At 54.1% G+C, this 47,989-nt stretch carries 29 protein-coding genes and 1 pseudogene; 12 read left to right on the top strand and 18 right to left on the bottom strand.

Features of this window, described 5'->3' with window-relative positions; translation table 11 throughout:
• Nucleotides 1-289, top strand: a 289-nt coding sequence (locus tag BXP70_RS25860; protein ID WP_218779870.1) for a hypothetical protein, incomplete at its 5' end; no start/stop codon positions are given.
• A gap of 67 nt (nucleotides 290-356) precedes the next feature.
• Here BXP70_RS25860 and BXP70_RS25855 read toward each other — a convergent pair.
• From BXP70_RS25855 to BXP70_RS25845, 3 genes are all read right to left on the bottom strand, one after another.
• Nucleotides 357-1,967 carry an SBBP repeat-containing protein gene (locus tag BXP70_RS25855; protein ID WP_086597025.1) on the bottom strand — a complete coding sequence of 537 codons (1,611 nt, stop codon included), beginning with the start codon at nucleotides 1,965-1,967 and terminating at the stop codon, nucleotides 357-359.
• A 464-nt stretch (nucleotides 1,968-2,431) separates the two neighbouring features.
• A complete protein-coding gene (locus BXP70_RS25850) occupies nucleotides 2,432-5,104 on the bottom strand; it encodes a T9SS type B sorting domain-containing protein (RefSeq protein WP_086597024.1) in 2,673 nt (890 codons plus the stop codon).
• Nucleotides 5,105-5,614: 510 nt separating this feature from the next.
• A complete protein-coding gene (locus tag BXP70_RS25845; protein ID WP_086597023.1) occupies nucleotides 5,615-11,122 on the bottom strand; it encodes an FG-GAP-like repeat-containing protein in 5,508 nt (1,835 codons plus the stop codon).
• 1,299 nt (nucleotides 11,123-12,421) lie between these two features.
• Here BXP70_RS25845 and BXP70_RS29700 point away from each other — a divergent pair.
• The gene (locus BXP70_RS29700; RefSeq protein WP_143436693.1) at nucleotides 12,422-13,636 is read left to right on the top strand and encodes a hypothetical protein; all 1,215 of its coding nucleotides are present in this window, start codon (nucleotides 12,422-12,424) and stop codon (nucleotides 13,634-13,636) included.
• A 1,015-nt stretch (nucleotides 13,637-14,651) separates the two neighbouring features.
• On the opposite strand, the gene BXP70_RS25835 is transcribed toward BXP70_RS29700, so the two are convergent.
• The 7 genes from BXP70_RS25835 to BXP70_RS25805 form a co-directional block, all read right to left on the bottom strand.
• Nucleotides 14,652-17,570 (bottom strand): ATP-binding protein, encoded by a 2,919-nt coding sequence (locus BXP70_RS25835; RefSeq protein WP_086597021.1) that lies wholly within the window; start codon nucleotides 17,568-17,570, stop codon nucleotides 14,652-14,654.
• A gap of 117 nt (nucleotides 17,571-17,687) precedes the next feature.
• A complete protein-coding gene (locus BXP70_RS25830; RefSeq protein ID WP_086597020.1) occupies nucleotides 17,688-20,816 on the bottom strand; it encodes a DUF1156 domain-containing protein in 3,129 nt (1,042 codons plus the stop codon).
• A 103-nt stretch (nucleotides 20,817-20,919) separates the two neighbouring features.
• Complete coding sequence (locus BXP70_RS25825; protein ID WP_086597019.1) at nucleotides 20,920-22,824, bottom strand: DUF262 domain-containing protein; 1,905 nt, start codon at nucleotides 22,822-22,824, stop codon at nucleotides 20,920-20,922.
• Nucleotides 22,814-26,278, bottom strand: coding sequence for a helicase-related protein (locus BXP70_RS25820; RefSeq protein WP_086597018.1), 3,465 nt, complete (start codon nucleotides 26,276-26,278; stop codon nucleotides 22,814-22,816). The genes BXP70_RS25825 and BXP70_RS25820 overlap by 11 nt, the downstream gene beginning before the upstream one ends.
• A gap of 367 nt (nucleotides 26,279-26,645) precedes the next feature.
• Nucleotides 26,646-26,900 carry an IS3 family transposase gene (locus BXP70_RS29690; RefSeq protein WP_179197843.1) on the bottom strand — a complete coding sequence of 85 codons (255 nt, stop codon included), beginning with the start codon at nucleotides 26,898-26,900 and terminating at the stop codon, nucleotides 26,646-26,648.
• Between the two features lie 462 nt (nucleotides 26,901-27,362).
• Complete coding sequence (locus BXP70_RS25810) at nucleotides 27,363-27,545, bottom strand: helix-turn-helix domain-containing protein (RefSeq protein ID WP_086597017.1); 183 nt, start codon at nucleotides 27,543-27,545, stop codon at nucleotides 27,363-27,365.
• A gap of 120 nt (nucleotides 27,546-27,665) precedes the next feature.
• Nucleotides 27,666-28,475, bottom strand: coding sequence for a hypothetical protein (locus tag BXP70_RS25805; protein ID WP_086597016.1), 810 nt, complete (start codon nucleotides 28,473-28,475; stop codon nucleotides 27,666-27,668).
• A gap of 343 nt (nucleotides 28,476-28,818) precedes the next feature.
• Between BXP70_RS25805 and BXP70_RS25800 the strand changes: the two genes are divergently transcribed.
• The gene (locus BXP70_RS25800) at nucleotides 28,819-29,031 is read left to right on the top strand and encodes a hypothetical protein (RefSeq protein ID WP_086597015.1); all 213 of its coding nucleotides are present in this window, start codon (nucleotides 28,819-28,821) and stop codon (nucleotides 29,029-29,031) included.
• Nucleotides 29,032-29,380: 349 nt separating this feature from the next.
• On the opposite strand, the gene BXP70_RS25795 is transcribed toward BXP70_RS25800, so the two are convergent.
• The gene (locus BXP70_RS25795; protein WP_086597014.1) at nucleotides 29,381-29,908 is read right to left on the bottom strand and encodes a flavodoxin family protein; all 528 of its coding nucleotides are present in this window, start codon (nucleotides 29,906-29,908) and stop codon (nucleotides 29,381-29,383) included.
• A 321-nt stretch (nucleotides 29,909-30,229) separates the two neighbouring features.
• Nucleotides 30,230-30,640: a DUF4260 domain-containing protein gene (locus tag BXP70_RS25790; RefSeq protein ID WP_086597013.1), complete on the bottom strand. Its 411-nt coding sequence runs from the start codon at nucleotides 30,638-30,640 to the stop codon at nucleotides 30,230-30,232.
• A 397-nt stretch (nucleotides 30,641-31,037) separates the two neighbouring features.
• Here BXP70_RS25790 and BXP70_RS25785 point away from each other — a divergent pair, with 397 nt between their 5' ends.
• On the top strand, nucleotides 31,038-32,087 hold the full coding sequence (locus BXP70_RS25785; RefSeq protein WP_086597012.1) for a hypothetical protein: 1,050 nt from the start codon (nucleotides 31,038-31,040) through the stop codon (nucleotides 32,085-32,087).
• A gap of 535 nt (nucleotides 32,088-32,622) precedes the next feature.
• Here BXP70_RS25785 and BXP70_RS25780 read toward each other — a convergent pair.
• From BXP70_RS25780 to BXP70_RS25770, 3 genes are all read right to left on the bottom strand, one after another.
• Nucleotides 32,623-34,491, bottom strand: a complete 1,869-nt coding sequence (locus tag BXP70_RS25780) for a DUF262 domain-containing protein (RefSeq protein ID WP_086597011.1) — start codon at nucleotides 34,489-34,491, stop codon at nucleotides 32,623-32,625.
• Between the two features lie 139 nt (nucleotides 34,492-34,630).
• Nucleotides 34,631-35,680: a tyrosine-type recombinase/integrase gene (locus BXP70_RS25775; protein WP_086597010.1), complete on the bottom strand. Its 1,050-nt coding sequence runs from the start codon at nucleotides 35,678-35,680 to the stop codon at nucleotides 34,631-34,633.
• Nucleotides 35,681-36,031: 351 nt separating this feature from the next.
• Entirely contained in the window at nucleotides 36,032-36,253 is a 222-nt protein-coding gene (locus BXP70_RS25770) for a helix-turn-helix domain-containing protein (RefSeq protein ID WP_262490774.1), read from the bottom strand.
• A gap of 126 nt (nucleotides 36,254-36,379) precedes the next feature.
• Between BXP70_RS25770 and BXP70_RS25765 the strand changes: the two genes are divergently transcribed.
• From BXP70_RS25765 to BXP70_RS30715, 3 genes and pseudogenes are all read left to right on the top strand, one after another.
• Nucleotides 36,380-36,706 (top strand): hypothetical protein, encoded by a 327-nt coding sequence (locus BXP70_RS25765; protein WP_086597009.1) that lies wholly within the window; start codon nucleotides 36,380-36,382, stop codon nucleotides 36,704-36,706.
• Nucleotides 36,699-37,874 (top strand): hypothetical protein, encoded by a 1,176-nt coding sequence (locus tag BXP70_RS25760; protein WP_086597008.1) that lies wholly within the window; start codon nucleotides 36,699-36,701, stop codon nucleotides 37,872-37,874. The genes BXP70_RS25765 and BXP70_RS25760 overlap by 8 nt, the downstream gene beginning before the upstream one ends.
• A gap of 1,374 nt (nucleotides 37,875-39,248) precedes the next feature.
• Nucleotides 39,249-39,911 (top strand): annotated as a pseudogene (locus BXP70_RS30715) (DUF3826 domain-containing protein).
• Nucleotides 39,912-40,076: 165 nt separating this feature from the next.
• Here BXP70_RS30715 and BXP70_RS25745 read toward each other — a convergent pair.
• Nucleotides 40,077-40,820, bottom strand: coding sequence for a hypothetical protein (locus tag BXP70_RS25745; protein WP_086597005.1), 744 nt, complete (start codon nucleotides 40,818-40,820; stop codon nucleotides 40,077-40,079).
• Between the two features lie 212 nt (nucleotides 40,821-41,032).
• Between BXP70_RS25745 and BXP70_RS25740 the strand changes: the two genes are divergently transcribed.
• The 5 genes from BXP70_RS25740 to BXP70_RS25720 all read left to right on the top strand — a co-directional run bounded on the left by BXP70_RS25740 (nucleotide 41,033) and on the right by BXP70_RS25720 (nucleotide 46,439).
• Entirely contained in the window at nucleotides 41,033-41,266 is a 234-nt protein-coding gene (locus BXP70_RS25740) for a hypothetical protein (RefSeq protein WP_086597004.1), read from the top strand.
• Nucleotides 41,267-41,681: 415 nt separating this feature from the next.
• Nucleotides 41,682-43,262, top strand: a complete 1,581-nt coding sequence (locus tag BXP70_RS25735; protein WP_086597003.1) for a hypothetical protein — start codon at nucleotides 41,682-41,684, stop codon at nucleotides 43,260-43,262.
• Nucleotides 43,263-43,768: 506 nt separating this feature from the next.
• Nucleotides 43,769-44,527, top strand: a complete 759-nt coding sequence (locus BXP70_RS25730) for a ParA family protein (protein ID WP_086597002.1) — start codon at nucleotides 43,769-43,771, stop codon at nucleotides 44,525-44,527.
• Nucleotides 44,524-44,922 (top strand): hypothetical protein, encoded by a 399-nt coding sequence (locus BXP70_RS25725; RefSeq protein ID WP_086597001.1) that lies wholly within the window; start codon nucleotides 44,524-44,526, stop codon nucleotides 44,920-44,922. Before BXP70_RS25730 ends, BXP70_RS25725 begins: the two co-directional genes overlap by 4 nt.
• 302 nt (nucleotides 44,923-45,224) lie before the next feature.
• Nucleotides 45,225-46,439: a replication initiation protein gene (locus BXP70_RS25720; protein WP_179197841.1), complete on the top strand. Its 1,215-nt coding sequence runs from the start codon at nucleotides 45,225-45,227 to the stop codon at nucleotides 46,437-46,439.
• A gap of 394 nt (nucleotides 46,440-46,833) precedes the next feature.
• Here BXP70_RS25720 and BXP70_RS25715 read toward each other — a convergent pair whose 3' ends face one another.
• Together BXP70_RS25715 and BXP70_RS30070 are read right to left on the bottom strand one after the other, a co-directional pair.
• Nucleotides 46,834-47,253 carry a hypothetical protein gene (locus BXP70_RS25715; RefSeq protein WP_086596999.1) on the bottom strand — a complete coding sequence of 140 codons (420 nt, stop codon included), beginning with the start codon at nucleotides 47,251-47,253 and terminating at the stop codon, nucleotides 46,834-46,836.
• Between the two features lie 432 nt (nucleotides 47,254-47,685).
• A partial coding sequence (locus BXP70_RS30070; protein ID WP_245849753.1) for a DUF5694 domain-containing protein occupies nucleotides 47,686-47,989 on the bottom strand: 304 nt, incomplete at its 5' end.

Here is a 47,989-nt window from a genome sequence, read left to right as displayed (position 1 = left end):
CCCCTTTGCGGGAGCCGAAGAATGGTTGGTGAACCTCCTCCACGCAGACCACAACGTACACGTCCAGCGATACGCTCTCTTGAGCTTGGCGCACATCCGAGTGGAGCGGGCCGTCGCTTTAGCGCAGGGGTTTCTGCAAGCGCATCATGCCGATGAGTATATGATTATTGCGTCTATGGACATTGTAGCGGCGTATGATCAAGCGCTACTACGACCCTACTATGCCACCTTGCGGCAACATTCTTCCGAGTACGTACGACAACGGGTACCCGAGTCTCAATCCAAGTAGTAGTAGGGCAAACTAGAACAACTTAGAAGGCAGTCGTATAAGTAAACGTTATGTTTAATTAAGGCAGTTACTCTTTGATGAACCGTCCTGTAGTGGTACTCGCCACCGAATGGAGCCGTAGGGTATAGACCCCTGGCGCAAGAGAGTGGACCGGCACGAAGGCTTCCATTTGCCCGGCTGCAAGTGGATACCGTAGCACGCAACGGCCTAGCGCGTCCTGCACCAATAGTTGACCCGGGGCTGCTCCTACATGCGCCCAACGCACTTGGATAATACCACCACTTACGGGATTCGGGTAGAGTTGCAACACTTCCCTCCTACGAGCTTGTTGAGTGGCCGTAACCGTACTGATCGATGCTTTGGCCACGAACTGCTCATAAGACGAGCTATTTTGGGGTAGGGCAAGCGAGCCTAGAGTAGTATTCCCCTGCAGGGCACCGGTGACATAGACGTTATTAGTCAGATCTAATGCCACACGGAAGGCATACTCCGATCCGGTGATGGATCCTGCTTGCACGGCCCAGCGCGGGGTACCTTGGGCCGAGAAAGAGAGCAGCGCGATGTCAAGATCGGTGGTGTTGGAAGAGGTGAGTGTGAGCCCGCCCAGGCTGAGCGTACCCGCCACCGTGCCCGACAGGTACACATTGCTAGCTGCATCTGTGGTCAGGCCAATGATCCCGCCGTTTTCCGTGGCATTCGAGAGATAACTCCACCCGATGGTCCCCTGCGGGGTGTACTGGGTGATAGACCACTGATGGGGAGCGGAGTAGGTGAGTCCCGTGCTACTGGTCAGGTAGACATTACTTGCTGCATCGGTGGTCATACTCCAGACCAATTCCTCATTGGCCGGATCTGGACTGGGTTGACGCACCACCCATTGCGGTACCCCTACAGTACTATAGCGAGCCACAAACACGTCGTTGTTACTGTTACTACCTGTGAGCGTGAGTGGGCCGAAGGTGGCGGTACCCTGAAACTGACTGGCCACATAGGCATTACCGGCTGCATCCAGGCTTAGCACCGCTTCATCGTTAGAGCGCCCTTCAAACTGCTGAGCCCAGAGGGCCGTGCCCTGCGCATCATATTTCACCACAAAGCTACTCGGCTCATTAGACGGGCTAATTAGGGTTGTGTTCCCCAGCACCAGCGTACCCTCAAAGTCGCCTAAGGCCAGCACCTCACCCGTGGGCGAACAGGCAAGGCCATGGATTCCACTCTCCACACCACGAACCCAGAGCACGGTACCCTGCGGGTCGAATTTCACTAGGAAGCCACCGCCTTTATACGTTAAGGTGAGAGTAGTATCAATGAAGAATACGCCAGGTGGCCAATAATACCCGGCCACGTAGCTGTTGCCGCTAGCATCGACGGCCATCCCCTTGATAATGGTTTCCGCTTCGGTGCTACTGAAATGCCGTATCCAAGTCAGCGTACCAACTGGCGTATATTTGGCCAGGTAGCTGTCCGAGGATTTCGAGGAGACGAGCGTTGTCCCGCCGACCGTCATCCGCCCCTGAAAGTCGCCTGAGTTGAATATATTGCCTGTGCCATCCACCTGGATATGTTCGCCCTCGCTATAATCCTCGGAGGAAGTCGTACTAGTGATAGCGCGCGTGGCCCATTGCCAGGACGCAGTAGCCTGCGCCGCTATTTGGTGCGGTAATAGCGACAGGAGCATAATCGCCAAGCTCCACAACCAGGATACGCGTCCCACTTCGTGCGTTGATATAATGCTCACGTCTTTTTTTCTCTAAGTACCTGATGGCCATGAAAGTAACGAATGGCTTGCCACTTTTCAAGCCAAGACTGAGCAAGCAGATGGAAATTCTCACCACCTGCTTTCCTGCTTACTTTCCAGGCACAGTGCTAGATGGACACAGAAGGGTACCTTTCACAAAGGTCTTCTAGTTAGACAAAAGCTATATTCTGGCACTCTGTCATTCCGTCCAAATCCTGGGAAAAGTCGATTGACATAATGTTGCTTCTAAGACAAAGCTTAATATGATACAATTTATAAGTAATGCCAATACTTGAGTTTTACACAGGCTTTTACTTTCAGATGGCTGTACAGGCAAGCAGCCGTTTCAAGCCAAATAGGTCTAGAATGGCTGGCGGTCTTGATGAGCTACCGACAAGGACTCTTCAACGAACCACTTCGACGAACCCCCGATAGTGGACTCCGCTCGCCGGTTGGGACAACAGGTAATAGTATACGCCACCGGCCGCTTCGCTTCCCCACTCATTCGTGTAGGCCTTGCTCGTGTAGACCTGCCGCCCCCAGCGATTGTACACTGTCAACTCCCACCCCGTGCCCAACAGCCCCTTGGGCGCGAACGTATCATTGAGCCCATCCCCATTCGCCGTCACAATATTGGGCAGCAACAAACAGCTTTTGTACTGCACGTGCTGCATGAATGTTCGCTGTTCACAGGGCGTCTGTACGACCACGCTGTAGGTACCGGCTTGCTGTACCCGTAACGTGGGCTCGGTGGAACCATCCGACCAGCGGTAGCTCACCGGCGCTTGTAGCAAAGGCGCGCGAAGCTGGAGCGTGGTTCCCTCACACACGGTTGTATCGGTCCCGGCTCGAAAAGCAGGCAGTACAGGAGCTGTTACCACCCGCCATGTGGTCGAACGTTGACAGCCTGTAGCGTAGAAGGCTGTCAACGTATACGTTCCCGGTTGCTGAACGCGAATGGTTGCACCTGTGGCCCCCGTGTTCCAGCGGTAGGTAGCGGCGAGGTTGCTCTGCGCTGTGAGGAGCAGCGGCTGTCCGCCACACAGGACCGAATCCCCTTGAATGGTCACAACCGGAGCACGCACTTGCACAGCGGCCGTTCGTGTGCACCCATTCGCAAAAGTGGCCACCACGGAGTACGTACCGGCCTGCGTGGCAGCGAGTGTGGCCGTGGTGGCCCCGGTACTCCAACGGTAAGTGATAGCGCCCGGGGCTACGGCTTCAAGCTGTGTGTCGTTGCCACACAGCCAGGGCGAACCCTGTAGCTGCAATGTGGGATTGCGCACTACTACTTCTTGCGTAAGGGAACACCCCGCGCCATACTGCGCTGTCACGCGATAACGCCCCGGGGCGTTAACCAGAATACTAGGTGTTGTCTCCCCTGTACTCCAGCGGTAGACTGTCGCCGCCGTACCAACCGCTGTGAGGCGTAGGGCCGATCCAGGACAGAGAAGCGAGTCCCCCTGGATCCGCATCGCTGGCGTCAGAACGCTTACTTGGTGGGACGTCGTGCTGCGCGCTCCATTGGCAAAGGTAGCCGTAACGTGGTAGGTACCTGCTTGCGTCACGGTGATCGTTGCGGAAGTGGCGCCGGTATCCCACTGGTAGGTAGCGCCCGTAGGCACCGAGACGGCCGTGAGTGGGAGCTGGCCCCCGTTGCACAAGCGCGTATCTCCCGTGATCTGCACAAGGGGCGCTCCTACCTTAACTAACCAGAAGTCCGTTAAGCCTCGCCCTGGTTGTGTGCGATCTCCGGAGGGTGCCCCCCAGGAATCGCCCCCCACAATGTAGCCCCCCTCGGGTGTTGGCTGTATACTGGCCAGCCCGTCCCTCTCATGACTGCCTACATCTAGATCCCATTCCTTAACTCCAAGCGCACTCAGCTTCACGATCCAGTAGTCTGCCAGTCCGTTATTGCGCGTGGTCTTGTCGCCCGCGATCCCCGCGAAGGTCGATCCACCCAAGATAATACCCCCATCGGCTGTCAGCTCCGCTGCCCTTAACTCATCGGACTGCGGCGTGCCGATGGTACGATCCCACTCCACTCCCCCGGCCGCATTCAGCTTCACTACCCAGTAGTCATACCCGATCGAAGCCCCCGGCGTGATGGGATCATAACGGGGTTGGGTTTTCGTTCCTTCCCTTCCGGAAGCAGAAAAGCCACTGAGCAAGTAGCCGCCATCCGGCGTTTGGTGCACCCCTACTAAGCGGTCATCCTGCTCTCCGCCAAACGTACCGTCCCACTGCTTGTTTCCGTTTGCATCCAACTTGAGCACCCAATAATCATCGCGGCCCCAGCCCGGCTGGCGCTTGTCAGCGGAGGCGCCTTGGGCGGAAAAACCGCCAATCAAACAGCCTCCGTCACGGGTCAGGGTCAGTCCCGCTGAAACGAGAAGATCTCCTTTCACACTGCCATAGGTTCTATCCCACTGTTGCTGCCCCTGCTCATCGAGCTTGACCACCCAGTAGTCTGCGTCCCCACGGTTTGGCTGGGTTTTATTACCGCCCACTGCAGAAGCAGAAGTACCCGCGAGTAGGTAGCTGCCATCCGGTAGCTGGCGCAGGCAATTCAAGTCATCACCGCCTGGCCCCCCAATGGTGCGATCCCACTGCTTCTCCCCGGCCGCATTGAGTTTGACGATCCAGTAATCAGCTCCTCCTTGGCTAGGGTGCGTTTTGTCGCCGGAGGTTCCGGATGTGGACGTACCCGCGAGTAGGTAGCCCCCGTCACGCGTTACTTGCAAGTCATGTAAATCATCGAATTGGTCTCCGCCATAGGTCCGGTCCCATTGGGGCTGGCCTTGCGCGTTGAGCTTGATCACCCAGTAGTCCCGGTTCCCTTGACTAGGTTGGCTTTTGTCCCCCGATGCGCCTGACCAGGTGCTGCCGCCGGCAATATACCCCCCGTCGGGCGTAGGAAGCACCCGAACCAAGTAGTCCTCATTCGATCCCCCCAGGGTTCGATCCCACTGGGGAAGCGGAACTTGCCCGAGGGCACTGGCACTGGCGACAAGGATAAGCAGTAAGCTACGGAACCAAGCCCGCAGAATATGTGCGGCCGGATAACGCCCCATCATCACACGTAGGATAATCTGATTCTAGTATAGAATATCCAAAACCAGATAAAGTCGTGCCATGATCTAATCGGGAGCTAGTCAGCTTAGTCGAATAGGGGGAGGTACGTACTACAAACGGCCTTTCACAATGCATAAATTGGCTTGTAAGAGCCTGCTAAGCGAGCTCGGCAAACGCTACCAGAACTACAGTTGTGTTTATAACGTTCTGCAAACCCTCCTTCACAGAACGTTATGGGTCCTATTTTTCAAAAGAGCGAATTTACCCATTAGGCCTACCAACCCTGCTAGATCAACAAACGTGATTCCAAGCAGTCAAGCGGATGCAACTAGCTGATCAGAAAGGAAACCCTGCGAATGAAGAAAAGCCACCATTCCCTGCAACAGGGTATGACGCAGTTAGTCTGCCCTTTGGCAAGAGCAGCCCCTAAGGTCCCTAGGTCGCCGGTAGCAAACAAAAACGGTGGCCGAAGTCGGCCACCGTTTTGCATGTGGTACGTAAAGGATCGAGGCTTATCGGATAACAGTCACCCGCAAGGTTTCCATTTTGCCATTGCTGACTAGGCGGCAGAGGTACACGCCACTGGCGAGCTTCTCGGTTGGCAGCGGCAGATAGTATTCCCCGCCACTTACCACCTCGGCGTCATAGAGCGTCGAGACCAGCTTTCCGAGTTCGTTGTACAGGTATACTTGGGCTTTGCCACCCTGCTGCGTGTGCAAGTGCACCGTGCCCGTTTCCGTCAGCGGGTTAGGGTACACTTCCAGCAGGTTGCGCCCGGCCCGCGCCGAAACTTGCTGCGTAGCACTCGTGGTGGTTGCCCTTGATTTGGCTGCCACAGGCACGCGCCGCAGCGCCGAAGTTGGGATGACTTGCTTAGCGAGACCTGGCCCTTGGTAGCTAGCCGAGAATATCTGCCCGCCGCCGTTTTGGAAGTAGGTCACGGTGAAAGCGTGCGAGCCGGCTTGCAGCCCGATGGTACCGGATTGCTCGCGCGTATCGTGCGAACCGTCGTTGTCCACCACCAAGGTCGAACCGATGGAGAGCTTAGAGCCGTCATCAGACGTGGTGTAGAACGTGTATTGGCCGTCGGCTGGCACCGTCACGTAACCCGTATACTGGAAGGCATAGCCATAGTCGCGCTGACGAGCTTCTAGGTCGATTACTGAATTAGAGCCACTCTTGACAGGGGTCAGGCTGGCGAAATTGGGCAGCACGTCCCAGAAGCCTTCATAGTACTGGTAGTCGAGGCCGGCCACCGTACCCGTGGGGTTCTCCGGTACGCGCAGATTGTTCGCCGGTTGGCTCGCGGCACGCTTGTAGGCGGAAGCAGGGATGAGCTGCTTGCCCAAGCTAGGTCCGGCGTAGCTCACTTGCAGGTTCTGGCCACCGTCGTTCTCGAAGAAGGCAATGGTCACGGCGTGCGTACCGGCTTGCAGGCCGATGGTGCCCGACTGTTCCACGTCCCCGTGCAGGCCATCATTGTCCACCACCAGCTGCGAGCCGATGTAGAGCTTGGAGCCGTCGTCGGAGGTGGTGTAGAAGGTATACTGGCCATCGGTGGGGACCGTCACATAGCCCGTGTACTGGAAGGCGTAGCCATCATCGCGCAAGGCGGGCGTGAGCACCGGGCTGGCGACGGTGCCAGTTTTCGCCGGCGTAAGCGCGCTGAAGGTGGGCAGCGCGTTCCAATAGCCTTCGTAGTACTGGTAGTCGAGGCCCGCTACGGCGTTAGCGGGGTTCTCCGGTACGCGCAAATTGTTGGCTGTTCCGGAAACCCGCTTCAGCGCGGCAGTGGGAAGGAGCTGCTTGCCGAGGCTAGGTCCAGCGTAGCTCACTTGCAAGTTCTGGCCGCCATAGCCTTGCAGATACGAAACCGTGAAAGCGTGGGTACCAGCTTTCAGGCCGATGGTACCGCTGAGCTCTCGGTCCCCGTGCGAGCCGTCGTTGTTGACCACCAGCGTATTGCCGATGTACAAGAGCGAGCCATCATCGGAGTTGGTGTAGAAGGTATAGACGCCGTCCGTAGGCACGGTCACGTAGCCCGTGAACTGGAAGGAGAAGGCGTAGTCGCGCTGTTGGGCGGTCAGCTCGAAGGCGGTGGTGGTGCCTGTTTTCAGCGGCGTGAGCGTGCTGTAGTCCGGCACGGCATCCCAGAAGCCTTCGTAGTACTTGTAGTCTAAGCCGGCGACGGTGTTCGTGGGGTTTTCCGGGGTACGTAGGTCGCTAGCGGCATTCACCGTCACGGTCGTTTGTGCGGCGGCGCTCGCCAGACCGAGGTTGTCGGTCACCACCAGGCTGAACACATAGGTGCCTGCTACCAGGTTGCTCACGGTGGGTTGCGCGACAGTTGCGTTGCTGAACGTCGCCGTGTTGGGGCCACTTACTTGCGTCCACTGATAGCTGGCAATCGTGCCATCGGCATCGGTGCCGCTGCCGGCCAGCGTCGTGGTGTTCGTGGGTAGGGTGATGGTCTTGCTGGCCCCCGCGTTGGCCACCGGCGCCTGGTTGGCCGTCGTCGATACCCGCTTGTAGGCGGAAGCGGGGATGAGTTGCTTGCCTAAGCTAGGTCCGGCGTAACTCACGTTGAGGGTCTGCCCACCGTCATTCTCGAAGAACGCTACGGTCAGCGCGTGGGTGCCGGCTTTCAGGCCGATGGTGCCCGTGCGTTCCTGGTCCCCGTGCAAGCCGTCGTTGTCTACTACCAAGGTCGAGCCGATGTACAGACGCGAGCCGTCGTCGGAGCTGGTATAGAAGGTGTACTGGCCATCGGTGGGCACGGTCACGTAGCCCGTGTACTGGAAGGCGTAGCCGTTATCCCGCAGCGCCTCCGACAGCGTCGGGGTGGGCACGGTGCCTGTGCGCGTCGGAGTGAGCGAGCTGAAAGCGGGCAAGGTATTCCAGTAGCCTTCATAGTACTGGTAGTTCAGACCCGCTACCGCATTGGCCGGGTTCTCAGGCGTACGCAAGGCGGAAGCAGCATTCTGGTTCAAGCGAATACCGAACGTGTTGGCACCCGCTGGGCCATCGGGTCCCAGCAAGTCGAGGTCACCGTCGCCGTCTATGTCGCTCAAAATAGCACTGCGAACCGTAGCTACCGTTTGCGTCGTGGTGAAGGAAGCGGCGCCATTGTTCAACCAGACGAGGGTCCCTGCATCGGTGCTCGTTGTGAAATCCAGGTCGCCGTCGCCATCCACATCCCCTAGCGCAACGCTACCTAGACGAGCAGGCGCCGGGAGTTGCCGGGTAGCGAAGGTGCCATTGCCGTTATTCAGGCCAATGTTCACTAAGGTGGTATTGCCTTTTGTGCTGACAATGTCCAAGTCGCCGTCCTTGTCGAGGTCCCCGAGTGCCACGGTGCCGACATACATGTCGCCGCTGCCGAAGCTTACCACGCGGCCGGCGTTGAAGGTGCCACTGCCGTTGTTATCGTAGATCGTTACGGAATTGCCATAGAGGTTAGACGTGACCAGATCCAGGTCGCCGTCGCCGTCGACATCGCCCAATGCTACGCGATTCGTACGCTCCACTTCCGAGGTAATGTTCTGTCCCCCACCAAAGATGCCGCTGCCATTGTTCAGGCGGATACTCACGCTGCCAGGACGTATTCCATACGCTGTCGTAATCAAATCTAGGTCGCCATCCGCATCCACGTCACCCACAGCGATATCGGTGAGTCCATCGAATACCGTCACGGGCTGCAGCAAGTTGAAAGAGCCGCTGCCATCGTTCTGATACACGTTCACAATCGAGCCTGCGATACCGCTCGCTGCCAGCAAATCGAGGTCCGCGTCCCCGTCGATGTCGGCGAGCACCACGGCACTTGCCCCACTGAGTTCCTGGCCGCCGGAGAAGGTACCATTGCCATTATTCAGGCGCACGCTGACGGTATTCCCAGAGAAATTGTACGTTGAGACAATCAGGTCGAGGTCGCCGTCGCCGTCAATGTCCCCGGTGGCTGTACGGTTGGGATCATTGCCAACCATTACTTGCGAGCCGCCGGAGAAGGTGCCAGTGCTCGGGGCCGTTGCCGCCGTGAATTGGAACACGCGTGCCAGGCTAGCCGGGGTGGCAATGGTGGAAAACACCGTTTCCCCCGCCTTAAAGCCCGCCGTGGGCGTGAAGGTGAGGGTATTACCGCTCACCGTGCGGGTGCCGGGTTTCTTGCCGCCCGCCTGTTGGCTGAACACGCTCAGGGCTTGCTCAATGCCCGAGCCGCTGATTAATGGTTGGTCGAACGTGATAGCCACGGAGGTGGTGCGCGGCGCCGTGAGCGTATTCGCGGCCGGTGCAGTGCTCACAACCGCCGGACGAGCGCCCACGGTGAAGCTGATCGTGTTGCTGCTGCCAGTAGCGGTCGTCACGGCAACCGGGCCGCTGGTTGCGCCGGCGGGAACGGTCGCCGTAATCTGGCTGGTAGAATTGACCACGAAGGTGGTCTCCACGCCGTTGAAGGTGACGCGGGTAGTACCCGTAAAGTTAGTGCCAGTCAGCACGACGGTGCTGCCCACGGGGCTGATGCTCGGCGATACAATCGTCAGCGTCGGGGCGGTATTGGCCACGGCTGGCTGGTTCAGCGCAACACTGGCAGACGTGTTACCAACCGTCAGAAGGTCCAGCGTGTTATTGCCGTCTACGTCGGCCAGGGCGAGGTTGACAGTGCCACTCACGGGTACCGCCTGCTTATCGGTGAAGGTGCCGCTGCCGTTGTTGAGGCGCACGCTCACGGCCGTTGTGCTAAGAGGTAGCAGCAAGTCCAGGTCGCCGTCGCCGTCGACATCGCCAAACTTAACACCAGCCGTTCTGGGTTGGGGATCGCTGAAGGTGCCGTTGCCGTTATTACGAAACAAACCAGCTCGTGTAGCCAGGTCGAGGTCTCCATCTTTATCCACATCGCCAAAGTCAATGGTTGGAGGGGCTCCAGGGGATGTGCTGTTCGCTAACAGATAGTCAACTGTCGTGGCGAAGGTACCGTTGCCGTTGTTGCGGAGCAGGCCTACTTTCTCCGCCTCTAGGCTACCCGAGACTGCCAAGTCCAAGTCGCCATCGTTATCAATGTCGCCTAGCTTAATTTCAGCTAGCAAGCCGTTGAAGCGGGCCGTGGAGCCGCCGGTAAACGTGGTGCCGTTTCCCGTATTCAGCAGGAAGAAGAGGTTACCAAAATTGTTAGCGATGACCAGATCTTGGTTGCCATCCCCGTCTAAGTCACCTACTGCCAATCTTCTTAGGTAAACATCCGACCGGATATCAATAGTCCCCGAAAAAATGCCGCGGCCATTGTTAAATCGGACGCTGATGATACCAGGGTCGTAGCTGATAGCGACCAGATCGAGGTCGCCGTCCGAATCCAGATCCGCTAGTGCAAAGTCGGAGAGGGAAACGCCGCCCGTTATTTCTTGAATGCTGGCGCCAAAGCTGCCTTGCCCATTGTTGAGGCGGACGGAGATGGAGCTACTAGTAGCACTCGCTGAGTTGGACGTAAGCAAATCGAGGAAACCATCCCCGTTTACGTCGCCGGTCACCACGTTTTGGGTGCCTTCTTTGGTCGTCAGTATTTGGGCCGCGCCAAAGGTGCCGGTGCTGGGGTTGGTGGCCGCCGTAAACTGAAACACCTTGGGCGCAGCCAGCGTACCGCTGCTGCCCTGTGCGGCCGTCGTGATGGTGCCAAAAACCGTTTCGCCCCCCTTGAAATCGGTCGTGGGGTCGAAGGTCAGAGTACTGCCGTTTACCGTGACGGTGCCGGCCTTCCGACCACCGGCTTGCTGGCTAAATACGTTTAACGCGCCTTGCGTAGCCGCGGAATTGCTTAGGACCTGGTTGAAGGTAGCCGCTACGTTGGTCGTGCGGGCGGCCGACACAGCGTTTGGTGGCGGTGTGGTACCGCTCACGAGCAGTTGTGCCTGGGCACTCAAAATGCTGGTTGGCCCGAACAGTAATAAAAATCCAGCACCGAGCGTACGGGATAAGCGTGGTACCGACGGCCAGGCAGGCAGCCGGTAGAAACGCGTAGCGAATACAACCATGAAATAGGAGAGAAGAAGTGGAAAATAGAGTAAAAAAGTATGGTACAACTAAATGATACAGGTGGGATCAGGCGTAAAGATATACGGGTAGAAGAAAAAATTATCTACGTATTTTTATATAAAACTTCTTTCTATCTTGCCGTTTTCTGCTGGACTTTTGTCCGATGAAAGCCGGCTTACGCCCTGCGAATGCCCCTAATGGCTGTACAAAAGCTCATACGGGCTGAAACGACGAGCTGAGCATCCTGGCCTGAAGGAGGTAAGCTTCTTGGGGGCTAAGTGAGCGCGCTGCCGAGCGGCAGTCTTATATTATTTTTATGTTGCGTTGAGCGGCTGCTTAGCACCTAGGTGCTAAGCAGCCACAGTATGAAAAAGCGCAAAGACGTGCTGCAAGCTACCTCTGCACCTTTGCTCTAGAGGGAAAGCATTAATCTCCTTTTTCTGTACAACATACCGTGCCGAACAAGGGGCCTAGGAGGGGATAAAGTAGCTGATAACGGGTTCAGAAAAGTGGTACAATACGTTGAGTATAGGTTTGCCTGCACACGCAATGGCAAACCTGTACCCTCAAGGCGAAAACACTCTAGTACCTGTGTGAGTATTCTGATGTCCAACCTGACGATAGGCATTAACTGCTTTAGCTTAGCATATTTCCGCCTTGTTGCCCAAACACAATCACAAGTACAATAGCTATTCGAGATGATTCTAAAATATTAAATAAGTACTGGTAGTCGTCTATTGTTTGGGCTATCTATAACTCGCTTATACAGCCTCGAACGGCATAAAATCGATGGTTCCGCGGAGTATCAGGTGGGAGCCGCCACCCCGTTAGATCACAAATATCCGTTACGATACCAAGCTATGAGGGGGTGATTTAGTTGGGTATGAGTAAGAAGAATCTTCTATGAGCTAGCCCGTAAACAGGAAGCCTTCTTAGGCTGAAGCGTGACGCTTATCTGCCGAGAACCACATTACCCAGGCAGACACTTGGCTTTGAACATCGGCATGTATTTCTGTGTGACGATTGGGCCACCAATAGATTATTTATATAAGCAGGGGCAGTTAAGACTTATCATTGTCCCCTCCTCGTAGATCACTCTCTCTAACTACAGTGAACTATTAGTCACAGCCAGATATGACCGCGTAAAAACATCATATTTCAGTACTGCCACTGATTTGCTCACACTTTCTATAACCTTTTTTTGTTAAAACATTCCATGCACAGTCATATGTCTAAAGTGCATAAATTCATTTCAAAATATAATTAAATCACGAGTTTCCTTTCAAAAAATTAAACATATGCTTCGCAAATACAATTTTATTGTCACACGAATACAAATGCTTAAAAATGTACTATTGTTCTTGATACCATATTTGTTTTATTCCCATACTAGTGTTTGCCAAAAAGGCAACGAATTTGTAAAACAACACAGACAACAACAACAACAAATACAATCTGAACAAGTTTCTCCTTCAGAACGTTTAGAAAAAGTCAAAAATTACATTTTACCAGATATTCATAAAGTTAGCCAAAGCAATAGGGTGGCAAGAGAAAGTCTAAGAAAACTAGAATTAACTTTTGAAAGACGTATAGATAGTTTGCGGATATTACGAGAAAAATTACCAGGTTCGGTAGATCCAGCAATAATAAGAAAACTTGAAGATACACTTGCTGTGTCAATACAAAGGATCGAGAGAGAATATGCTATAAATCAAGAATTCATTCATGCAACTAATAAAAGAAGAAAGATTAGATTACTGCCGGCTATGAGCACTTATACATCTTCTTTGTATTACAATTCGGAAAAAAAGGTAGAATTCTTTCAAAACTTAAATTTAAACTATTTTAGTAGTAATGGCTCAATTAAAACAGAAGTTGCGGCAGCTTACTATTTCATATTTAGAACGGATATAAGCACTGTTCTGTCCAAAACCAAGGTACAAGAAATAGATCCGAGTAAAATAGGTAACTTTAATCAAGATCAATTAAGGAAAGAAGTTGTTAAAATTGATAGTACAAATAAATCAAATTCTACTCTTAACAAAATTGTTTCTGGTGGAGGAGAAGCCATGCTTAGTATTAGAACTCCTTTGGTCAGTATCTTTAGCAATCAAAGAAGAGCTATAGCTCCTCGATTCACAAGCGAATTAATTGGAAATTTCTCTCTTGACTTGCCAGTTGCCAAAACATACGTCGATGGCAATGATGCCACTTATTTCAGTATGTGGGGATTAGACAATGACTTTTCAATACCATTAATTAAATTTGATGACAAAAGAGACGGTTACCAAGCAATTGCTCTTGCCTCTAAAGTTGTTATAAAGAATGTTCATGGATCATCTGATTTTTATAATAATTTAGGGTCTTCTTCAAAAAAGGGTTTCTGGATGCGAGAATTCTATTTTGGAATTGATGCTGGCCCTGTAATGATTTATTATACAACGCAATCTTTTAGTAATGCCAACTTCAAAAATCAGCAAAGATTTGGATTGGCTTTTAATAAACAATTTTAGATAGTAAATGGCTAGGCAGAGTAATCCCTTGCTGCAGTGTCGCTCGAAATTTTGTAGCCAGTTAAAGACTGTTCCATAGTTGTGTAAGATGTTAAATGCAAATCTATGGTCACTTAGCACCTCACAATATTGGTCGAAGAACTCAAATAATGTAGGTTAGGCTGTAACTACCACTGCGATTTATCTTTGTAGGTACTATTCATTGAAATACACTTCTGCACTATCTCATCATTGCAGGATCATAGAACTAATTGCAGCTGGTAATCAACGTCTTGTATCAATACACGGGAGTAGACATAATCCTACGCCAAGCGGGAGAAGGCGTGGCGGGCTCGCCAGTGACATGCTCAGGTAAGCAGAGCAGCAGTATATGGTCACTAGGCCCATGCCCAGCAGTTGCCCAATTTCGTTCATGCTATTGTCCTGTTGCAGGTAGAGCGTCTTCGCTGCCTGCACTTTAATCATAGTTTACTCCGAAAAGCTTGACTTCATTGAGCCTGGACTGCGGTCAGCCACGGCTTTGATTCGCTCGCGAATCAAGTCGCGCGCAAACTCTGCCAGTGAGGCGAACAAGTGTCCAGCTTCCAATCACGAGCGTGTCGCCGTGTTGTAGCTGCGCCAGAAGGCACTATAGTACTGGACGCTCTTTGCTAGAAGCAACTTTCCCTGCATCACCTCCGTGCAGCCGTAAGTATGCAGGGCATCCGTCTGCAAACGCAATTGTTGGTCTGAGATGCTTACGCGGGCGTAGCCGAGAATCACATGGAGTATTCTCAAGAAGTCAACGAGCTAGAAGATAGTGAGTCATTGATTCGTGAGAACAGGAAATGAGACAAACTCTGGCTAGGTTAATCGGTGACGAACAGGCCGGGGGCAGATAGCCCGCTAAAACGTCCCATTTCAAAAACTGTGCTGAAGAACCTTAAAACGCACGTTTTTGAAATACTATCATATCTCGAATTTACTTGCCGTTGTTTTCGGTTCAACTCTTGTTATGCTCCTATGAAAGCTGCGGTTATTCTAAATCCCCAAGCCCTAGCTCTTTTAGCGCAGTGCGGGTTTCTTCACGCTGCTGGTCGCTTAAAGCTTCGTCGTCCAATTCGAAACGGACGTTGATTTTCAATTTAGGATTGGCACCGTGGCGGGCCAGAACCTTCATATAGAGCTGCATCCATGAGCTAGGCTGCACAATGCCGGACCATGCGAGTTTGCGGGTGCGGGTAGTAGCAGGGTTAGACTCGGCGGCTTTGGTTGCTGCGCGGCGGGCGACGCTGACGGTGGCGGTGGCAGACAGGTCGGCGCACTGGGCGGTGACGGTAAACGTACCTTCGTCCTCTCCCACTGTGAGCTTACCCAAGGCATCAATGAAGCCGGCGGTGGTGGACCAGGTGACGGGACCAGGCAAGGCGAAAGCATCGCCGTGCTGGTCGAAGCCGTTGGCCAAGAAGGTATAGGTAAGAGATGGCTCGGTGCTGTGCTGCGACGGAACAATGCGTAACGTGGTGAGCTGCCGGGGCTCAATGTGGCGTTTAGCTTCTTCCTTAGTCAGAATGAAGACATCGTCGGAGATTTCAATGTCGCTAGCGCTAAGGGGATGGTCGAAGTAGAACGGGTCATACTTACCGCTGGCATTCTTGGGGCCAACATAAGCTAGCTGACCGCCGGTGACTCCTAAGGCAATGGTGGCGCGCAGGGCGTCTGCCTTGAGCAGCCTAGGGAACAAGGGAGAAGCGTAGAACGCATCGCGCACGTTGCGGGTACTCCACTCAGTGAAGGCCGGGGGCCAGTTGCGGGTCAGGAAACCGGGGCTTACTTCCTCGGAAATCTCACTCTTGCTGGATAAGTACGTCAGATAATAGCCGGCCAGGCTAGCAGCTTGGCTACTGTGGATGCGGCCGAGGCTGTCTTCCAGTAACTCGCTCTTTTTGTCGAGATAGAAGAGGGTATTGTAAACGTTCCAGACCTTTTCAGACAGGTCTTTGTGGGCGCGTAGAGCGTTAGCTTTGATTTGGCGACGTTGCTCGGGTTCGAAATGCAATTCTTCGGCATCGGCGTCGATATCATCCCAGGCCAAAATGTTGCGAGCTTCTTCGCGCAGGGGAGCATCGTCATCAGCAACAGCGAAAATCAAGGCGCTACGGTAGGCACGGGTAGTTTGGCTACTGTGGCGGGCTAGGTCGTCGAGCAAGGCACGGGTTTCGGGGTAAGCTAGGCGGCGGCTAGGGTGCATGACTACCAGCGTGAGCACTGGACGGTCAGGCACGTGGCCGCTCTTTTCGGGGAACAGAATACGCTCAAAACCCTGGCCTTTTTCGAATACCTTGCGGACTTCGGCATCAACCAACTCCTGCACGCGGGGCGGCGCGATGCCAGCTCGGCGGTCAGTGAAGCGCTTGATTAGGTTTTCCTGAGTTGAAAATTTGAACTTATTACCATGGGCTGTGAGGTAGTAGCAGCTATCGAGTAGCGACTGCATGACGCCATCAACTAAGCCGATGTCAAGGTCGGGCTCACCGAGCGAGAACTTGATTTCAGGTAGTGTGGCCTGGCCGTTGGCCATACCTCCGTTAGACTCAAAGAATATGGTGGTAGCACACTTGCGGTGCAGGCGAGCCTTCTTGACACCATCAATTGCTTCGTCATCGAGCCGACGGGCGTGGGAATTTTTGTTGCCGGCAATGTCGGTGGACACGGCAGCTTCTAACCGGTTTTCGCCTAACTGCTCGAATACGGCAGCGCGGAAGCCAGAATCTTCGAGGGGGGCCGTGCCGAGGGTAATAAGGGGCTCTTTAGCGCTTCCTTTGTAGCCATCCTGATAGGCACGGGCTACCCACAAGGCGAGTAAACGCAGGATACCACGGGTTTGCTGGAAGCGGGGTAGTGACTGCCACTTACGCTCAAACAAGGACAGGACCTGGGGATGGAAGGGGTAGCTGGCTTCGAACTGCTCGCGGGCGGCATCGACGTTGAAGGTGCCGGGTAGCTGGCTACGATGCTCGCGCACCCAGTCAACGTATTGCGTGATAATGGGCTTGGCCTCGGCAGGCAGGCCAGTCCAGTTAAAGAGACGACGGCGAATTATTTCAGTGGTTTCGCGTCCGGCCGACATGAACATGGGTTTGCCTAGACGGTCGAGCATTTTCTTGAAGCGCTCGTAGTCGGCCTGGTCCTGGGGATTCATTTCCAGCTCGGAGGCTGGGATACAAACGGCTAAAACGATGTTCTTGCGGCTTCGCACAAACTCGGTGAGCGTCTGCATGAAGTTGTAAAGCTGCGCACCCATGTCGTGGTAGTGCCGATGGTTGCTGACGTAGTTGAGCAATTCATCGAACAGCAACAGGTAGGGCTGGTCGGGCCGAAACAACTTGTTGAGGTCGTCGCCGGCTGGGGGCACCATTGCATCGTCGTGGGCCCGCACCAACTCGAAGCCTTCGGCCCCGTGGAGCTGGAAGGCCATTTCGCCCCAGGGAGTACGACGTATGGGCTCGCCAGGCTCTCCACGCCCAGAGACGGAGCTAAACTCGGTACCAACAAATACGGCAGGGATAGCCGTAGGAATCTCAGACACGCCGGCGCGGCGCGTGATGCGGTCGACATCCTGATAATGCAGCGCCCGCGTACCGAGCTTGGCTAGGTGCCAGAGCAGGGTGAGTGAGTGCGTTTTGCCACCACCAAACTGCGTAGCCAGGTTGAAAACCGGTGTGGTTTCGGTGGTGATACCGCTGAGCCGCCGCACAGTTTGGGCGGCCATGTCAAGCAGATTTTCGGTGAGGTAGGTGCGCTGGAAAAACCGCTCGGCATCGACGTAGTCATCGGGTGCGGTACCGCGGCGCACGTGGTCGAGGTTGACGGCGAATTCGGAGGTATCGAGTGGCTTGCCTTCTTTGAGGTCGTCGCGGGGGTCGATGACCTGATGCCAGGATTTGAGGGGCATAACTTGTAATTGGAAACCTCTAGACGAGTGCCTTACTCTCCAGCTCCCTTCCTAATAAAGAGAAGGGAACCGGAAAATAAGAGATGAGAGGCGATACCGAATAAATGGACGTTAAAATTAGAGGCCGAGGCTTTTCTTGTAGGTCTGAACGGCTTCTACCCAGCGGCGCTCGGGGCTGTCTTTGGGGTAGAGCGCATTGAGGGCCTGGGCCAGCTTCCAGAACCGCTCATCCTGACCGGCACCGTCTTCGACTAAGAAGCGTTTTAGGGCTTCGGTGCGGCCACTTTGGAAGAGCAACATGGCCTGGTGGAGCCGGTCGAGCACGGTGCGGCCGACGTTGGTGATTTTCAGCTCGGGCAGTTCGTAGGCGGACGCGGATTCTTCGGCCAGGTCAGTACCGTTAGATGGCTCTTCAAAGGTCAGGGCAAGCTGCGAAACCTTCTTGCGGCGGACCGGCTCGGGGGTCCGGAGGCTGTCCTGGCCGAAGAGGGTGGCAGTGCGCTCAGACACGGGCAACAAGCGGGCCTGGTTGCCTTTCACCTGCACAAGGCCAGTGAGGTCGGCGAGGCTAGCCCCGAGGCCCTGGGAAATTTTACGGGCGGTATCGTAATCGAGCACGAAACCAGCAAGTTTCTTCTTGGCAGCGGGGCGGGCATCTTCGTCTTCTTCGTCGTCAACTTCCTCGTCGTCCTCGGAGCTGGCGGCGGGCGCGGCGGCCGAGAGCGTCCAGAGCCACATGGCGGTGAGGCGGGCATCTTCCTCGAAGCCGCGGGCATCGGTGCCGGCGAAGAGTTGGTTGAGCGCTTCCTGGCTGACAGCGGCCCACACCTGTTCGAGATATTCGCGCAGCTTTACTACATCGCCGTTAGGCTTCTCGACACGGGCATACTGGCTGAAGATTTCTAACGCTGGGCCGAGGCAGGCAAAGATGGCGTCAGCACCAACTACCCCCTCTTGGGCAAGGCGGGGCATCCATTCGTGGATGCGGCGGGGTAGCTCGCGCAGCACGTCGCGCCAGTCGCCCACAGAGTCGGTAATGAGCGAGCCATCGGGGTTTTCGCGGGGGCGGCACACAAGATGGATGGAAGAAGCCAGCGCAGCTGAGTCTTTGGCGCGCAAGCGAGTACTCATCTCCGTGTCGATGGGCCAGGAGCCGGTGAATACCCAGCCAGCAGTAATCATAGATTGGAGCTGAGTTTCCCAACCAGCCGTGGATTTGTGCGCAAATACGATTACGCCCAGACCGCTAGGCTCAACAATGCGGCGGCCTTCGGTCATTGCCTGCTGCATGGTAGCCTCGAAATAGGCTTTAGTTTTGCCTTTTAGCTCGTCCTTAATGCACTCGTCAACCTTATTTGTCAAGGATTCCTTGAAAATACTAGGATGTATACCACCGATGCTACGCCGAAGCCATACGTAGAAATAATCAGACAAGTCGGCGTAAGGAACCGCGTCGTAGTATGGGGGGTCGCTGAAAAAATACTGTACGCTATCAGTTGGCAATAAATGAGCAGCAGCCGACGCCTGCAAAGAGCTTCCAACACCAGTTATTTTAATAGTATTTTTCTCTAATACATCAGCCACCCAATCAATTGCGCCTAAGAATCCACCCGATGAATTAGAGGTGATTGCGACCTCACAAAAGTCCCAAACAATGGGAAGTGCTTGACGACCAAAGGTGGCAGTGTTTTTTTCACCTGTGTTATGCCACCGACATAAAGATGAAGAAGCATCAACTTGCCTGTTAACGGCAAGGCCTATGCAAGTTTTTATAGCTTGAGCAAGACCAGCATCCGTTTCCTCAGATAAAGGCAACGCGCCTAGTTGATTAATTAACGTCGTGATGGCATTCAACTGGCGATAAGTGAAAAGCTTATCCCAAGTATCCATTCCATATCCCTGTACCCGCATCCCTAATGTGGTATCCTTCGCCCCAGGGTTTACTGGAAGCGATTCATTAGGTAGTAAACTAAAAGGCCCATCGTGTTGCTTCTTAAGAGCATCTAGATTTTGTTCGGACAACTTAATAGCCTCAAAATCTGAACCTTGTGGCATCCTATAGTAACGACCAGATTCTTTATAAAGCTCTGTCTTACCAGCACTTACCCGTTCAGTATGTAAAGTTGTTACAACTGCTAATAAACGCGCATCATTAGCGCCACCACTCCGCGCTTTTAATTGGCGGCGTACGGCAGCAACGGGTGTTACGTGGCTACAGCAAGGACAACGAACATTCCCTTTAAGCACGGTACCACCGGTATCAGCTTCAAGAATATTATCTGTTAAGTCCATTTGAACCGTTTTTTTCAAACGGTCTGCTGTTATTAATAATCCGACTTTGACCTTCTTTTTCTTAGCTAAATAAGTGCTACGCATCAATGGTACTGTAGCTCCGCAAGCAGGTCCTTCGCATACGATAGTACGAGCCCATAAATAAGCGATTGGCATTTCTCCTACAACGCGGTGCAAATGCCATTTTCGTCCAGCACGTTCAATGATTTCTGGAATTTGAGGTGCATAGAGGGATGCAGTAGGCTCAGAAATAGAGGGATAATACTTGCTTAACTCAAGGTCAGCCTCAGCTTTCATCCATGCTCCCCACTTGCGCACTTCTTCGGCCAAGCGGCGGCCGTACTTAGGAATATATTCGAGCTGCACCTTATTGAGCAGCACCGGAATTGGGTTGAGGTCGGAGGCAAAAGCATCAGCCCCTACCCGCAAGGCTTCGAGTGGAATGGACCCGCCACCGGCAAAGGGGTCTACGACAAGCGGACGGGTGCCGGGTACGCCACCTAGGGCCTCATGGGCTGCCTGGGTAAGCGTTTGGGCCGTGTACAGGTAATTGGTCTGCGTGGAGTTATCCCAGGATGCGAAGTCGGCGATAAAATCGAGCAGGCCGGTACGTAGGCAAAGCTTGTTATCGAAGGTAGCGGGCTTGTTATGGGCTTGCACCAGCAGGGTCTGGCTCTCGGCTGAGCGCAGACCGATGAGGTCAGATTGGGTCCAGGCTTGCAAAGCCGTGGTGGCAGCTGCTACGAATGCTGGAGGGCAGGAAGCATCGGCGGGGTCCGGCCATAGGGTAGCGCAGAGCACTGCACGGCAGGCTGCTAGGGGGCGGCGGGCCCACCAAGTGTGGAGCGTGGAAATATGGCCGTGGCGATTACCTTTTTTCTCGCGGCTACTGTGGGCAGATATGCGCTTAATGGGAAGGTCAACCTCAATAAGGCGCTTAGGATAGGGATGCATAATTTGGTTTCGTACAGTCGGGGAACCTCACCCCGGCCCCTCTCCAAAAGTGAGGGGAGCCAGATGGTATTGAGTACAGGTAGTTGTGGTAAGTACTAAATCGTTAATTGTCGGCTTCTTCTTCCAGTACTTCCTCAGCCACCTCTTCGGGCAGGCCTGGCACGGCCCACCGGGTAAGAGCCCACTCGACCAGGCGGGCGCGGCGAGCATCAATGGTGGCCGGCGTCCATTCGGGTTGCTTAGCTAGCTCGCGTTCCTGGGCCAGCACCGAATGAGCGTAGCACTTATGCGGCTCGCTACAGGGGTCTTTTTTCACGTCAAAGCCGTGATTGGAGTAGGCAGAGTTGTTGAAGGTGAGGCAGAGGTTGCCCAAATTATGGATATAGCGCTTGCGCTGGCGGGGCGTGAAGCGCGACGTCCAATACTTATTGGTCGGCGTTTGGGGCAAAATGTGCTCAATGGTTTCGCTCAGGTCGCGGTTGCTAAAATCCTCCCACGGCACTACCATTGGGTTTCCAGCTTTTGCTAGTAGGTGCTCTTCATATTCGTAGAGAAAGTAGCGTAGTGCCGACCACCAGTAGCTGTATTCCGTTTCGTCTTCGTCGAGCGCTAGCGAAGCGCGAAAAGCGGTATTGTTGGAGTAATAGGCTAGACTCTCTTTCACCGAGTATTCTACGCTCTCAAAGCTAGCCTGCTTTGTGTACAAGCGATGAGCCAAGCGAAACAGCGCAGCCTGGCCAGTATCAGCCCGGCGCTTAACCATACCGCTGTACACCCGAAAAGCGTACTTTTCGCAGACTTCGGCCAACGCAGCATAGTTGGCTGCTTCGGAGCCACGGTGGTAGCGCAAGCGGCAGGCTAGCAGCAAGGGCCAGAATGATGCTGTGGTGCCGAGCCGGCGCAAGCGAATACTCCACTGCCGGATGCGCTGCCGCAGGGCGACATCCGTGATATTATTGAACGCATCGGTGCGGCTAGGGGCTTCGATGTCAGCAAAGGCCAAGGCGCTATTTTGCAGTGACTCGACGTACTGCTCAACGTCGGCATAGAGGCCGGAATGGTCAGCGGGATACTTTTTAAGGCTGTACCGGCTTTTTATCGAGTTGCTGCCATTCCAATCCTTTTTGCTGGGGTCGCAAGCCATGAACCAGTGCGCCCGTAGCAGCTGGTCTTCGCGCTCGCCACCGAGACGGGCCGCCATCAGGGTTTCGAAGATGACACGCCAAGCCTCGTTGATGCGGTCGGTCAGACCTTTGGCGGCCTCCGGCGATACTTCAAGCTTGGAGGTGAGGTAAAGCAGGTAGTTTTTTACCTTTTCCAATTCCGAGAGCGACTTGCCCCGGTTATTCATTACTTCGAAAATGACTCCTACATCGGCGGCTGTGTCCACTTCGTAAAGCGACACTTTCAGCTTCTGAGTGACTTTATCGTGTATTTCTTCTAGCCAAGCCGTGTACTCGTCGGCATTGAGCTGCGTTTGCTGCGTGGTAAAATACTTTTCGAAATAGGCTCGCGCCCGCGCCAAGCGTGTATGCGAGGAAATTCGTTCGCCTAACAGGTCGGGCTGTTGGTTTAAGATGTTCGCAACAAAGAAGTCGCGGCAGTCTTGGTTGAGTGTGAGCTTGTAGAGCGGCTCAGCGGTGGTGGACTTACGCTTAGCAGAAAGGAAAGACCCCGCAATGCCCATCGCTAGCTCTTCGTCGCCATTATCGAGAATAGCTTGGCGCAGCACCCGCAATAGAATAGTAAGCGTAGTAAGCCGCTGCTGACCATCTACCACGTGGAAGTAATGATAAGTCTTGCCGTCGCGGGCGGCGGCAGGTTCGGTTGGCTGCGGGTGGAGCACCAGCGTGCCGGTGTAGTGCTCTTTACCAGACGGCAGCAACTCAATATCTTCCATTAACTCCTCGCACTGCTTTTCGCGCCAGGCATAGCCACGCTGGTAGTCGGGAATGACGAACAGCCGTTCGTTGAAAATCTGCGCAACGGAGTAGACGTTATTCGGCATTGATAATGTCCTTGGACTTTATGAAATATTGCTCGACCCGCGACACGGCCTGCCAGGGCAGGTGCGCGGGGTCGCGGTGAATATGCAGCTGGGGAGTGGGGGTAGCGCAGTCGTAGACCACGTAGAGGTAGTAGTCCTGCTTGAGACGCTGGGCGGTGCGGTACTCGTTGGATGAGAGCGCAATCTCCCCTACCCCAGCCCGGCCTTTCACTTCGATAAATTTGACATCGAGCGCAGAGGCGGGGTCGGATGGGTGCGGGCGGCGGCTGATAAGGTCGAAGCCCCGGTTGTCGCTTTCAACGCTTTCCACCTCGTAGCCTAGGGCATTTTCGTGAGCGATGACATAGGCCACGGCGCGCTGCTCGATATCGGCGTTACTTACCATGCGCTGCATCTCGGGCTGGTGGCGGTCGGGATGCGGCAGCACCCAGGCGGTGCCCAGGTGCTGGGGCGACGCCACGGTACAATGGCGTTCGCGGGCTAGCTCGCGGCGGCGCTGGTCGAGGCGGTTTTGCAGCTCCTGGATACGGTTCAGCGTTTGGGTTTTAAGGCCGGCCAGGTGGTTGGGCAGACTACCATCGCGTTCCTCCTGCTGCTGGTATTCGATGAGACGGAGGTTTTGCTTGTGAATCAGCTCGTTTAAGCTAAGCTCTAAGTGGCGCTCTACTACGCTTACCTCGCGCTGGCGGTCAGCCTGCACTTCAGCCAAGAACACGCTCAGCGCATCCTGCACCAGATGCTGTTCGAGAGCAGCGCGGCTAGGCAGGTTGTGAGTGGCGGGCACCATAGCGGCGGCCTCGGCCGGCGCGGGCACAATGTCGAGGAAAATAGTGGGCTGCTTGAGGGTGATAGTAGAGGTACTGGGGCTGGTGGCTAGCACAAACAAGCGCTTGTGCAGCACGTGGCCACGACCATCAATGATAGAGGCAGCAAACACATCGAGCTTTTGGGGCTCGGTAGCTTGTAGATTGTAGAAAACCGCGCCACGCCGCAAGTCAGCCTGGAACTGCTCGACGGTTTCTTCGCGCACTACTTCGAACAGCGGGTGGCCAGGCGTGAGCCAGTCGAGGGTAGCATCTTTAGCAACTACCTCTTTGGCAAAAGCTACGGTGCCGTACTCATGACCCAGCACTCCGAAGCGGCCTTCGTTTTGCTCGCCACGAGCCCACAACTGGCGGGGTATCCGGCCCAGGCTAAATATGCCGGCGGTGCCGCGGGCTTCCTTCACGGTGATAGCCTGCAACGGAGCAGCCTGCAAAAAGAAATCTTGAATGACCTCGGGTACCAAGCGCCGCTCCTTGGCTTCGGCAGATTTACCCAGAATGGCTGAAAGGTTTAACTCCTTTTTGGCCAGACCTTCAAGAGTAGAATTGGTGATTTCCCGGAAGCGGGCCGTGTCGGTCACATCCACGATGCGAGCCAGGATAGGGTCCTCCGTCTCGTAGTTGCGCACGTACATCTCGCGCAGCATTTTTTCGAGCAGGTTGGAAGGGAAAATATCACCTAGCACGTTGAACACCTTACCAGTGTGATTAGGGTCGAGGTCGTTCTCAATCTGTGAGAGACGCTCAAACAGTTTAGTCATCACGCGGCCTTCGCGGGTGTTGGTAGCCACGAAGTTGAAGATGAGGCAGTCCTTCTCCTGGCCGTAGCGGTGGATACGACCCATGCGCTGTTCGAGACGAATGGGGTTCCAGGGGATATCGAAGTTGACCATCAGCCAGCAGAATTGTAGGTTGATTCCTTCACCAGCAGCCTCAGTGGCAACCAGCACCTGAGCTTCTTCTTTGAAGGCCCGCTCAGCGTGAATGCGGGTGCCGGGCGTGTTGCGGTCTCCCACCTTCATCCCCCCGTGAATCTGAGTCGTATTGAGGCCCCAGCTTATTAGCTTGCCCAATGGGCGGCCGTCCTCTCCATCTCCGACAAGGTAATCGAGAGTGTCTTTGTGCTCGGTGAAGATGAGGAGCTTCATCTTCGGGTCGTTGAAGATATTCTGCTGGGTAAGCAGCTCTTTGAGCCGCACCAGCTTGTTGCCAATCTCCTGCTCTTCGAGCTGGCGGGCCTGCTTACTCAGTCGGGTAAGGGCGGCAATGTCTTGGCGGAGGACGGCGGGGTCTTGCGCCAGCACGGCGGCTTCGAGCATTTCCAACAACGTCTCCTGCTCTTCGTCGGGCAGCTCGTCGAAATTGTCAGGAGTACGGTTTAGAATCTGGCGGCGGCGGTAGGCTTCGGGGTCTTTTAAGATTTCCTCGCGCCGCTCGCGCATCCGTTCCAGGCTGCGGCGCACGGCGTAGAGGCTGCTGGCAAAACGGCGCTGGAGCATGGCCATGGTGAAGCCCACAGCCCGGCCACGGGCATGGTTGTCATCGGCTGCGGCCAAGCTGGACTGTTCTTCCACGTACCGGGTAAGACCTTGGTAGAAGTCCCACTCGGCACCGTCTATTTGAAATCCGATAGTTTTTACTTCACGTTTGGTAAATAGTGATTTAACCTGACCGGTTTCGGGGTCGGGGAAGGTGACCAGTGCCTCTTTTACCCGGCGGAGGTAGAATGGAGCTTCATTCTGACGGATGGCTTCGTCAAGGCTAGCGACGTCGGCGTACACATCCTGGTCGAGCAGCTTAAGGAATAGCTGAAACTGCTTTTTATCGCCTTTGTGGGGCGTAGCCGTCATCAACAGCATGTGGTCGGTGCGCTTGGACAGGGCCTCCCCTAGCTGGTAGGCGTAGGTTTTGTTGTCTTCACTTTGGGCGCTCATCTTGTGGGCCTCATCTACGATGATGAGGTCCCAAGTGGCACGTAGTAGGCTTTTGTTGGCATCTTCCTGTAAGGCTACCCAAGAAACAGAGGTCACCACCTGATTTTTCTCTTGCCAGGGGTTGGAACCGTAGTTGGCACGCAGCACGTCACCACGCACAACATCAAAGTTTTCGCGAAACTTGTCCTTCATTTCCCGTTGCCATTGAAAGGTAAGGTTGGCGGGGGTAACGATGAGGATACGCTTGGCAAGGCCACGGGCCTTTAACTCTTTGATGAGCAAGCCCGCCATTACGGTTTTGCCGGCACCGGGGTCATCGGCCAGCATGAACCGGATGCAAGGCATTTTGAGGAAGTACTCGTACACAGCCTCCAACTGGTGAGGCAATGGGTCGACCCGAGCAATGGAGAGCGAGAAATACGGGTCGTACTCGTAGGCCAAGCCTAAGCGGTGGGCCTCAATGGCCAAGCGGAATTTCTGAGCGTTGCCATCGTAGGAGCCCTGCTCCACAAAAACGAGCTGGTCTAGCTGGGCAGCAGATAGCACCCGGTCGTGAAGCTGGTTGCTATCCCCACGACCAATGATGCGCACTGACTCGCCCATTGGCTGCGTCATGATGATATGGACTTGCTCAGGAAAGAGGTCGCCACCCAGGATGGTATTAGGCTGGAGACGGTTGAGGATAGATAAAGTCATAAACAACTGGACACCAAATAACAGACAAAGCCTCTTCCTGGCCGGAACTGGCAGAAAAAGGCTTCATGCGGCTCGGGCAGCAAGAATTACTAAACCGCTAGGAAAGGAGGCAGGAGTTGCGAAAGTACGAAGCTGGTGGGAGTTACCATGCATGGACTTTCTCTGAATTATTATGTGGGCTTGACAGACAGTATTATGAACCAAAAATAGACATCTCTGTAGCTTATATAACAATTGAAGCTGAGCCATGAAGTAGGTCTTGAGAGTTAATCTGTCGACTTCCTAAGGAGGCGTTCTGACGTTTCTTGAGTAATAGCTGCATGGACATGGGGAAGAACAACTGCCCTTGTCAAGTGCGGTAGTCTCCTCATTCAACTCTTGAGCAACCTGCTGCAACATATACCCCTGTGCATGCAGCAGCTTGGGTTGGTCTAGCAGAAACGGATACGGAGGTAAGGTAGGTGATGGAACAGGTCGGTTTCAAATTGGTGCGGGGGCGATAGTCCAAGGCGGAGTGGCGGCGGTCGAGGTTGAAGTAGGTGTCGAGGTAAGACGCCACTTCCAGCTGGGCTTCTTCCAAGCTGGCAAACGCGCCGCCGTGGGGCAATAGCTCGGTTTTCAAGGTAATCCATCCCGCATCCGCCTGCGCATTGTCTTAGGTATTACGCGATCGCGCATAGCTAGCCTGGGCTTACGCGTCGGCAATACGCTACCGACACGCTTGGCTGGTATACTGGCTGCCTCGGTCGACGTGAATAACAAGGCCCGGCGCGGGCTGACGTAGGGTGAGAGCCTATTTCAGCGCCGTCACTACCAATTCGGTGGGGCCAGGTGCTATCCCACGTCGCGGCGTGCCCAGGCATCAAGCCACGTCGTGGGATGGTAGCACCAGCGGCCACCCACTAGCGGCAGCTAGGTAATATCACCCACTCACATCACACCTAGTTGGGGCGCGTTGGAACTGGGTAGCCGAGCAGCAGGTTTTCAGCCACCAAGACGGCCGGGTCGACATGGGTAGTGCATGGGCGTTGGGGGCGAGTGCTCAACTCCTGCTGGCCGCTGGCCCGCAGTCAGTTGCTCAGCACTACTCGGTGCAACTTAATTTCAGCGCTTGGCGTTGCCAGCGACCGAGCAAGATGCCTTGGGCACAGGCTACGTCGCTTTGGCGGGCACCGGCGGCGACCTGGCGCACAAAATAGGCCTTAAAAGCTGGCGTATACTTCATATAAGTAGCGGCGGAGCTGTCAGCAGTCGATTTATCAATCATGGACGGGGAAGTTAAGACTTCTCACTGTCCGTTTCAGCTAGACCACCCCGAAGAATGTTGGTTTATGAGGGGAATAAAAAAGCCCAGTCAAGGACCGGGTTCGTGGTGAACTGTGCTTGCTTATTGCTCAATAGGGGGTGGAATCTCGACTAAGGCTAGCTCAAAGTTGTGGGCAGTTAAGTTGTAACGCCTAGCAGCCCAAGCGTATTTGTCGAAGACCTTTATCTTTTCCTTACTGTCGCGAGCCTTATTTTCAGAAAGGCCGGCAACCAGCGTTTTTCTTAGCTCTTCGTAATGTATGGATGCAGTGCCTTCGCCCCCGCCGTAGCGGCTATCGTAATTGGTAAAGTAGTCAAGATAATAAGCATTAGGTTCATCTTCTACAGGCTTACAATACTCTTTGATGTCTTGGGCCTCGTCAGCACCGTACTCTTCATTACCTGGGAATGGATATGCGGCGGCTACATCAAACAATTCCTGGTAGAACTTGATAACCGGATTAATAGCAGTTCTCTCCAGATTGTATGCATTAAGATATGCGGGGCCAAAGATAGTGTTGTCTTTGTGATATAAGTCACCTACTGCAATACCACCGCGACACAAAAATCCGCGCTTAATTAGAAGGTGAGTTGCAAAATCACAATCCCATAACATTTGGTAAATGCCTCCGCGCTCATCGATACGACGAGAAATGACTATACAATCAGAAACTGTAATAACTTGGGTATCGTCCCGAAAGAACTCTTTTGAGCTAGCATCATGATGAATGCCAATACTTTTGAAGTATTCTTCTAATTCTTTTAGGGCGTCGTAGATGGCAGCAAATCCAGTTGCACTATTGCTTTTGGTTTTCACATAGTTTGTAAAGCCAAGAATATCAATGAAGGCAACAACCCGTTTCTCATAGGTAGGCGGTGTGTCAGTAGTCATAAGTGGTAAAGGCGAAAGTGGTTGAATTATATCTCAGACTTCAGTAAAAATTTAGAGACTTCTGTACGCTTCCCAAATCGAGAGCCAAACTGCACACCTCACGGCAGCTTACTGGGCTTCGATCCTGAGACCAAACTTGTCTTGGCGAACAGTGCTCATACGATAATAGGGAATGTAACAGATAAGGTGACTATATCACAAAGAGTGTTCCGCCAAAGCACGGCTATAGTCATTTTCTAAACGTCCCTGTTGAAACGTTATGAGTAGTTGGTCCTACCCACGACTTGAGCCTAGTTTTGTGTACCTTGAGATCAGCGCAAGTAGGTTCTAAAAGTGCTTCCCTATGAGCTGGATCTTCTACGGTAGCAGCCTCGGCCTGCGCTTACTTGGAATCGTGATCGGACGGTTCTACTGGGTGCACCTGCTCGCGAACGCGAAAGAGGTGCCACATGCCAACCAACGTAAGGTAGCTCGCATGGCGGCTAGTTACCTGGTGGGGCTGGGACTTCTATGTCTGCTGGTAGGCTACAGTCTCACGCAGCTCACACACATGTAGCCGCTGGTCGTGCTCGCGTGCAGTATTCCCGTCCTCTACGCCGTCGTCCTTAGCTACTTAGTTCTAGTTAGCCGTTATACCAAGTAAGCCGATTGGCTTTTTCAGCGCTCTTTCGCACTTGGCTTACGGCTTGGACATTTTGTAAACGGTCATTGTATAATGTCCAACAAGCCTATCCCTCTTCCCCACGGTCTACTTTTCCTACGCAGACCATATTAGACTGACGCTGGTTCGCCGCGCAACAGCCGGCGTCAGGAACACTCCTTTTCGCTCTTTGTATCAGTTCATAACAAATGGCCTTTTTCGGCCCTGTGAAGCGTCGTTAGCAGTTGGTGGCGGCTGCGACTATTCAACCGCTCTGCTGGCTCTGTAGAAGCTGTTGGATAAACTGGTGGGCTTCCTCGGGCAGGAAGGGGCGCTTGGTAGAGCTGTACAGACGGGCGACTAAAGGCATGTTGAAGTAAGCGGCGGTGCGGCGAAAGGGCACGTCGAAGCCCTCCGGTAGGTCGGGGTCTGAACCACTGGCCAGTACGAACAAGGGCTTGCCCGCCAACTGCCGCCCCAACTGCTTGTGCGTCGTGATCAGGTCCGTGAAGCGGTCGAGCAACCCTTTCAGGGGGCCACTCATGCTGTACCAGTACACGGGGGTGGCCAAGATTAGAGCCGGATGCTGAAGTATCTGCTCAACCAAGGGCAGGAAGTGGTCGGCGACGGGGTAGTCCTGCTCGTAGCGGTAGGGCAGTACCAGCCAGTCCAGCAGGTGCAGCAGGTGATGTGGTACCTCGTGGAGTACCTGCTCCACGAGGCGTGCCGTATCGCCCTCGCGCCGGGCGCTGGCCACGATAACGAGCGGCAAGGAGGTTACAGGAGCAGTCATAGGCACGAATAAGGGGATAGTACTTAAACGCAGCTGAAGAAACGATCCACTAGCCGAGAATTCAGCTTGAAAAGCACTAGCGTCGAGCTTGTATCATTACTTAAACGCCCTCTCAAGAAATGATACACCCGCCTGCAACGTAGGCTGAAATCGTATACAGTCGAGCTTGTATCATTTCACAAACGTCTTCTTAAGAAGTGATACAGCCGTCAAGATGGCAGGCTAAGGAATGCTAGGATCGAGTTTGTATCATTGTACAAACGCACAGGTAGAAAACAGTACCTCGTTGGCCGGTTGTACCCGCTTACACTGTGGGCTCGCTCAGCCTTGTGCGGCAGTGCTGGCTAGCACTGCCTGGTGAGCTACGGACTCAGCAGGCACACGGTCCCCTACCCGACCCAGATGGGTATCCTGGAAGCTGGTGGTATACTTGAGCCCGTAGCCTAGCACGCGGTCCAAGGTGCTATGGAACAGCAGCACCGTGCCGGCCAGCAGCAACACGGGTAGCCCCAGCCACCAGCCGGTCACACCCACGGCCACGGCGAGAGCTTTGTGGTGCGCTACGTTGTAGCACAGGGCGCCCACCCGCGGCCCAGCCACGTAGCCCAGCATGCTCAGGTCGGGCAACAAAAAGGTGGCGGGTAGCATCCACCAGGCGTAGGGCAGTTGGGCAAAGATGACGAGGGCGAGCAGCAGTTGAGCGAGTTCTTCGAGCTTGAGTAAGTTCTTCATGGGGCCGTGGGGAAGAGCGGTAAAACAGAATACCCAAAGGTCCTGGTTTCGGCCACGCGGCAACGATAACAAAAGCTAAGAAAAACACGGGAGGGGTATTTACGGCGCACGGGCCACGGGTGCGGAGCACTCTCGGTTGCTCTGGGCCCAGATGCCTCGCTCCGATCCAAAAGTTACAAGCTAAGAACGCTGGGCCTTAGCACGTTCCTCCTGTTTTTAGTACTTATGCTTTGTATTAAATAGGTGTACTAGAAAATATTAACGATGCATATACTGCATTAAACTAACCTAATTCTTCTGTGAAAATAGTAGTGGCTGCTGCAAAACGAAAGAAGAACCCAACGAAACTATTCAGGTAGTGATGGTATTATTGTCCTATTACCTTATTCCTTCACCTATGAATGCAGATGATCTATTATCCCCAGGACAAAAAGAAGCTTGGCGTATTGCCGCTTCAGTACTCAAAGAATTTGCGCTTGACCCCGTATGCGTAAAGCAGGAAGGAGAAATCGTTTATAATACTTTCCTGAGTCGGTTAGCAGAAAGTCAAACGATACAGGAAGATGTGTATACCGGTAGCCGCATCTTGGAGAAAGATGTAGCTGAAAACTATGTGGAATGGATAATAGCGAAGGCGCTAGAGATAAAGGGAGAATTCTCTGAAGAACTAACTCTGCCCATCGATTTTAAACGAATGAATTTTAATGGTTCTGTCTATGGAGAATGGTACACTGATCCAGAACGCAAATTGTACAAAGGAGGAGCCCGAACACCTTCTTCAACGGCACGAGCTGTATTAACCTTAGCAAGTGGAGCCGATTTATATATAGGCGAAATGAACATAAGCTATTATGTGAACAGCAAGATAATGCAGATCACAGGCGGTAACCATCGGATGATGGCTTATAAGCTCCTCGGTATCTCAACTTTTCCAGTTGGTAAGCTTTTTAACAGTAGTCTTGCCAACAAAAACCAGTCTCAGCTAAACAGAGGCAGTTTAACGTTATACGATGATTTCCCTAATGAAGCTCTCAATAAAGCTTTGCTGTGGGTAGAGAGCTTTTATAGGATGACTGATCCACAGGGCCCCATGCCTACGCTCACAGTAGTCGGTCAAGAGACTGTAATTCTGGGACTAGCTGCAGAATATCATTCTGACTCGGACGGAGAGAATTTTAATGAATTATTTCGTTTTACGAAGCATGACCTGCTAGATCCAAGAATAGAGCAAAATAAGCGTACAGATAGAGGCTTTATCAATGTATTGACGAATTATTTGACTGTTTATCAGTTATTTGCACAGGTTAAATATAGTATGGGTTGGTTTAAGTTACTATTTGAGAAAAAGAAAACTATTGCGCAACTCACGCCTATACAAGCCGAAATACAAGGTCGCTGGCATGTATGGCGCCAAAGTCATTCTGGTTCTATCTCAAGATTCGGCTAAGATTTTAGACCGACATAATATCAACACGATGAGTTACCTAATTCTTGCGAGATCCGACTGGTAATATAGTCTGTTACCTAATCTAATCACCTTAATGTTCGCGTGCCACTTGCTCCCAAATACGATTCGGCGAGACGGGCGTGCCCCCAGATAATTGGTCTACCAGGTGCTAAGGAATGCGCGCTAGGATCTTGGTCCTACCGCTGCTCAGCAGTGCTTCTCGAAGGGAGAGTAACAGGTATTCGACTAAGCGTACATCGGTGCTGAGTAGATGGTATTTGCGCGAAACGCTCGTACACGGGATGTTCATCATAGAGCTGGCGCAAGGCGGCATAGTCGCAATACGACCAGCGCCTGAATGTTAAGCGGACTGAGTTAGTCGACTAACACTCAGGCGTAGTCGGCCAGCAGGTGGTGTTCGAAGCAGTAGGTAGTGCACTCCTCCCACGTAGCGTACAGATAGTAAAGGCGGCAGGTGCCTTATAGTAGCAATACCAGCTACTCACCGGCTTGGAACCGAATTTACAAAGCACCGCTACGCGGGTACGGTGACCGGAATGGCCAGCGCTTTCTTACGCAGCTCTTTCAAAGTGTGTAAGGAATTGCCTTTGTAATAAGCTTTGAGCAGATCTACCACTCGTGCGTGATTCTGTTTCAGAGTCGGCTCATCCCACTGCTGGTAAGTGATAAAAACGTAGTTAGTATTAGCCCGCCCCTCGATGTATGTGCTGTATTTGTGCCGCTTGTCCAAAAACGAGGAATTGCTGAGCGAGGCGTTTTTTTTGGTATCTACTAGCACTACGTTACCCAAGCGGTGTAGCCACTCGGCGTGGTATTCCTCGCTCACCTGCCAAGCCGGAGCTTTCGGCTTTTGGGGCAGAATGTGTTCCAGCGAGGCTTGTGCCTTGTTAAGGTAGAGCTTGTTGTTAAGGTTGCCTGTCAGCAGATCGAGCTTTAGCAACAAGTAGCGAGTCTTGTTGATGCGCGTGCCTGAGAAGCTGCCCCACTGTTCTTCATCTAGCAGTTGAAAAAACCTATCAAGGTCGATGCGGGTGCTAGCCTTCTCATCCTGGTAGTCGTAGCGCAGTACGGCATCTTGTAAGAAAGCTAAGGAAGCAGCTTGCTTATCAGGCAGGCTGTCACGCAACTCTTCCATGCGCCGCAATAAGATAAAGGTGCGCGTAAGGATGCTGAACGAACTGGTGAGCCAAGCGGCGGAAAACAGGTTATCCAACTTAAGCAGAAACTCCAGAATGTTGGCCTCGCCAAAGCACGCACGGTAGTGCATGAGTACCACCAAATACTGGTTGCCGAAAGTATTCGACAGGATATAATTCAGGTTCTCATACAGGCAGCCGTACTCTTCGGCCTGATAGTTAGAAGTGAAAACGGCCTCCAAGTGCTGCACGTAGCGGCCCATGAAGTCGAACGTTGTTGGACCCTTGTCCAGCAGCTTCATTTTATAGATGAAATTAAACGAGTTACTAATATTACCCATGGTCTCCCCATTGCGGTATTTGACCAGAATGGTAATCATCGCCCACAGGAAATCATCGAAGGAGTTAAACGGACCCTCCACAGCGCTCTGATAGTCATCCCAACGGGCTGCGTATTTTTTGCGAGTAGCCTCATCGGACACGGCCCGTAAATTCTGCGCCCGCAGAATGTCACTGGCTTGGAGCTGCAAGCCCCGGCTGTTAAGCACTGTAAATAGGTTGTAGGCATCGTCGAGATTGTCAGACGTGGCTAGATAAAGCACCAACACTTTATTACCGAGGTACACTAGAAAGTCATACAGAAACTTCTGAAAGGTTTCCTCGGCGCTATGGCCTTTGAGTTGGTCAGCCCACCATGCATGTAGCGTGCGCAGGGCAGCGGCCATACTACGCACCGATGTGGTGGCCGTGGAGCTATCGGCGAGTTCGGCCAACTGCGCATCTTGCCGAGTGCCCTGCGGGGATAACACGAATTTTTGGAAAAACTCGTCATCCTGTCGGATGCTGAATTGCAGACGGTTGCGCTCTGGAATATTTTCCAAGTCGTTGCCCTCCTGCTGCAAACGCTTTGCTACCTGACTCTTGACACTTGAACTCGTTGAAAGGTCACGGATGACAGCGTGCAGTAGGTAGAGGGTAATAAAGCGCTGCTGCCCATCCAGAATATCGTGATAGGAATAGGGATTGCCGTCGTTGGGATCCACCTTAGCGTTCCAAATCATGCAGCCCAGAAAGTATTCTCGGTTCTTGTCGTGGGCCAAGGCGGCGGCCAAATCCTCGCACAGGGCACTTACCTGCTCTGCCCCCCACACATAAGGTCGCTGGTATTCAGGAATATTGTAGAAGCGTTCCGGGTAAAAAATTTCTTTAACGTATTTCTGACCTGTATCGAGTGTAGAATCAGCCATGTATGAGTTTAGTTGCGTCGCCGGCCAATCCGGACGACCTTAAATTGAACGTAAAATACAGCACAGGCTAGCTTTGTAATAGCAGCGGGGAATAAAATTGCGAAAGCCCCCCCCTTTAACTTGGGTGCCCAAGTAAAAATTAGAGCCCCAATGCTTGGGCGGCATTGTAGGACACGACGTTGTGGAGCTGGGTATAGTGCTCAATCATGGCATCGGTCTTTTGCTTGGTCTGGTTCTTAATGGCTTTGTGGGATTGGCCATTGAGCACGGCCGTCGTGACAAAGGACACCCGCAAGGAGTGGGCCGAGTACGCGGGGCCCAGGCGCTTTTGCACCAGCTTGTTAATCGAAATATCGGAGAGCCGCTTGGTGGAAGGGACCGCCAGCTGCCCGGGTATGGTGCGCGGAATCTTGACAAACAGCGGCCCGGTAGTGCGCCCCAGTAGGTAGAGCCAAGCCCGCAGGCAGCGCACGGGACAATAGTCCATGGTGGGCGCGTAGAAAATGGCTTTGTCCTCGATGGCGCCGTACTGGTTGGTTTTGCTTTTGGCTAGGTGCACCAGCAGAGCCCGCTCCGTGAACTCCAACTGCTCGATATTGAGCTCTACCAGTTCTGAACGCCGGAAAGCCCCCGCGAAGCCCAGCAGCAGCAGGGCCCGATCCCGGATGCCGGCGGACGTGTCTAAGTCAATGCGCCGAATGGCTTGCTTCAACTCCTCCACCGTAAACGCCTGCGCCTGCTCCTGCCGCTTACCCAGCGTGCGGGTAATGCCTTCCATCACGAGGTTGAGCGCGTCCAAGGTAGCCGGCAGCCGGTAACCGGCAAGCTGATGGGCTTTGCGGATGGCGGCGAGGTGCCGCTTGATGGTGGCCAATGCGTGCGGCCCAGTGAGCGGTTGCTGTCCCTTCTTCCTTGTTCCCTCTCCGGGGGCTGGCTCGGGTTTCTCGGAGGCTAGGTACGCCACATATTCGGTGAGCGTGTCCACGTCGGCAGGTACGGCTTGCAGGCCGTGCTGCTCGCAGAAGGCCACGTAGCTTTTCAGGTCCGCGGTGTAAGCGCGCTCCGTGTTAGCCGCGCCTTGCAGGCCAGCTTCCAAAAAGCCCGCGACTTTGGCCGAGGCCCGGGCCAGTTGCGCGCTGATCGATTGGTTGGCGTTGGCTGCCGGGATGAGAGACAGATCTTCGTTCATGATGAAGGTGCGAGGTACTACTGGGACGAGCGACTCGGGAAGCCAGCCCAACCAGAACCCCACCCCTTCTATCCTAGGTGTCGGAACTGGTCGAAAAGCGCTCGTTTTCGTCTAGTAAATATAAGTTATGATAATTAAAGTTTATCATAACTTATATTTTAGGCTACCTGAATTACTGGCCTTGAGTAAAAGTTGGGTCCAAAAGTTAAACGGGCAGTTGGTCGACCGTTGTCTCGCTCACGCCCACTATAGTACAGCGGTGGGACCAAAAAGATAGACTTCTACTTCGGTGAGCAGGCGAGACCGCAGAACAGCCGTACCAACCTTTTCACCAAGGCCGATCAGCTCTGCTTATACTGGGAAGTTTAATAAGTCGCGTGGATGCACGTCTAGGGCTTGGGCCAGGGCCGCCAACACATCAATGGTGGCCGCAAAGCGAGCGGTTTCGATCCGATAAACGGTCGGCTTTGAAATATCCGCTCGGTCCGCCAACTCTTGCTGACTCCAACCACGCGCTTCACGCAAGGTGCGTAAATGAATCCCTAAAGCGATCCGAACGGCCAGTTGTTTCACACAGGCAAGCTCGGCCAGCCCCTAAATTTTTGTGTAATCACATGTGACTACAAAGGCAAAATTCGCTATTTTTGAGGCGAAAACCCTGTTTTACGCCTACCCACCAGGTTTGGCTCTCGCCCCTGTATGCCCAACGGTTCCTTTCTCTTCTTGCTTGCCGTGCTCAGTAGTTGTCACTTCTCCAGCGCCCCGGAGGTGACGGGCGTGTACGTCTATGCCAACCCCTTCGCCCCGCAAGCGCCCCCGCTGGGGCAGCTCACGCTGACCCCGACGCATGCCCTCTACCAAACGCCGGCGGGCGAATTCGAACTAGCCTATAGCGTGGATCCCCAAACAGTCTACCTGCAAACGGAAGATCACACTCGCCTGGTGCTGCACCGGGTGCACCGCGACACGCTCCGCCAGTCGTTGGGGCTGCTGGGCGAGGCCAACTACGTGCGCGTGCATGACTAGCTCCATTGTGTTGCCCGCCCAGGGCTTGGTGCTGGCCCAGGTGACCACGCCCACGGGGGTGGGCTACGTGCCTGATGCCTTGAACGAGCAAGGCCTGCTGGTGCAGCGCCGCTACCGCGGGGTGGGAGCCCCCGTGCGCACGCCCGACGCGCCGACGCCCCGCGGCGCGGCTCAGTTATGGGAGGAACACTACTACGCCGAGGACACGCTCACCCCCATCCTACACCCCGGCGCCGTGCGGGCCGCCGGGCTGGCCTACGCCCCGCTGGCCGAGTACGCCCAGCAGTTCGGCTTGCGCTTGGGCCAGCACCCGACCTACGGCCCGTTGTGTCTGCGCTGGGGCGCCAATGCCCACGGCTACCACGTCGGGGTCGCTCCCGCGGCTGCGGGTACGCTGGCCGGCACGTTCACGCCCGTCACCGACTGGAGCAGCGGCATCACCTACTATCAGCCGGCGCTGGAGTCGCTTACGGCCACCCCGACGGCTTTTCAGGCGGCGCTAGCTGCGGCCCCCGGGCGGGTCGAGCGGCCGGGGGTGGGCGACGGGTCGCCGGCGTGGGCCTTCACGGACGCCGGGGCGCTGGCCCGCCTGGCCGCCGCCCACGGCGAGGGCTTTGCCGTGCAGCAACGCACGAGTGTCTACACGGTGGAGCTCGCCCCACACCCGGGCGCCGTCTCCCACCGCTGGCCGTTTGCCACGGCCGAGGCGGCACGTAGCTGGTATCGGCACTTAGCGGGCCCGACCGAGCGGTCCGCAGGTGGCGAGTCCTACCCACAGCTACGCTGGCTGGCCAGTGAGTACCTGCTGGGGCAGTGCGTTTCCGAGCACCTGAACCAGGACTGTTCCCTGCCCGTGGACTGGCTCGCGCTGGGGGCCCTCCCCCCCGTGGCAGAGGATGAGGCCGCGGGGCCGCTGCCAGGGATGTACTTAACCGAGACCGAACGGCCGCGCCCCGTGCGGGTGCCCACGCTGGCCGAGCTGCTGGCGCAGGCGCCAGCCACGGACGCCGAGCTGGCCCGGCGGCTGGGCTTGTCGCTGGCCGCGTTGCGGCGCCGCCTGCTGGCGCCCAGCCACTGGCGCCTGGCCGAGCTGCGCCGGGTGGCGGAGGTGACCCACTGCGCCTGGCCCGCGCTGCTGGCGCGCCTGGACCGGGAGCTCAACGGGTAGGGGGAGCTCCGGCAGGGCGCGCGGCGTTCCCCCGCTGCAGGTCTTCGCGCCGTCGCCGGAGCGTTGCGGGCCAGCTAGTTTTCTTACGGGGAAGGGGGGCCATCGCGAGGACAGCTACTGGCAGTGGAAGGCGACAGCACGCAAGCACTTATAGTGGTATTGTTCAATTTAAGAGCGGCGTCGAGCACGGGTTGTAGCACCTTCTTGGGCAACTTAGGGCCTGCTCGCAGATGGGTTACGCAACGTAGTGCTAAAAAGACGCTAGAATCGCTGCCGGTAGCAAGACTCTTTGCAATATCGCAGCCCAGAAATAGCCCCCTAAATAGCCCTTTTAGTGGCCAGTTATTGCTAACTAGCAAGTTGTGCTGGTAACTTATTGAACAAGAATACTATACAACCGTATTACGGTGCACAAGGCGCACAGTCACTCCCTTCAGGTTACGCAGCTGTATGCCGGTTGCCTGTCTTAGTTTAGTTCTAAATTTTGCTGCTTGTCTGTCCGCTAGGCAAGTGGGGGAAGCCAGCCTGCAGCCGCTCTTCGGATCAGGCCAAGGTAACCGTCACGGTAGGCAAGTCGGGTTCCTTCGCCGCTCGCGGATTCGCTACCAGTGCGCGTGCTTGCGAGGCCATGTAGTGCGAGAAGTTCGAGCCCACCGTACTTGTCGGGCGGCGTAGACCTCGTGGCTTACGAGACGGGCTCCTGCTGGCTGCTATTTTTCTTAACGGTAGACGGCAGCGGCCACCGCTTGCAGCGGCTTGGTTGCCGGGCAAGGCGCTGGAAGCGGCGGCGGCCAAGTTGCTTGTTAGCAGCGCGCCAGGGCCTCCCTGGCCCGTTGTACCGGGCCCATGTCATCGTCCGCCACAGCCTTTCTGTTCCCACGCACGCCGGCTCAGCACCAGGTAGCGACCCTTTTGGTGTAATTGAATGCAGGGCCTCACTCGGCTAGATGGCTCTCCGTTCGGCTCTTGCTGCTTCGGTGCCGGTACGAGAGTCTTTAACCCTTCGTATAAGCGGAAGATCCCGCCCAGCAAAGGCAGTCGTTAGGAAAGCCATCGGCAGGAGCGAAAGGTCGCCTTTCGAACCTGGAAAAGGCTGCGGCTTTTCTTTTCCGGAGAGTGGATCGCCCTACGTATTCGGTAGCCCCTACCCAGCCGAGCACGGCATGAGACCTTTACAAGGATCGCCGCGGTGCTGGTGAGCTTGTCTAAGCCGGCGTATAGCCAACCCACCACGACGAATGCTCCTCGGCTGGCCGCCGTTTCGACGACTTTGGGGCTCACTACCGGTGAGGCTGAAGTCCAGCAGCAAGCGATAGAATGGGTCACCTCCCTCCAGCTAGATGACCCGCAGCAAGAAGCCGCCGTGCAGCAGGTATCATTACCCATCTACTCGCTCTCTACGCCTATACGCAGACTCAGCCCTATACCGACACGCCCACGGGGATCAATCCGGCTACTGGCAAACCGCTCAGCCCGCTGGATCGGCAACTGATTGCCGCTTCGGCTCTACCGGCTTCGGGGCACGCAAACTTGAGGAGCGACTTACGTGAGCACTTGACGCCCGAGCAGGTTGAGGCGGTACTGGCTCAATACACGATCGGCAAAGTAGCCTTTACCTTGCACGGCTATAAAGCCATCCTCCCTGATATGACGCCCGCGGAAGAAGCCGTTATCCGGATGAACCTGTAACAAGCGCGGTAACAGGCCGTGGGCTTGACCACCCTAAAGCAGATCTTCGCCATCTTTGAGACTTACAAAACCCAGAACGAAGCCTACTTGAACACGCACGGCCGCAACTGGCGCGTGCTGTTTACCACTTACGTCCAGGCCGCGCAGGCCCAAAAGCCGCACCCAAAGCACCTGTCTCGAACGTGGTGTTGCCGTAAGTCGGCTGTCTTTGACAGTTCCTCCCTAGCCTATGGGCCAGGGAAAGCACTCCTGGAGAAGCGAACGATACTGCGCTACGTGGAGGCTTTTCACAGCGGATTGCTTCCGAAAATAAGTGTCCCCCATAGCACGAGTACTGGTACAAAGTAGCCTTGGTCATACGAAGCTAGTGGGCAAGCCCATTGCTGCCGAGCGGTTACTCGTTGTAGCAGCGCTCGCCGATCCTGGCAGTGCGCGCGGTTTTTTTGAGACACTACAGCAACTCTTGCCCCCGCCGCCTCGTGTACTGGATGCTGCCTCTGCCACGGCGTTTTCTCAGTAGCGGGGTAGGTGCTCAACCGCCCGTTGCGCTGCCCCCAGCCCGTTGCCGCGATCATATTCAGTCACATTGATGTAGCCATCCGTCAGTTCGCGCCTACTGATCTTCATGCGCCGCCCGTTAACGTAGTCAAACTCGGAAGACGAAGCGGGATAGCTGGTCATGATTTTGGCGCCTTGTGCCTCACTCACGTCGCGGGGATCATCGTCGTGCAGGAAGCCCTTGCCCTGGGGCTTAGCTGAGTTATAAAGCGCGGTGAAGACGGCCACTTCGTCCATGCCGGCCGTGTTGATAAAGTGAGGCGCGTACTTCTGGTAGCGCGCTTGTTGCTCCGGGGGCTGGAAGGCATCCATAAAGCCCCAGTATTCGGCATTAGTGAAATGATAGGTGAAGGGGAAGCTCAAGAAGTAGTACAAGGCGACGTACTCTGCCTGGGCTACCACTTGTTCCGGCGCCAGCTCGGGCCCGAACTGCTTCAGGAGTTCAAACAGCATTAAGCCAAACAAGGGCGGGCTCATACTGAGTTTGCGCGCCGGCTCCTCGGTCAGGTGGTAGGTGAACTTAGCCAGTTGCTGCTGCAGCTGTTCTAAGGGTTCCAGCGGCGTGCCGTAGCCGGGCTCGCAGCTGGCGGCATAGTCATAGTTTTTCTGCAAGGACACCCGGGCACGGGTGGCAATTTCCAGCATCAGCTCCCGCTGGCGCGGGGAGAAGGCAAAGTGATGGGTACGATAAGGTTTCATCAAGAAGCGAACTAGAAAAAAAGAACTAGCGCGAACCGGCGCACAGAAAGACCTTATCTGGACAAGAGCCTCGTAGGTTGGCTTTCGCTTCCGTAGATAGTGGTGCTCAAGCTAGATGCTAGGGGAATAAAAACTTACTATAATAAGGATATTAAATTAAGGTAGTTATAGGTTGTTACTTTTTACAGGCTTGTCTCGGACTTTCGCCCGAAATGACGTCTGACTCTGCCCTGGATCCACGCCTGCTACAAGTTGCTGCTAAGCTGCGCCGCTTACGCCTGGCCGCTGGCTACAAGTCGTACGAGACCTTCGCTTTTGAGCACGAGCTATCGCGCGTGAGCTATGGCAAGCATGAGAAAGGCAGCAACATTACCATGAAGAGTTTGCTGCGCCTGCTCGACATTCACCAGCTCACGCTCACGGAGTTCTTCGCCGACATCGCCTGAACTCCCTGTTGGGCACAACTCACTCTCAGCACATGACGAGTACTGGTCTACGGGACATCAAGCCTCGACGGGGGATTACTTTGCAGAGATCCACTTCCCAAAACGAGCCGCATTGCGCCGCTTCCAGTCACTAAGCAAGCACCGGGGAATATAGGAAGGACGTGGCTGCCTGGCTATCTGGTGCGGTGTGCCTTCTCACCACCCAGCCTGGGCCAAGCGCCTAGTAGACGCACGTAGTGGTGATGCCGCCTTCACCCGGCTTTGGTTGGAGGTAGTTCGCATAGCGTAAGCCCAGCGCTACGTGGTTGGCAAGACGGCCCTCTTTACGCCTTTTACTTATGTTGGGGCATTTATCCGTATCGTAGCACGCCAGTACTCGTTACGGGTACTAGTTTCTACGAGAACCTTTTTCTGCATGCATTACCTTCTTCCCGCCAGGCTTGATCTGCAAGCACATTTGTCGGCGTGGCCGCCAACGGAAGTCCCCCAGTTTCATCCGGATGCGTTGGTGCGCCTCCTGCACCTGGTGACCGAAGTACCGGCCCATAATCGTAAGCTCGCGAAGCAAATACGCCAACAAGGCGGCTACGTACCTCTGAGCGCGCAACTGTTACAATCGATCGAGCGCCACTACAACCACTATTTAACCTACGCGGTGCGCAGCGGCTTGCTCGAAACGGATGGGCGTTGGTGGCCCACCACGGCCCAGGTTGCGGGCAAATGTCGGGGCTATCGATTTACGGCGGCATATTGCACCCCACACCCAGACGCTTCCTCGGACGAGGTCGCTCGGCAGCCCCGTTTGCAACTCGTCCACTTAACGGATCCCAAAATGCAGGCGAAGGCGCGCCGGCAAGGGCGCCGGCCCACGCTGCTTTCACCGGCGGAAAGACGCGATCTCCGGTTGCGCGAACAACCGCATGCGCCCTTACTCGAGTGGCTAGCGCCCAATCGCACGCCTTTGCGGCTTGATCAAGCTGCTGCCTTGGCGTACTTAGCCGAGCGGTTTGACATGCTGCCCCCAGTGGTGGCACCCCGCCCGAAATGGCCGGAGTGGAGACCCAAGTGGCTCAAAGCGCTAGATCGTGACTACTATGCCAGCCCGGTGGAGCAGTACAATCAGCGCCTTCATTCAATTGTGCGGCTGGCCAATCGACAGCTTCAACCCAGTATTGACACCACCGTCGGGCGACTCCATACCACCCTGACCAATATGAGTAGCGAATTGCGGCCTTTCGTCTATGCCGACGGGTATGGACCCTTGGTATCGATTGACCTCGTCAACAGCCAACCCTACTTGGCCAACCTACTGTGGAACCCTGCCTTTTACACAAAAAGCTCCTCAGTAAAAAGTACAATAAATTTTCAAAATTTTCGGCAAAGTGAGATATATAAGGGTAGAAATGTAAAGGGAATAATAAAGGAGATTCCTGACATAATGTTAGTAAATATATCGCAACTGACTCACAGAGAAGATATTAGATTGTTTTCTTCGTTTACGGGCAGTGGGCAGTTTTATGAATTGCTCCTCAACGCCTTTCGGCAACGGGACGTGACACTCACGACTCGTAAGGAAGTCAAGGAGCTTGTCTTTCAAGTGTTGTTCACCCGCAATGGTTATTACTCCCCCTACAAAGCCTTGTTTTGCTTACTGTTTCCCACAGTTGACCATATCTTTCGGCTGCTGAAGCAACAAGACCATACCTTATTGCCACGGCTCTTGCAAGCCCTCGAAGCGTATCTTTTTCTACACGTCATCAGCCGCCGTGTGGCGCGCACGTGGCCCCAGGTTCCGCTCTTCACTGTGCACGATAGCCTAGTTGTCCCGCAGGAATATGCCGGGCAGGTGGAGCAAATTGTGCGCGAGGAGCTACGGCAGGCGACGGGTATTGAACCTACGCTGAAACATGAGCAATGGAGTCAAGCCGTGCGACACGACCTTCTGCCACCGACGTCGGTCGCAAGCAGCATAGAGTTAAACAAAAAAAATCGGTAATTAAATTATTGATTTACAGTGCTTTATTAACATAGTTCAGCTACCTGCTTCTGCTATTTGCCTTGATCAAATAGATTACTCGCCATTTACATTGCCTCGCTTTGAACCCCAAGTATGGAACACGAAAAGGTGGATTTTCGGTACTACCTACTTCTGATTTCTTCTAGGCTGTTAGCCCAGCAAAATCTAGTACCCGATACCAATAGCGGGAATCAAAGTACCCTTACTGCTTTCTAGTATTAAAAAACACGTCTACTCACCAGTCAAAATGCCTTGCTATTCTAGGCTACTCTTGGCAGATTACTTCGATCAAGCTGGAGCTTCCGTGCTTGAACCTTATCCTAAGCTAGCAACTCACTTTAAAGCTTCTGTATCAGCTAGAACACAAAGCTTTAATACTTGAATCATTTCAGCGATCTAGGATAATTCAATTATTTCAAATATCTAAAATTGGTGAAATTGTCGGAATATTTGTATTTTTGCTTTTCACTTAGCCCACCCGTTTTATGAAGATCATCACCTTTGCAAACCACAAAGGGGGCGTCGGCAAAACTACGTCCACGCTCAACGTAGCCTATGCCCTTGCTGGTGGTGGCCACCGAGTGCTGGTAATCGACTGCGATGCCCAGCGCAACCTAACACGCTCATTTCTACTGCCCGACACCTACTCGGATTTAGGAGCGGTAGTAAGCGGCAAAGCCAAACTTGGGGATGTAGTGCTTGGCACGGGTCAGGATAATCTGAGCTTGGTGGCTGCTAGTCGCGAGCTGCAGTTTCTTGAACAAGTGCTCACCCAGCAGTTCGGCTACGAGCATCTGCTGCGCAACGAATTAGCCCCACTGGTGGATCGGTTTGACTACGTGCTTATTGATACCCCACCCCGGTTGGCGGCGCTTACTTACGCGGCCCTGGTGGCCTCAGATCGGGTGTTTATTCCGGTGCAGCCCGAGTTCTATGGCTTCGAAGGGTTAGAAGACTTATTGCAGGCCTGTCAGCGGGTTACAGCCAACTTCAATCCAAAGCTTGCCGTGGGTGGTATCTTCTTCACCAAGTGGAGCGAGCAGTACCGGCGCCGGCTCCATAGAGAGGTAGTGGATTTAATTACGTCCGAACATCCAAGTATGACCATGAGCACTACCATCCGCGATAACGTGGCCATCGCTGAAGCTCAAGCCCAAAAGCAAGGTTTACACGAATGGGCGCCGACTTCGAATGGCGCTGAAGACTATAAAAGCCTAACCACCGAAATTCTTTCTCGACTATGAACAAGACCAAAAAGCCATTGCTAACGTCGCTGATGCGGCCCGCTCCTACCCTCTCGCCAGAAGAGCAGCAACGCATCCAAGCGGAGAACAACGCCAAGTTGTTTGGCTTACCCACCGATACGCCGATTACCTCCGCTCCTACTCCTGAACCCGCGCCAGCGATGTGGGTGCCCTCGGGGCAATGGGTACAGTTTGGTACTTACATTAAGGACCACACCTACCTACAGCTCAAGCAGGCCGAGTATTTCGAGCCCGGCTTCGAAATCCGGGAATTCGTGGAGGAAGCCCTAAAAGCTGCTTTAGCTGAGCTCGACTCAGCACAAAAGTCGCTGCCAGTAAATGCCATGGAGAAGCTACTGAAAACCAACAAGAAGCTAGGTCGACAACAGCAATAAAAGGTATAAAACCGCAAGTAAAATTTTATACTTTTTTTATTTATTTATTACTTTTACTAGGCTGCAACAAGAATGCCCTTAAAAAAAACTACTAGCTAGTTATCTTATTTAATAAGACTTATTAGTATTACAGGCGGCACAACTCATTGACAATCAGTTTTCTCAAGCGTCAGGCTGCAACAAGAATGCCGTTAGGTTGCAACAAGAATGCCGTCAGGCTGCAACAAGAATGCCGTTAGGTTGCAACAAGAATGCCCCGCTGCAACACAAATGCCCTCAAGTTGCAACACAAATGCCGTATCATGGACAAGCCCGATAAAATCGTCGCCCAACACAACGCTTTAATCAATGCCCGGTTCAGTTTTGAGCCGTTGCAGATGCGATTATTCCTTTCGCTGCTGGCCCGGATTGAGTTCGAAGACGCAGACTTCAAGGAACACACTGTGCCGATAAGGGAACTCGTGTTTGATCCGGAAGGAGGCTCGGCCTACCAGCAGATTGATATGATGTGCCAAAAGCTTGCCTCATTCACTATCTACATCGAAAAGCTGGATCCCGGCAGCCGCAAGCGTAATAAAAAACCTCACTTCGAGTATATACCGTTGATGGCGAAAGCCGAGTACAGGGGCGACTTGGGTGGGGTAGTGGCCATCTTCAACCCGCTGATCATGCCGTACTTGTTGCAGCTTCGAGAGATAGGTAACTTCACGACGAGCACGCTCAACGAGTTACGCAAACTCAAGAGTCCGTATGCACTTAGGATTTACTGGCTGCTCAAGGAATACGCTAGTTTTGGCCAGCGTACCATGACCCTTGATGAGTTACGATTTATCTTGGACATCGCCGAAAGCGAATATCCCCGGTTTTCATCGTTTAAGGCCCGCATCCTCAACCGGGCCCAGCAGGAGCTAGCTGCCACCGACGTGCCGTTCACTTACGAACTAGAACGCCGTAACCAAGTGGTGCAACGTGTTAAGTTTCTAATCGAGCACTCCCACCGAGCCGAAAGCGTTAAGTTATCCCAAAGTGCTGAAATTGTTGAAAGCGCTGAAAGTGTTCAAATCGCTGAAAATGCCGAATGGACTCGCGAATTATTAGCCGCAGGCGTTAGTAAGCGCAGTGTCGAGCAAATCAGCCAGCAACTCGAAGCCGAGGAATATCCGTTGGGCTACGTGGATTTTGTGCTAGCCCGTATTACCAAGCAAATGCGGCTGGGCAAGGTGAAGAAGCCTGCCGGTGCTATTTATAAGGCCTTGGTCGACAAGTACCTGTTAGCCGAGTACCTGGAGGCGCAAAGCAAACCAGTGGCGGCGATGAAGGCTAACAAGCAAGTTGCCGAAGTTAAAGAGGTGGCCATGCCTTTATCTGAAATCGAGCAGATGTACCGTAACCCCGGACCATTCCTGAAAAAGATGATCGGGGAGGAGACCTTCGCGCAGCACGTGCAGCGACTTTACTTAAGCGAAGGTTTCGTGATAGAGCAGCGGGGTGAGGTGGACTGGCTAGTGAAGCGGTAAACTTCAAAAATCATTAGGCAACGTAGCGGACATAGGCTGGAATAGTGGAGTAGGGAAGGCCCAAAATTACCCATTTTCTGTCTTGTCACATTAGTTGAACGGGCGTTTGTCCTATGTTCGCCTACTGGCCGTACTTGCAGCGACTGAGCAGGAAAAGATGAAACCTGTCTTCACCCCCTTAACTTTCAACACCGTTCATATCATGATACAAGCTCGACCGTATCTCTTGCCTCTCTACTTATCGGCTGGTGTATCATAACACGAGCCGTCGTTTATGTAGTGATACAAAGCCAAGCTCTTAGCTTACTTTAACGGCTGAAGCTTGATTACCTATACTTAGGCTAGGTCGCTAGCATTCTGATAAGCTTCTGATAAGTATCAGCAGCAGGGGCTACTAGGTGGACCTTCTCCTTATCGGCGGGAGCAAGTGCCAGACCAGCGGAGCTGTGACCACCACGAACAACCCGAACAAGGCTTGGTCGAACAGCGACAAAGGAACCATGTGCGGAACAGATGGCCCTAAGTAGCCAGCCCGGTAAACCGCCGTATTCACGCTCACGTCCGAGACCATGATAGCGGTTGCTACCCCTAAGCCTAATCGTGGACGTCGCCATAGCAAGAGCACCGTCAACGGGTCCAGGAAGGTGAGCGCATCCCAATACAGCCCAACGGGTAGGGGGACGGGAAAGGCGAGCCAGCCGTGGTCAATGATGCCTTGCGTATGCGTGTAGGTGCCGATGAGGAATCCCACGGAATATACGAGTACGATTCCTCGCACCAAGCGGGCAGAAGCGGCGGCAGACAAGCGGGACACGGAGCGAGATAGGGGAAGGACCAAATAGACCGGCTTATGCGGCACCAAGCAGCGGGGTAAGCAAGATACAGCATCCCTGTATTGGGTTAGCAAACGCCTCTATTAGCCGCGCTAAAATCGGACGGTTTCTACGCAGTTTATAAGGCTGCGAACACGGGCTGGAAACGGCGTTTTTTAGGCCTGTTTTTAGGATCCTTTTTTGCGCACCTGAAACGGTCGTTTTTGGAGGGTGTAGTACCCCACGAAAACGGCCTAGAAACGCAGCTTTTCAGGTCGTTTTGGTACACTGTTTTTTGGAAGGCAAAACGACCTTCAGGTGTCCACAACAGGGCCTGAAAAAGGCTCCGGAAAACCATGTTTTCGGAGCCTTTGAACTAGGTCGTAGCAGTGTCCAGGAGTCGAGCCTTTTTGGGAAGGGCTAGGGAGGACGCCCTACGGCATCGGTTTCAAGAACCGCGTGGCTGACGTCTTCAGATATTTGGTGGCCGGCACCACCTGGTAGGCCGGATTGACCCGCAGCAACTCTTCCAACACGGCGATATGGTTCTGCCCGTAGATGACCAGGAGGCGTTGCGCGCGTGTCTGCTGCTGCACGCGCAACAGGTTCGCATAGATCTTTAAGTTTCGGTTGTAAAACAAACTGATGTACTGCACCCCGATGTAGGCAGTATCCACCTGACTCACGTCGGGCGGGTTCGCGCTAGAGAAGGCCCCATCCGTCACGTAGGCCGGCGTG

The organism is Hymenobacter crusticola, assembly GCF_002154225.1.
Classification (GTDB): Bacteria; Bacteroidota; Bacteroidia; order Cytophagales; family Hymenobacteraceae; genus Hymenobacter; species Hymenobacter crusticola.
Note: the sequence above shows the minus strand (reverse complement) of the source record. Positions and strands in the feature narration are given on the sequence as shown.

Excerpts from the sequence above, each read along its gene's own strand:
- BXP70_RS25855 (WP_086597025.1), bottom strand. The coding sequence starts at position 1,967 with ATGCTCCTGTCGCTATTACCGCACCAAATAGCGGCGCAGGCTACTGCG.
- BXP70_RS25850 (WP_086597024.1), bottom strand. The coding sequence starts at position 5,104 with ATGATGGGGCGTTATCCGGCCGCACATATTCTGCGGGCTTGGTTCCGT.
- BXP70_RS25845 (WP_086597023.1), bottom strand. The coding sequence starts at position 11,122 with ATGGTTGTATTCGCTACGCGTTTCTACCGGCTGCCTGCCTGGCCGTCG.
- BXP70_RS29700 (WP_143436693.1), top strand. The coding sequence starts at position 12,422 with ATGCTTCGCAAATACAATTTTATTGTCACACGAATACAAATGCTTAAA.
- BXP70_RS25835 (WP_086597021.1), bottom strand. The coding sequence starts at position 17,570 with ATGCCCCTCAAATCCTGGCATCAGGTCATCGACCCCCGCGACGACCTC.
- BXP70_RS25830 (WP_086597020.1), bottom strand. The coding sequence starts at position 20,816 with ATGCATCCCTATCCTAAGCGCCTTATTGAGGTTGACCTTCCCATTAAG.
- BXP70_RS25825 (WP_086597019.1), bottom strand. The coding sequence starts at position 22,824 with ATGCCGAATAACGTCTACTCCGTTGCGCAGATTTTCAACGAACGGCTG.
- BXP70_RS25820 (WP_086597018.1), bottom strand. The coding sequence starts at position 26,278 with ATGACTTTATCTATCCTCAACCGTCTCCAGCCTAATACCATCCTGGGT.
- BXP70_RS25810 (WP_086597017.1), bottom strand. The coding sequence starts at position 27,545 with ATGATTGATAAATCGACTGCTGACAGCTCCGCCGCTACTTATATGAAG.
- BXP70_RS25805 (WP_086597016.1), bottom strand. The coding sequence starts at position 28,475 with ATGACTACTGACACACCGCCTACCTATGAGAAACGGGTTGTTGCCTTC.
- BXP70_RS25800 (WP_086597015.1), top strand. The coding sequence starts at position 28,819 with ATGAGCTGGATCTTCTACGGTAGCAGCCTCGGCCTGCGCTTACTTGGA.
- BXP70_RS25795 (WP_086597014.1), bottom strand. The coding sequence starts at position 29,908 with ATGACTGCTCCTGTAACCTCCTTGCCGCTCGTTATCGTGGCCAGCGCC.
- BXP70_RS25790 (WP_086597013.1), bottom strand. The coding sequence starts at position 30,640 with ATGAAGAACTTACTCAAGCTCGAAGAACTCGCTCAACTGCTGCTCGCC.
- BXP70_RS25785 (WP_086597012.1), top strand. The coding sequence starts at position 31,038 with ATGAATGCAGATGATCTATTATCCCCAGGACAAAAAGAAGCTTGGCGT.
- BXP70_RS25780 (WP_086597011.1), bottom strand. The coding sequence starts at position 34,491 with ATGGCTGATTCTACACTCGATACAGGTCAGAAATACGTTAAAGAAATT.
- BXP70_RS25775 (WP_086597010.1), bottom strand. The coding sequence starts at position 35,680 with ATGAACGAAGATCTGTCTCTCATCCCGGCAGCCAACGCCAACCAATCG.
- BXP70_RS25765 (WP_086597009.1), top strand. The coding sequence starts at position 36,380 with ATGCCCAACGGTTCCTTTCTCTTCTTGCTTGCCGTGCTCAGTAGTTGT.
- BXP70_RS25760 (WP_086597008.1), top strand. The coding sequence starts at position 36,699 with ATGACTAGCTCCATTGTGTTGCCCGCCCAGGGCTTGGTGCTGGCCCAG.
- BXP70_RS25745 (WP_086597005.1), bottom strand. The coding sequence starts at position 40,820 with ATGAAACCTTATCGTACCCATCACTTTGCCTTCTCCCCGCGCCAGCGG.
- BXP70_RS25740 (WP_086597004.1), top strand. The coding sequence starts at position 41,033 with ATGACGTCTGACTCTGCCCTGGATCCACGCCTGCTACAAGTTGCTGCT.
- BXP70_RS25735 (WP_086597003.1), top strand. The coding sequence starts at position 41,682 with ATGCATTACCTTCTTCCCGCCAGGCTTGATCTGCAAGCACATTTGTCG.
- BXP70_RS25730 (WP_086597002.1), top strand. The coding sequence starts at position 43,769 with ATGAAGATCATCACCTTTGCAAACCACAAAGGGGGCGTCGGCAAAACT.
- BXP70_RS25725 (WP_086597001.1), top strand. The coding sequence starts at position 44,524 with ATGAACAAGACCAAAAAGCCATTGCTAACGTCGCTGATGCGGCCCGCT.
- BXP70_RS25720 (WP_179197841.1), top strand. The coding sequence starts at position 45,225 with ATGGACAAGCCCGATAAAATCGTCGCCCAACACAACGCTTTAATCAAT.